Source organism: Neolewinella marina, assembly GCF_002631205.1.
GTDB lineage: Bacteria > Bacteroidota > Bacteroidia > Chitinophagales > Saprospiraceae > Neolewinella > Neolewinella marina.
In genome coordinates this window covers 1-57,180 of record NZ_PDLO01000010.1, presented here as the reverse complement: position 1 = coordinate 57,180, position 57,180 = coordinate 1, and the positions used below count along the sequence as shown (strand labels likewise).

Here is a 57,180-nt window from a genome sequence, read left to right as displayed (position 1 = left end):
ACATCGGCTACGCTACCACCGTTCTGGGCGGCGGGCGCGGGTGCCGGGGCGGAACCGTCGGGCCGGGCACCGGGCAGGGCCAGCATCAGCAGCAGCAGGAACTTCAGACCGAAGGGGTTCATGACAATTTATTTTTTCTGACAATCAGCCAGTACCCGGGCAGGGCGGGCAGCAATACATTAACGCCGAACAGGGCCGTATATGCTGCCAGTACCGCTATGGCACCCTCGGCGTCCACCGACCAGAGCAGCAGGCCCAGTTCGGTACGGGTGACCAGGTTCAGTCCGGGGGGCAGGGGCAGTCCGGCCTGGATCAGGTAGATGGCGGCAATCCCGGCCAGCCCCCACAACAACGGCAGGGACAAGCCGAAAAAACCGAGCAACAGATACAGCTGCGTACAGTAAACCACGAAACGCAGGCAGGCGTATACGCTGCTCCGCAACAGTAACAAAAGGGTAACGTTTGGCAGGGCCGAACGGAGTACGTCGAGGTCCCGACCAAACCGCCGTTCGATTACGTCCAACAGCCAGCGGATCAGGGGTTTGCCGCCCAGGTAGACGATCACCAGCGCCAGGGGACCGAGGGGCAGCAGGGCCAGCAGCGGCAGTCCGCCCAGCCACCCGCCGGGCAGAGCGTCCAGGGTATAGATCAGGGCCGGCCAGGCCAGCAGCAGGAAGGCTACCCACTGGCACACGCTGCCGAGCAGGGAGGCGGCCGTCACCGCCGCCCATTCCCCCCGGCGGGCCAGCAGCAGCCGTCCGCCGATCTCCCCGATGCGGTTGGGCGTGGCCGCACTCAGGCTCACCCCCGCCAGGGTAGCCCGCCACACCCGCCGGAAGGGCCAGCGCACGAAGGCGTCCAGCAGCAGCTGCCACTTGCGGGCCTCCAGCAGCCAGTTCAGGGGCATGAGCAGGAGGACGACCACCAATTTCCACCCGTTGCCGGGCCGGACGATGGATTCCCCGAACCGCACCCAGTCGATCCGCCGCGCCAGGCCCACGAACTGGTAGATGAAGACCAGCATCACCACAACGGCCAGCAGGCGGAGGATCCACTTGCGGTAGGGTAGCAGGGCCGAAAGGAAGGCGGGGTAGGGCATAGGCCGCGCCAAAATACGCCGCGGGGACCCACGCCGGGCGACTTCCCCGGGCAGTCCACCAAAACGTTTCAGACGGGCGGCAGAACAAAAAATTTGTTGGACTCCTCCTTTTCCGCCTACCTTGCGGTACGTTTATTGGTGTGGACTCCCGCGCCGGTTGCCCTTTTCGTATTTACTCACTCAACTGTTTGCCCTTGCCCGCCCCCGCCCCCGCCCCCAAGCCCGATCCGGCCGTTTACCGCATCATCGGTATCGACCCCGGTACCGTGGTGCTGGGGTTCGCGGTGGTGGAGGTGCACCCCCGCAGCCGGCGCATCGTCGAACTGGGGGTGCTGAGGCTGGCCCAGTTGAAGGACCACTCCCGTCGCCTGGAGCTGATCCACCGCCGCCTCACCCAGGTGATCCGCGAACACCGGCCCACCATCATGGCCATCGAGGCGCCCTTTTTCGGCAAGAACCCCCAGTCGATGCTCAAACTGGGCCGCGCCCAGGGCGTCTGCATGGCCGCCGCCATCGGGGAGGGGCTGGAAGTGACCGAATACGCCCCCCGCAAGATCAAGCAGAGCATCACCGGCAACGGCAACGCCAGCAAGGAACAGGTGGCCGCCATGCTGGAGAATGAATTCGACCTGGACAGCAGCCGCTACCTCGCCGACGCCACCGACGCCCTCGGGGCGGCCATGTGCCACTTCTATCAGAACCGCAGCGCCCTACCGGGCAAGAAGAGTTTCTCGGGCTGGGAGGGCTTCCTCAAGGCCAATACCGACCGGGTGCGCTAGCTCGGAAAGGAGTCCCTACAACCACACCCGCGCCGCCAGCAGTACCCCGAACAGCCCCAGCGCCACGGCCCCGGCTCGCTGGGCCCTCAGCATGGTGGCCGGCCGCAACAGTTCCCGCAGCTTGCGGGCCCCCAGTACCTTGCCGGCGTCGGCGATGATGATGGTGCCCATGATGCCGCCGTAGACGGCCAGCGCCTGCTCGGGCAGCAACTCGTGGTTGTGCACCTGGGTGACCACGAAGGTCGACCAGAAGAAGGCGGTGAAGGGGTTGAAGGTGTTCACGGCGAAGCCCTGGGCCCAGGCGCTCAGCAGTCCGCGGCGGGAGGGCATGATCTTCTTCGCCTTCAGGTTGGGCGGTTGGCGGTACCACATCACCACGCCCACGCCCATGAGCAGTACGGAGCCCACGGTACCCACGATCTCGTTCAGGTATTCGTAGTCGAGCAGCCGCTCCAGCCCTTCCAGTCCGAAGTGGGAGAGGGAAATGTAGAGGAGGTCACTGGTCCAGATGCCCAGGGCCGCGGCGAAGCTCGCCAGGGTACCGCGGCGCAGGCTCAGCTGCACCAGCAGGACCACCAGGGGGCCCACCAGCAGGGAGAGGACCAGCCCCGCCCGGATTCCTTCCCAGATATACCCCAGCATTTACGCCGTTTCCAGTAGCTGGGCGGCGTGGGTCTTGGTCTTCACCTTGGTGATGACCCGCTCGATCTTGCCTTCGCCGTCGATCACGAAGGTGGTGCGGTGGACGCCGTCGTACTCCCGGCCCATGAATTTCTTGGGGCCCCATACGCCGTAGGCATCCATGACGCGGTGGTCTTCGTCGGCAATCAGGGGCATCGGCAGGTCGTGCTTGTCGATGAACTTCAGGTGCTTTTTGATGGGGTCCGGACTTACCCCCACCAGTTCATAGCCCTGTTCGCGTAGTTCGGCGTAGGAATCGCGCAGGCTGCAGGCCGCGGCGGTACAGCCTGGTGTATCGTCCTTGGGGTAGAAGAAGAGGACCAGCTTCTTCCCCCGGAAATCACTCAGGGAAATCTCGGATCCATCCTGTATGGTTGCGGTAAAGTCGGGAGCGGCATCGCCGGGCTGGAGTGTAGTCATGCCCATTGAAACAAGGACCCCCCCACCGGGTTCAGAAAGAGAAATATCCCGATCGTGTCCACCCGCAGCCTGCTGTTCGCCCTCGTCGTCATCGCCCTGGTCGTGCTCATCTATCGCCCCATCCTGAAGATCGCCCGCGACGATATGGCCCTCCGCAAGGCCGCCGGCCGGGGCAACGGACTGGTCTACGCCGTGCTCCTGCTGCCCATCTTCGGACCGCTGATCTACCTGCTGGTCCGCCGGCTGATGCTGCCCAAATAGGCGGCGGGGCCCGCGGGTGCCGGGGAAACTCAGAAAATCGATACTTTGCCGGAAATCCACGCGCATGAAATTCGGCATTGACCTCGGCGGTACCAAAATAGAAGGCGTCGTCCTGGACGAACGGGGCGAAGTGATCGAACGCCGCCGCATCCCTACCGAACGGGAGAAAGGATACGACCATATCCTGCAGGGGATCGCCCGGGTGGTCTCCGAAATGGAAGAAGTAACCGGACTGACGGCCGAACACGTCGGCATCGGTACCCCCGGTACCATCGATCCGATCAGCGGATTGATGAAGAACAGCAATACGGTGGTCCTCAATGGCAAACCCCTGGGGAAAGACCTCGAAAAGCTCATCGACAAACCCCTCACCCTGGCCAACGACGCCAACTGCTTCGCCGTGGCGGAAACCCTCATGGGCTGCGTACCCGAAGCGGCCCCCGACGCCAAAGTAGTCTTCGGGGTCATCCTCGGTACCGGTACGGGCGGCGGCGTCGTCGTCAACGGCAAGATCATCGCCGGCGCCCAGGGCATCGGCGGCGAGTGGGGCCACACCTTTCTCGACCACTCCGGTGGCTACTGCTACTGCGGCCGCGTGGGCTGCACCGAACAGATCATCTCCGGCCCCGCCCTCGAGCGCTACTACCTGCGCATGAGCGGCCGCGCCCTGACGATGCGCGAGATCGTCCCCCGCTACCGGGCCGGCAGTGATGCGGCGGCCACCCGCACCCTGGAGCGCTTCTTCCACTACTTCGCCAAGGGCATCGCCAACATCATCAACTTCCTGGACCCCGACGTGGTCGTCCTCGGTGGCGGCCTCGGCAACATCGGGGAACTGTACGAAGACGGCATCCCCCAGGTGGTCGATCACCTCTTCAACCCCCGCATGGATACCCGCTTCCTGAAACCGAAGCTGGGCGATTCGGCCGGGGTGTTCGGCGCCGCCCTCCTCTAGTACGATGCTGCCTCCCCGATAGCCATCGGGGCGCCAGTACAATGCTGCCTCAGGCAGCGCCAGCAAAATGCGGTCTCCGACCGCGCAAACCCACCCTCCATGCCCAAACCCACCATCCCCTACTGGCACGTCTACACCGACGCGGAAGGCGTCAGCCGCCAAAAAAAGAAGTACCTAACCGACTTCCATCAGGAAAGCATGGGTGGCAATTCCGGCGCCCAGTGGAACAACAAGCTCACCGAGGGCGCCACGCGGGTCATCTTCAGCGAGCTGCCGGCCGACTTCAACGGCGACTGGCACGAAAACCCCGCCCCCCAGTGGATCATCCCCCTCAGCGGCGGCTGGTGGGTGGAGACCATGGACGGGCAGCGCACAGAGATGCGGACCGGCGAGCTTTCCTTCGGTGCCGACCAGGGAACGAAGGAGGGCAAGGGCCACCGCTCCGGCGTCCTCAACGGGGAACCCTGTCGGATGATGATCGTCCAGTTCACGGACCACCCCGCCCTGGCGGGCGGGCAGAAGGCCCCCCACGAAGTGTAGCTTATTCCTCGATCTTGCTGCCCCACCAGTCGGCGTTGGGCGACCAGTCCGGCCGGAACATTTCCTCCCGCTGCTGCTCCAGCCGCGGCCGCAGGGTGTCCCGGAAGTAGGCTGCCTTTTGCTGGTCCAGCGCCGGGTCGTACCGGGGATCCGGGCGGGGGTAGCGGGCACCCCGGTCTTCCAGGAAGGCGAGCAGTGCCCCGTGTAATTCAGCGGCCACGTCCGCATGGCGCTCGGCCACGTTGATTTGCTCCCGCGGGTCGCGCCCCAGGTGGTAGAGCTCATCGTGACCGTCTTCCCAATAGTGGATGAGTTTCCAGTCGCCGCGCTGGATGACGCTGCTGGGGTCGCCGCCCTGGTTGCCGTAGTGGGGGTAATGCCAGATCAGGTCGCGTTCCGGCCAGTTTTCGCCGCGGATCAGGGGGGAGAGGTCGCGGCCGTCGATGACCTGCGGCAGATCGGCCTGGATGCCGGCCAGGGACAGCAGGGTGGGGTAGAGGTCGGCTCCGATGACGGGCGCGGCCACCGAGGTCGGGGCCACGCGGTTGCCGACGCGCAGGAAGAGGGGCTCCCGCGTGCCGCCTTCCCACTGGTAGCCCTTCCCGCCGCGCAGGGGCAGGTTGCTGGTGGCGTAGTTGTCGCCGCTGGAGACGCCGCCGTTGTCGGAGGTGAAGACCACCAGGGTATTCTCGGCCAGGCCCAAGCTGTCGAGGGCGTCGAGCACCAGGCCTACGGCTTCGTCCATCTGCCTGACCAGCCCGGCGTAGACGGGGTTATCCTGGACGGTCCGGATAGGCATCCGCCGCTCCATTTCAAAGCCGTGGTCGGCGGTGCCTCCCTCCACGGCCTTGTTACGGAAGTAGCGCCAGTTGGCCTCGGTGGTCTGGATGGGCGCGTGGACGGCGTAGAAGCTGAGGAAGGCGAAGAAGGGCGCTTCGGCGTTCGCGGCGATGAAGCTTTTGGTTTCGTCGGCGAGCCGCATCGACAGGTTTTCCCCGGGGCGGCGATTCGGCAGCTGGGGATTGTCGTAGGGATCGAAAAACCCACCGGCCGGTGAGCCCTTGTCGTTGCCGCCTACGTTCTGGTCGAAGCCATGGTCGGTGGGCATGCTCCCCGCGCCACCCAGGTGCCACTTGCCGGCGAAGAAGGTGCGGTAGCCCCCCTGCTGGAACGCCTCGGCGAGGGTGAGTGCCGTATCGGGCAGTACCCTCACGTACTCCGGCGGCAGGTGGGTGGTGAAGCGGCGGTTGTTGCGCCAGGCTTCTCCGGCCCCCGCCCCGATCCAGTCGGTGATGCCGTGGGTGGCGGTGAACTGCCCGAGCATCAAGCTGGCCCGCGAAGGACTGCACACCCGGCTGCCGGCGTAGGCCCGATCGAAGGCAACACTGCCGCGGGCCAGGCGATCCAGATTCGGCGTTTCGTAGTAGGTAGATCCCGTGGCGCCCAGGTCGTGGTAGCCCAGGTCGTCGGCTAGGATGAATACCACGTTCATGGGAGCCTTGTCGGTATCCTCGGTCGCCTCCGTAGGCGCGGCGCAGGCGATGAACAGGCAAAGCGGGAGGAGAAATCTTGAAAGAGGCATCGGCGGAAGGGGAACTTTGATCGTTCATGCCAAGCTACGACTGCCGGGTAAATCAGAGGACCTCGGAGTGCCCATTGCACCCGGCAGGACACTCAGAGGTGTCCTACTGCGTACGGCCACGCTCCGAGGTCCGGCCACTTCACGGATAATCAGGACCTCGGAGTGTCGCCGTGCGCAGCGAGCGACCTCAGAGTGTCCGGCACGACCAGCCCCCGAGATGATTAGAAAAGGCGACGGCCCCGTCTCCGAGGAGACGAGGCCGTCAAAGTTGACCGTTCCGGTAAGCCGGGTTCTGTCGGCCCCTCCGACGGTAATCGACGGGGCGCTCCACCATTTATCTAGGCCGGCGGTTGCCCGACGGCTCTATCTACCTACCCGCGTTCCTTGTATCCGACCGGGCCGGCCGTAGCCTCCGTAAAGGCTGGAACGCTGTTTGGTATTTCAACCCACGGGGTTTACCTCCATCCCGTATTACTACGGGAAGTCGTGGGCTCTTACCCCACGGTTTCACCCTTACCCCGATTCCGATCCCGATAGCTATCGGGGCGGGGTCGGGGCGGTTTGCTTTCTGTTGCACTTTCCGTGCCCCTTCCCGGGGGGGAAGGGACCCCGGCCGTTAGCCGGCGTGGTGCCCTGTGTTGCCCGGACTTTCCTCTTGCCCGCCCCGATCGGGATCGGGTGGACCAGCGGTGGAGTGGACGGTCAAAAAGGTAAACCCTTTGCCGCCGCCAGGGTTGTTCCCCACATGAAAACCGCCGTTATCGGAGCCGGCATTGCTGGACTCGCCGCCGCCGTGCGCCTCGCCGTTGCCGGGCATACCGTCGACGTATACGAGGCCGCCGCGGGGCCCGGCGGCAAACTCAGTCAGTTCAGCCTGCCAGGGGGCTACCGCTTCGATTTTGGGCCCTCACTGTTCACCATGCCGCAGTACGTCGACGAGCTCTTCGCCCTGGCCGGCGAGGATCCCCGCGACCACTTCAACTACGTACTGCTGGAGGAGGTCTGCCGCTACTGGTGGCCCGACGGTACCCGTTTCCAGGCACCCGCGGCCACCGCCGACCTGGTACGGGAAGCCGCCAACACCTTCGACGTCAGCGAGGATCGGATGCGCGATTTTATGTCCGCCGCCGCCCGCAAATACGAGCTCACGGGCCGCACCTTTCTTGAAAAGAGCCTCCACCGGCTGGATACCTGGCTCGACCCCCAGGTGGCCTACGCCATGCTGAAGATTCCCGGCCTCGACCTTTTCCGCAGCATGCACGAGGTGCACGCCGAGGCCCTGGGCGACCCCCGGCTGGTGCAGCTTTTCGACCGCTTTGCCACCTACAACGGCAGCAACCCCTACAAGGCACCGGGCCTGCTGTCGATGATCCCACACTTCGAACACCATTTCGGAGCTTACCTGCCTACGGGCGGGATGTACGACATCACCCAGGGCATCTACGACCTCGGCCGGCGACTGGGGGTCCGGTTTCACTTCAACCAGCGGGTCGACCGCATCAACCGGGCGGGGTCGCGGGTGCAGGGGATCCGGGTGGGTGCCACGGACCTCGACTACGACGCCGTGGTCTGCAACATGGACGTCTGGCTCGCCTACGACCGCCTCCTGGCCGGCGCCAAACGACCGGAGAAAACCCTCCGGCAGCAGAAGAGCAGCAGCGCGGTCATCTTTTACTGGGGCCTCGACCGGGCCTTCCACGAACTGGGCCTGCACAACATCTTCTTCAGCCGCGATTACGCCACCGAATTCGGCCGCCTGGAAGCGGGCAACCTGGCCGATGATGTCACCATCTACGTCAACGTCAGCAGCAAGCTGGTCCTTGAAGACGCCCCCCCCGGTCACGAGAACTGGTTCGTCATGGTCAACGCCCCGGCCCACGCCGGACAGGACTGGGATCAAATGACGGCGGAACTGCGCCCCCGCGTCGTGGCGGCCCTGGAAAAGCACCTTGATCCCGGCCCTTCTACCCACTGGCTGGAGCATCACATCCGGGCCGAGCGCATCGTGCGCCCGCCCGACATCGAGCGCCTCACGGGCAGCCACCAGGGGGCCCTCTACGGCAGCAGCAGCAACAACCGCATGGCGGCTTTTTTGCGGCACCCGAACTTCAGTCGTGACATCGAAGGACTGTACTTCCTGGGCGGGAGCGTCCACCCGGGCGGCGGGGTGCCCCTTTGCCTGTTGTCGGCGCGGATTGTCGCGGATCTGGTTGCCAAGTCTTAACAGGAGCTTAGCAAACATGGGGAGGCTACACCGGGTTTCACCAGTTGCATTACCCCTCAATCAAAGCATTATGAAAACTATCACGAAATCATTCACCCTCCTGCTGCTGGCCATGGCCCTCGTCTTTGCCACCGGCTGTAATACCAGCAAGGCCGTCAAGGGCGGCGCCATCGGCGGTACCGTCGGCGGCGTAGTCGGCGGAGCCATCGGCAAGAACAATGGCAGCGGCACCAAGGGTGCCATCATCGGAGCCGTCGTTGGCGGCGCGGCCGGTGCCGTAATCGGCGATTACATGGACAAGCAGGCCGAAGAGATCGAGCAGATCGAAGGCGCCGAGGTAGAGCGCGTCGGCGAAGGCATCATGGTAACCTTCGACAGCGGAATCCTCTTCCCCACCGCCAAGTACCAACTGACCGAGGCCAGCAAGGTCGAGCTGCGCCGCATGGCCGATATCTTTAACAAGTACCCCGAAACCGACATCACCATCGACGGCCACACCGACAGCGTGGGCAGCGAAGCCTCCAACCAGCGCCTCAGCGAACAGCGGGCCGCCAGCGTAGCCGACTACCTCGTTCAGCTCGGATTGGACCGCAGCCGACTGGTCACCGTAGGCCACGGTGAAACCATGCCCGTAGCCAGCAACGACACCCCCGAAGGCCGCCAGGCCAACCGCCGGGTGGAGGTAGCCATCACCGCCAACGAGCAACTGCAGCAGAAAGCCCAGGACGGTAGCCTTACCGTACCGGAATAAGCTCGGAACGACTTCTTGATTCGCAAACTGGCGGCGTCCCCTCTACGGCGGGGGCGCCGCTATTTTTTTGTCCGCCGTACGAAGGCGAGTAACTCCTCCTCCCGCCACAGGTCGGCCATGAGCTGGTAACCTACCGGCAGGTGGCCATTGGGCTCCGTACCCGTGGGGATGGCGATGGCGGGCAGTCCGGCCAGGTTGGCCATTACGGTGTAGATGTCGGCCAGGTAGTTGGCCACCGGGTCGTCGATCTGCTTGCCCACCGGCCAGGGCCGGCTGGGGGATACGGGCATGAGGATGAAGTCGTACTCCGCAAGTACGCCCCGCAGTTGCTCCTGGATCACCCGCCGCGCCCGCTGGGCCTTGCCGTAGAAGGCGTCGTAGTACCCAGTGCTCAGCACGAAGGTGCCCAGCAGGATGCGCCGCTGTACCTCGGTGCCGAAACCCTCCGAACGGCTGCGCTTGTAGGTTTCCTCCAGGGTGCCGGCGTCCGGACTGCGGTAGCCGTAGCGCATGCCGTCGAAGCGGCTCAGGTTGCTGCTGGCCTCGGCGGTGGTGAGCACGTAGTAGGTTGGTACCACGTAGTCGAAGTAATCGAAGGCCACGGGTTCCACGGTATGCCCCTCCCGGCGGAGTTCCTCCAGGGCGGCGGCCATGGTTTGCCGGATGCCGGCGTCTACACTTTCGTTCTCCAGTACCTCGGGGAAGTAGGCGATGCGGCGGGGTCCGCTGCTTTCCGCCGTGGAGTACAGCGGGACCGGCCGGTTGGGGGCGGTGGCGTCGTAGCGGTCGGCCCCGGCCATGATCTCCAGGCCCAGGGCGATGTCGGCGGGGTCGCGCGAGAGCAGTCCGATCTGGTCGAAGCTGCTGCCGTAGGCGATCAGACCGTGGCGGCTGATGCGGCCGTAGGTGGGCTTGAAGCCGTACAATCCGCAGAAGGAGGCCGGTTGCCGTACCGATCCCCCGGTGCTGGAGCCTACCGCGAGCAGACAGGTATTGGCCTGCACCGATACGGCGGCGCCACCGCTGCTGCCCCCGGGCACCCGGGCGGGGTCGGCGGCGTTGCGGGTGGGGCCGTAATGGCTGTTTTCGTTGCCGCTGCCCATGGCGAATTCGTCGCAGTTCGTCCGCCCGATCACGATAGCCCCCTCGTCCAGCAACCGCTGCAGGGCGGTGGCCGTATAGGGGGAAACGAAGTCTTCCAGCATCCGGGAACCCGCGCTCACGCCATGACCGGCGTAACAGATGACGTCCTTGATGCTGATGATCACCCCGGCCAGGCGGCCGAGCCGGTCGCCGTTCTGCCGCTGGCGGTCCTGCTCCCGGGCCCGGTCCAGGGCCTCGTCGGCGAAGACCTCCACGTAGATGTTGAGGTAGCGCTGGTCGTCGATGCTGGCCAGGTAGTTCTCTACCAGCTGGACGGTGGTGACTTCCCCGGCGGCGAGGGCCTGCTGGGTCGCGGCGATGGAGGGGTAGAACATCGCGCAAAGGTAAACGGCGGGGGGAGTACGGGGGTAATCCGGGCCCCGGCTTAGCCCGCCTCTATCCTCCGGAACTCCGATACCCAACCGAGCCGCCACCAGGCCCACTGCAGTACGGCCCGCAGGACCATGAAAAACAGCAGGCTGCCCCACAGCCCCCAGTTGGCGAAGTGCTGCCCCACCAGGTAGTAGGCCCCCAGGTAACCGGCCACGGCCACCAGCATCGTCTGCCGCATGGCCCGGGCCGCGGTGAGCCCCACGAACACCCCGTCGAGCAGGTAGCAAGGGGTGGCCAGGATGCAGAAGCAGATCAGCATGGGCAGGTACTGGAGGGCCACGGCGAGGGTTTCGGGTGCGCTGGCTTCCGGCGCGAAGAGGGCCAGCAGGGCGCGACCTCCCAGCCCGTACACCAAGGCGTAAATGACGGCCAGCCCCATACCCCAGGCCATGATGCGGCGGATGGCGCGGTGCAGGCGGGCCGGGTCACCCGCTCCGGCGTACTTGCCCACCAGGCTTTCGGCGGCGAAGGCGAAACCATCCACCCCGTAGCTCAGCCAGTTCACCAGCTGCAGCAGGATCACGTTGGCGGCCACGGTAGCGGTGGCGGCGTCGAGGGCGTTGGCCCGGTTGTAGAAGAAGGCGAAGCTCAGCGTCAGGCATACCGTGCGGATGAAGATGTCGCGGTTGATCCGGAAGAAGGCGCCCAGACTCACCTGTCCCGGGGCGGCGGCGCGCGGGTTCCATGTCCGGCGGGAAAGCGGCCAGCGCGGCACCCGCAGTTTCCCGTACACCAGAAAACCGATGCCAAGCAACAATCCAAAGTACTGGGCGGCCACCGTTCCCCAGGCCACCCCGGAGATGCCCCAGCCGGCCCGGGCTACCAGGTAGTAGCTCAGGCCCAGGTTGGCGAGGTTCACGACCAGGGTAAGGAGGAGGGGCCAAACGGCGTTCTGCCGTCCGAAAAACCAGCCCAGCAACACCATCTGCAACAGTGCCGCCGGCGCGGCCAGGATGCGGATGTAGAAGTACTCCTCCACCAGGGCCAGCTGGTCGGTGCGGATATTGAGGAGCCATTCCGTAAAGCGGACCAGCGGCTGCTGCAGGATGACCAGCAGCACGCCGATTCCGAGCGCCAGCAGTGCCCCCCGGATGAGGGTCTGGGCCTGTCCGGCCTCGCTCTCCCCCCCGAACGCCTGGGCGGTCAGCCCGGTGGTGCCCATACGCAGGAAACCAAAGTTCCAGTACACGAAGTTGAACGCCATGCTACCCAACCCCACCGCGGCGATGTGTGTCCCTCCCAAGCTCCCCATCAGCGCCGTATCGAAGCTGGAGATCAGCGGCACGGAGATGTTGCTCAGGATATTGGGCAGGGCCAGGCGCAGGATCTCGCGGTTCATCGGGCGAAGGTAGCGCGCGGGTGCTGAGCAGACATCGGATGTTGGGAGGCTGCTACTTTGTCAGACATCGGATGTCTGACATTTTGGCGCTCCTTGGTTTTATTGAGTTTGGGAGGGGGATAACCAAGACAATTTGTCAGAGGGTTCAAATTTGTCTGATATTAAAGAAAAACAGCTCCAGCGACATCCGATGTCTGACATTTTGTCACCACGACAACATCCGATGTCTAACCCCTACCACCACAGCCGCAGAATGCCGAACTTATCCCCCAAATCCCGAAACCCATGAAGCCGACCCTCCCCCTCCTCCTGCTGCTCTTCGGAGTGCTGTCCTGGACCGGCTGCAAATCCGACGATCCGGCGACCCTCACCACCCTGAACTACGACGGACCCAACGCTTCCGCACCCCAGCTGCCCCCGGGCCGCAACCTCTTCGCCGCCTACTTTCCGCCGGCGGAAACGCAGCCCTACGTCGGGCGTACCCTCGACCGCATCACCTTTTACCTGACCCAGGTGCCCCTCGCCACCACCGTGTTGGTATTCGGGGAGGGCCCCGACAACCGCACCCCCGGCCCCGAACTGTACCGCCGCGACATCACCGGCCGCGTAAACACCACCGAGTGGATCGAGGACCGCCTCATTCCCGGGATCGAGATCACCGGCGAAGGCATCTGGCTGGCCGTGGAGGTGGAGCTCCCCGATGGCCAGCCCTTCTCCGTCGGCTGCGACGCAGGCCGCAGCTACGACCCCAACGGCGACCTGCTGCTGCTCTCTACTGCGACACAGTGGGCCAGTTTCAATGACATTACCGGCGAAACCGTCAACTGGAACATCCGCGGCGTACTCGCCGAAGAATAAAATAAGTGGCGGCATTCCGCCGATTCTGCCGTATTTCGTAGTTTAGATACCTGATTCGCAAACCCCTCACCCGCTTTGGCCCGCACACTTACCCTCCTCGGCTGCCTGTTCTGCCTGCTGCTCTCGTGCAGCCGGGAAGACGTCAGCACGCGGTATGCGATCACGGGCCTCGACGTGAGCCGTTACCAGGGGGTGGTCGACTGGGATAGCGTAGCTGACGCCGGCCACCACTTCGTCTTCATCAAGGCCTCCGAAGGGTGGAACCACCGCGACCTGGCCTTCCGCGCCAACTGGGCCGAAGCCGGCCGCGCCGGCATCCGCCGCGGTGCCTACCACTTCTTCCTGCCCCACACGAGCGTGGAACGGCAGCTGAGCAACTTCATCGACCTGGTCAAGCTGGAACCCGGCGACCTGCCGCCCGTCCTCGACGTGGAAAAGCGGGGCAACCTCAGCAGCGCCGAACTCGTGGCCCACGTGCGGCAGTGGCTCATCCTGGCCGAAGACCACTACGGCGTCAAACCCATCATCTACACCGGACTCAACTTCTACAACCGCCACCTGGCCGGCCAATTCGATGAGTACCCCCTCTGGCTGGCCCGTTACAGCCACCGGGAACCCGTAACGGTTTGCGGCCGCCCCTTCCAGTTCTGGCAGTACACCGACCGCGCGGCTTCCCCCGGCATCGTCGGGGCGGTGGACCGCAACGTGTTCACCGGCACCGTGGCCCAATTGGAGGCCCTCTGCGTGCCGTATCCGGCCAACCACCACGATCCGCTGGCGATATTCCAGTAAAGTTCTAGACCTCTTCCGATCCCGGCACCGCGAATTTGCGGCCCGTCAGCGCGTCCGTGAACGCCCGCTTGGTCGTGGCGTCGATGCGGAGCTGGTCGCTCAGGAAGTCGCTCAGGAACTCCCCGATCTTCACCGCTTCGGTCAGGAAGCCATCGTGGCCGTAGTCGGAGTGCATCACCTCCAGCCGGCTGTTGGGAATGTGGCGGCTCAGCACGGCCTGCTCCTCAATGGGGAAGAGGATGTCAGTATCGATGCTGATGATGAGGGTAGAGGCGGAGATCCGCTCCAGGGCTTTGGCTACGCTGCCCCGGCCGCGCCCCACGTCGTGGCTGTCCATCCCCCGCGAGAGGGCGTAGTAGCACAGGGGGGCGAAGCGCTTCCACAGCTTGTACCCCTGGTAGCGCTGGTAGCTGCTGGCCCGGAAGTCGTCGTACTTGTTCGGCTCGGGTTCGGACTGGGTAGCGACGTAGGTGCGGTAGTGGCGGTAGGACAGCATGGCGATGGCCCGCGCCGCTTCCAGGCCGGCCTTGCCGGCGTCGGGTGCATCGGTGCCCAGGGTGGTATCCGCCCGCATGGCCATGCGTTGGCTCTCGTTGAAGGCGATCCCCCAGGCGGAGTGGCGGGCGTTCGTGGCCAGTACGCAGAGGAGGTCGAAGCGGTCGGGTTCGGTACAGGCCCACTCCAGGGCGTGCTGCCCGCCCATGCTGCCGCCCATGAGCAGACGGATGCGGTCGAGGCCCAGGTAGTTGGCCACGAGGGAAAAGAAGCGGGCGTTGTCCTTGGTGGTCACCAGGGGGAAATCCAGGCCGTAGGGCCGGCCGGCCTCGGGGTCGTGGGAGAGCGGACTGGTACTTCCGTAGCTGCTGCCCAGCATATTGACGCAGACGATGAAGTACTTCCCGGGGTCGATGGTACACCCCGGGCCCACCAGCCCCGGCCACCAGTCCTGGCAGTCGCTGTTGGCCGTCAGGGCGTGACAGATCCAGATGACGTTGTCCCGGGCCGCGTTGAGCGTTCCGAAAGTGTGGTAGGCGGCCGTGACCGACGGGAGTACCCGGCCGGATTCCAGCTGAAAAGGATGGTTGATGTAGAGGTATCGGGCCATGGTATCGTGTAGCAAACGCCCAGCGGCCAGGCCGGGTCGTTCGTCTCTTTTTGGTCGGTGGGGTTAGGGTAGGAAGGGAGAGCGGCGGGCCGGGTGGCCCGCCGCCGTTCCTGGGGCTAGATCAGGGACAGGGCCTGCTCCAGGTCCGCCTTGATGTCGTCGATGTGCTCGATGCCCACGCTGATGCGCAGGGCGTTGGGCTCCACGCCGGCCGCGCGCTGCTCCTGCTCGTTGAGCTGCTGGTGGGTGGTGGCGGCGGGCTGGATGATGAGGGTCTTGGCGTCGCCCACGTTGGCCAGGTGGCTGATGAGCTTCAGGTTATCGACCACCTTGGTGGCGTCCTCCTTGCCGCCCTTCACGTTGAAGTTCAGGACTCCGCCGAAGCCGTTGCGCAGGTACTTCTTGGCGTTGGCGTGGCCGGGGTGGTCGGGCAGTCCAGCGTAGCTCACGCTCTCCACCTTGTCGTGGCCGTTGAGCCATTCGGCCAGGGCCTGGGCGTTTTCGCAGTGGCGGTCTACCCGCAGGCTCAGGGTTTCCAGTCCCTGCACGAACATCCAGGCGTTGAAGGGGGAGACCGCCGGACCGAAGTCGCGCAGCCCCTCTACCCGGGCGCGGATGGCGAAGGCGATGTTGCCGAAGGGGCCGTCCTTGCCGAAGACGTCATTAAAGACCATGCCGTGGTAGCCCGGGCTGGGGTCGGTGAACTGGGGGTACTTGCCGTTGCCGAAATCGAACTTGCCGCTGTCGACGATCACGCCGCCGATGCTGGTGCCGTGGCCGCCGATCCACTTGGTGGCCGACTGCACCACGATGTGGGCACCGTGCTCAATGGGGCGGCAGAGGTAGCCGGCCGCGCCGAAGGTATTGTCGACCACCAAGGGCAGGTCGTGCTCCTCGGCCAGGGCGCTCAGTCCGGAAAAGTCGGGCACCAGGAAGCTGGGGTTGGGCAGTGTCTCGGTGTAGATCGCCTTGGTCTTGTCGTCGATCAGTTTCGCGAAATCGGCCGGGTCGGTGCTCTCGGCGAAGCGCACCTCGATGCCGATGCGCTGGAAGGCCACCTTGAACTGGTTGTAGGTGCCGCCGTAGAGCAGGGCGCTGCTGACGATGTTGTCGCCGGCCGAGGCCAGGTTGTTGATGGCCAGGAACTGCGCGCTCTGACCCGATGCCGTCGCCAGGGCCATCACGCCACCCTCGAGCGCCGCGATGCGCTTCTCGAAGACGTCCGTGGTCGGGTTCATGATGCGGGTGTAGATGTTGCCGAACTCCTGCAGGCCGAAGAGTTTGGCGCCGTGCTCGCTGTCGCGGAAGGTGAAGCTGGATGTCTGGTACAGCGGCAGGGCACGGCTGCGGCTGGTTTCGTCGACCTCCTGGCCGGCGTGAAGTTGCAAAGTCTCAAAGCGCATAAAAAACGGGATTGAATAGATTAGCGATGGGTGGAAAAGCTTCGGCTTTGGTAGGGTAGGATCTTATGGTTTCGGCGGCGCGGGCGCGGGTGCCGGGGAATCAATACCGAGCCAGGTCTGCTGGAGCTCCGAGAAGAGCCACGTCACGTCGCGGTCGCTGATGCGCCAGTTGACGAAGGCGGCCCGCAGGCCGGCCCGGCCGTCGAGGGTCACGGGCGACAGGAAGTAGCGGCCGTTGTCGTTGAGCCGCTGCAGCAATTGATTGACGCGCGTCGGATCCCCGCCGCGGGGGGCGAAGGCCACGACGTTGAGGCGTACCGGGGCCAGCAGCTCGAATTCGGCGGATTCGGTCAGCTTCCGGCCCAGGGCGTGGGCGGCCGCCACGCAGCGGCTCACGATGTCGCGGTAGCCCGCCTTCCCGTAGGCCTTCAGGGTGAACCACACCGGCAGGGCCCGCAGGCGGCGGCTGTTTTCCGGCCCCAGGTTGAGGTAGTTGTAGTCGGCCGACTGTACCCCGAGGTAGGCGGCGCCGCCGCCGTTGTGGAAGGTAGCGGTCTGCAGGGCCTCGTGGGTCTTGCGGATGAACCAGGTACCGCTGTCGTAGGGTACGTTCAGCCACTTGTGGTTGTCGACGGTGATGCTGTCCGCGGCCTCCCAGCCCCTCAGCCGTCCGCCGGGGTACTGTCCGGCCGGTACGGGGTCGGCACTCTCCGGCAACAGGGCGGCAAAGCCTCCGAAAGCGGCGTCGATGTGCAGCCAGAAGGGATGGCGGTCGCGCAGTTCGGCGATGGCGCGGAAGTCGTCGAAGTCGGCGGTATTGACGGTGCCCCCGCTGGCCACTACGATGGATGGCTCGTCGGGGTGCAGGGCCAGTTGGCGGGCCAGGTCTTCCACGTTCATGGCTTCCCGGTCGGGCAGGGTAGCGACGGGTACGAGGGCCTCCGTCCCCAGTCCGAGCATACTCAGCGCCTTGCGCACCGACGAGTGGGGGGTAGCGGCGTACACCCGTACGGGGCGGCGGAGGCCCTGGCTGGCCACGTCCTCTCCGTGTTGGTCACCCAACCACTGCCGGGCGGTGGCCAGACAGGTGAAGTTGCTCATGGTCGCTCCGCTGACGAATCCGCCGTGGAAGTCTACCGGCAGTCCCAGCAGCTCCCGCAGCATGCCTACGGTTTCGTACTCGATGCGGCCGGATGTGTCGCCGAACCACCGCAGCCCCTGGGGATTCTGGTCGTAGACGCTCGCCAGCCAGTCGCCCGCCAGGGCGGCCGGGGTGACGCCGCCGGTGACGTAACCGAGGTAGCGGGGGGAAGCGGAGGCCACGATGACGTCGTCGAAGCGGCGCACGCAGTGGCGCAGGGTAGCCAGGGCCCCCCGACCTTCCCCGAAGGCGGCGTCGTAGGGCAGCTTGGTGCCCCGGATGAAGCCGCCCCGGAAGTGGGTGGGCGGCAGCTGCTCGGCAAAGGGGACGCGGGCGCCGGCGCGGCGCTGGGGCAGGGTGGCGAGAAAGTGGGAGGCTTCTTCCAGGACGGCGGACAGGATGTCCGGCAGGGCGTCGTGGTCTTGGTGAAGGGGCAGGTCCCGGCGGGACGCGGCGGTGGAAGTTGGCATGGTGCAATGGTTTTATAGTCTCCCGCACAGCGGGACAGGCTTTGGCACCTTTTTTCCCGAGCCATCGGGAAAGTGGTTGCCAGGGTTTCACAGAGCCTGATCTCTCCACCCTTCGTTATAAAATGATCCCCGCACGGCTGCGGGAACAGACGGGCAAAGATATAGCCCCACCCCCAATGATGCAACCGGGCACCCGGGGCTCACTGCGGATCGGGCATTCGGACCGGCCCCCGGCACCCGCTCCGCCATAATAATGCCCCGAATGGCCCACAGCAGGAAGCGTATCTTTATTGGCCAATGCCCCGCGATCGGCGGCCAAATGCCCGCGATCCACGCCACCAAATCCTATGAAGCAGCTTCCCTACACCTTCCTTGTCCTCAGCCTGTTAATGGCGGCCACCGGCCTGCCCGCCCAGGAGGAGGAGCCCCTCAACTTCGAATACGGCAGCACCCTCTACCGCAACAGCCGTCCCTTCGATCCGCCGGGTACCGAAGTGCTGCAGGAACGGCTGAAGCCCTTCTACCACGGCGTGGCCTCGGGCGACCCCCTGGCGGACCGCGTCATCATCTGGACCCGTGTGACCCCCGATACCCACGACGAGCGGCCGATCGCCGTCGACTGGGTAGTGGCCACCGACGCGGAACTGAAGCGGGTGGTACGCTCCGGTACCTTCACCACCTCCGCCCAGCGCGATTACACGGTGAAGGTGGACGTGACCGGCCTCTCCGCCGGCACCACCTACTACTACGGCTTCACGGCCCTGGGGGCCCATTCGCTTACCGGCCGCACGAAGACGACGCCAACTGCCGCCACCGTGGACCAATTGAAGTTCGGAGTGGTGAGCTGCAGCAACTACCAGGCCGGCTACTTCAACGCCTACGGTCACCTGGCCGCGCGCAATGACCTGGACGCCGTCCTCCACCTGGGCGACTACATCTACGAGACGGCCAGCCCCGGAGTGGCCGTGGACTCCATCATCAACGAGCGGCCTATGGATCCCGCCATTGAGGTGGTCAGCCTCTTTGAATACCGCGCCCGCTACAGCACCTACCGGTTGGATACCCAGCTGATGCACGTCCACCAGCAACACCCCCTGATCGCCGTCTGGGACGACCACGAGTACGCCAACAACAGCTACAAGGACGGCGCCGCCGGTCACCAGCCGAACCGCGAGGGCGACTGGCAGGCCCGTAAGGCCGCCGCCAAGCAGGCCTACTTCGAATGGCTGCCCATCCGCGACCCCCAGGGCGGCAGCATCTACCGCCGACTGAGCTACGGCAACCTGGTCGACCTGATCATGCTCGACACCCGCATCGAGGCCCGAGAACAGCAGATCGAGAACGTGCTGAACCCCGCCCTGCAGTCGCCCAACCGCACCCTGCTGGGCGCCCCCCAGAAAGCCTGGCTGAAGGAGCAGCTGCGGCAGTCGACCGCCCGTTGGAAGCTCATCGGCCAGCAAGTGATGTTCTCCCCCTTCAACATCGGCTGGGCCGGGGTCGCCATCGACCGCACCTACACCCAGACGGAGAGCATGTTCCTGGATACCTGGGCCGGCTACCCGGCCGAGCGGACGGAGGTGATCGACTTCCTCCAGACGGAGGGCATCGACGACGTGGTGATCCTCACCGGCAGCTTCCACTCCAGCGTGGCCTACGAGGTGACCAAGCAACCGGTGTCCGTGTCGTTCATCAGCCTGCCCGGCTACGACAGCATTCCCCGATACCGGCCGAACGCGAGCTATGACCCCGCCACCGCCGCGGGGGCCGTGGCCGTGGAGTTCCTGACCCCGAGCATCACTTCGGCCAACTTCGACGAAACGGTAGGTGCCGCCCCCGCGGCCCAGCTGTCGGCCCAGATCAACAAGCCGCTCGAGCCCCTGCCCGGCGTCAGCCTCGGCAACCCGAACCCCCACATGAAGTACGTGGACCTGCTCAGCCACGGCTACTTCCTCCTCGACGTGACCCCCCAGCGGGTGCAAGCCGACTACTTCTACAGCAACATCCTGGAGGCGGGTGCCCCGGAGCGCTTTGATGCCGGACTGACGAGCCAGCACGGCACCCACCAGCTCGGGCGGGCCACCGCCGCCGCCCCCCCGAAGCGGGTGCAGGACCGCCCGGCCCCCGCCGACCCGCCGCGGATGTCGACCTCTCTGCCTTCCTCCGTAGCGGGACTGCGGCTGCTGTCGGTATACCCTAATCCGGCCACCGACCGCCTCTTTATCCAGTACGGGTTGCAGCGGGCCGGGGAGATCCGGCTGCGGTTGCTTGACGTGACCGGCCGCCCGGTGGGTCCGGTCCGCTCCGACCGGCAATCCGCCGGCCTCTACACCTACGAGGTAGCGGTGGGCGCCCTGCCGGCGGGAACCTACTTTCTCGAAATAACCACCGCCGGTGGTCGGCTGGTGCAGGCTTTTGTGCGGTAATTCGGGGAGAGGGGAAATGTATGCCAAGTTTCATTACTTTGGCATCACATTTCGATCATCGAACTTTTGAAGCGTAGGGCGTTGCTTTTTGTTTTGCCCCCTGCGGCCATCTAGATCGCTTGTCATCGAAGACGGAACCCTTCTTTCTTCAACTACAAGTTAATCTCCTCACTTTTATGGTTTCAACGATACTTACGGCCGTACCCGCATTGGGTATCCTGGCCCTCATTTTCATGGCCATCCGGTACAGCTGGGTGGGCAAGCAAGACCCCGGCAACGAGCGCATGGTGCGCATCGGGCAGAACATTGCCGACGGGGCCATGGCCTTCCTGCGGGCCGAATACCGGGTGCTGGCCATCTTCGTGGTGGTCGTAGCCGCCATCCTCATGTTCACCGCCGACGCCGCCACCTCCAGCTACATGATCGGGGTGAGCTTCATCCTGGGGGCCATCTGTTCGGCCCTGGCCGGCTTCATCGGGATGCGGGTAGCCACCAAGGCCAACGTCCGCACCACCAACGCCGCCCGGGAGAGCCTGAGCAAGGCCCTCGGCGTCGCCTTCGCCGGCGGATCCGTGATGGGTCTGGGCGTGGTTGGCCTGGGACTGCTCGGTCTCGGCGCCCTCTTCCTGCTGTTCCAGGGCATGTTCGTACCGGAGGGAACGACGGCCGGTTCGGCCGAGGCGCAGTTCGCCATCGTGCGGGTCATCACCGTACTGACCGGCTTCAGCTTCGGCGCCTCCTCGATTGCCCTCTTCGCCCGCGTGGGCGGCGGCATCTACACCAAGGCCGCCGACGTGGGGGCCGACCTCGTGGGTAAGGTGGAAGCCGGCATCCCGGAGGACCACCCCCTCAACCCCGCCACCATCGCCGACAACGTGGGCGACAACGTGGGCGACGTGGCCGGTATGGGCGCCGACCTCTTTGAATCCTACGTAGGCTCCATCATCGGTACCATGGTGATCGGGGCGGCCTTCATCGTGCTGCCCGAATTCGCCGGCAGTGAGATCGGCGGCCTCAACGCCGTACTGCTGCCCCTGGTGGTGGCCGGCATCGGTATCGTAGCCTCGATCATAGGCACCTTCTTCGTCCGCGTTAGCGAGGGCGGAGACCCCCAGAAGGCCCTGAACGCCGGCGAACTCATCGCCGCGGCCATCATGCTGGTGTTGACCTACTTCGCCGTGACCATCATGCTGCCGGATGCGTGGACCCTCAGTATGGACGGACTGGGCAAGCAGCTCGTCGACGCCAAGGGTAACCCGGTCATCTTCGAATACACCTCGATGGGCGTCTTCATCGCCATCATCCTGGGCCTGCTTGCGGGACTGGGCATCGGCTACATCACCGAATACTACACGGGTACGGGCACCAAGCCGGTGCAGGGCATCGTGGACCAGTCGCTCACCGGATCGGCCACCAACATCATCGCCGGCCTGGCGGTGGGTATGCGGTCTACCGCCCTGCCTATCCTCGTGCTGGCCACCGCCATCATCGGTGCCTACTACTTCGCCGGCCTGTACGGTATCGCCATCGCGGCCGTGGGTATGCTGTCGAATACGGGCATCCAGCTGGCGGTTGACGCTTACGGCCCCATCTCCGACAACGCCGGCGGCATCGCTGAAATGGCCAACCTGCCGAAGGAAGTGCGCGAACGCACCGACAAGCTCGACGCCGTGGGCAACACCACGGCCGCCATCGGCAAGGGCTTCGCCATCGGCTCCGCCGCCCTGACCGCCCTGGCCCTCTTTGCCGCCTTCATGCAGACGGCCGGCATCACGACCATCGACATCTCCAACCCCTACGTCATGGCCGGCCTCTTCTTGGGGGCCATGCTGCCCTTCCTCTTCAGCGCCTTCTCCATGGAGGCCGTGGGCCGGGCCGCCAACGACATGATCCAGGAGGTGCGCCGGCAGTTCCACGAAATCCCCGAACTGAAGGCTGCCCTCGAAGTGATGAAGCGCGCCGGCCACGACGAGACGAAGTGGACCCCCGCCGACAAGGCCACCTTCGACGCCGCCGACGGAAAGGCCGACTACGCCAAGTGCGTGGAGATCTCCACCGAAGCCTCCATCCGCGAGATGGTCATGCCCGGCCTGATCGCCGTACTGGCCCCCGTAGTGGTGGGCTTCGCCCCCCGCCTCTTCGGTGCCGACGTAGGCGCTGAAATGCTGGGTGGCCTCCTGGCCGGGGTAACCTCCGCCGGCGTCATGATGGCCATCTTCCAGTCCAACGCCGGTGGCGCCTGGGACAACGCCAAGAAGATGTTCGAAGAAGGCGCCTCCGTACAGGGCACCCTCTACTACAAGGGCTCCGACCCCCACAAGGCCGCCGTAGTGGGCGATACCGTCGGTGACCCCTTCAAGGATACCTCCGGCCCCTCGCTGAACATCCTGCTCAAGCTGATGAGCGTGGTGGCCCTGGTGATCGCTCCGCTGCTGTAGTAGCTACTTTCGCTGAACGGTTTACTTAGCCCTCTGACAATTGGATTGTTGGGGGGCTTTTTTTTTGCTGGTTGCTGGGTGTTGGTTTCTAGTTGGCTGGTTTCTGGTTGCTGGTTGGTTGCACGACGAATCCTCCTTGCTAGCGGGAGGCTCGTTTGGCTACTGGTTTCTGGTTGCTGGTTGCCGCCCGACGAATCCTTCGCGCGGGCGCGATGTTCGTCTGGCGACTGGTGGGAGGTTTTTTGGTTGCTGGTTGCTGGTTGGCTGGTTTCTGGTTGGTTGCACGAGGAATCCTCCTTGCTAGCGTGGGGTTCGTCTGGTTACAGGTTTCTGGTTGCTGGTTGTCGCCCGACGAATCCTTCGCGCGGGCGCGATGTTCGTCTGGCGACTGGTGGGAGGGTTTTTGGGTTGCTGGTTGCTGGTTGGCTGGTTGCTGGTTGGTTGTACGAGGAATCCTCCTTGCTAGCGTGGGGTTCGTCAGGTTGCTGGTTGGCTGGTTGCTGGGATGGCTGGTTGCGATTTATGCGCCGGTATTACCTTAGCCCCATGTCCAATTTCCCTAAACTCGGCATTCTCGGCGGCGGCCAGCTCGGTAAGATGCTTTGTCAGGCGGCCAGCAGCTGGCACCTGCCCGTGTACGTCCTCGACCGCGACGAGAGCTTCCCCGCCGCGCCCTACGCCACCGTGTTTCAGCGGGGCGACTTCCGCGATTACGACGACGTGATGGCCTTTGCCCGGGGGCTGGACGTGGTCACCATCGAGATCGAGCACATCGACACCCGCGCCCTCCACGAACTGGAGCAGGCCGGCGTGAAGGTGTACCCCCAGCCCGACAAGATCGACCTGATCAAGGACAAGGGACTGCAGAAGCAGTTCTACGCCGACCACGGGATCGCCACCACCGACTTCCGGCTCTTTGCCGACAAGGAGGAGGTGATCCAGGCCGTCAAGGAAGGAGATCTGCACCCGCCCTTCGTACAGAAGACCCGCACCGGGGGATACGACGGGCAGGGCGTATCGGTGATCCGCTACCGCGAGGAGGTACCCGCCAACCTCCTGGAGGGCCCTTGCCTGGTGGAGACCATGGCCGACATCGACAAGGAGCTCGCCGTGATCGTGGCCCGCTCCGCGAACGGGGAAGTGAAGGTGTTCAACACCGTGGAGATGGAGTTCCACCCCACCGCCAACCTGGTGGAGTTCCTGATCTGCCCGGCCGCACTGGACGGAGATACCGACGGCCGGGCCAGCAAACTGGCGGTCGAAGTGGTACAGAAGATGGAGATCGTGGGCCTGCTGGCCGTGGAGCTCTTCCTGACGAAGGACGGCGAGCTGCTCGTGAACGAGGTAGCCCCCCGCCCCCACAACAGCGGCCACCACACCATCGAGGCCTGCGCTACCAGTCAGTACGAACAGCACCTGCGCGCCATCCTCGGCTTGCCGTTGGGCGATCCCCGGCTCCTGCGCCCCGCCGCCCTGATCAACCTCCTGGGCGCGGAAGGCCACACCGGACCCACCCGCTACCAGGGCTGGATGGACGTACTGGCCATCCCCGAGGTGTACCCCCACCTGTACGGCAAGGCCGATACCCGCCCCTTCCGCAAGATGGGCCACCTCACCGCCCTGGGCGATACTGTAGCCGAAGCCCGGGAACGGGCGGGACGGGCCAAAAGTCTGCTGCAGATCGTCGCGGCTGAATAGCAACTGGTCTGCGGTTTGGGGGAGGCCTCGAACTACGCCGGGAACTCTTCCGGCACTTCCAGTTCCGAAGGATTCATTTTACTGACCTTCAAACCGGCCTTTTCATTCGATTTCCCGGAGACAGGATTCCAGGGTAGCCTGGTATTGCAGGATCTCGTCCAGGCTTGGTGAATCGCATTTGCCGCATCGCCTGCCGATGCTCGCCGGGCTGGATTGAGCAGGCCGTGCGGGTCCTTCAGCAAGGCCGTTTTGAAAAAGATGAGGGCGCAGTAATTCTTCAAGCCGGCAATTACCACCGCGTTTCCCCACCCACAAGATGCCGTATGCAGCGGTGAACCCAAATGGTGGAAAATAAATAATCCAGGATGTGAGGGAGGTTATTGACTGGTGTAGTTTAAACACCTAATTTTAAAGTGGTATTCCATAGGGATTGAACCTCATCCTGGACATTTGGGATTAGGTGGTAGACGCGTACTACTGCCCCGTTAGATTCCTGTAATTAATATTTTGATCCAGGATCCCTTTCCGCCGCCCCCGCCTTAGTCTCAATTTCAGGCATGCACTGTCTATCCGAGCCTTCACGCCGGGAAATTTTCTTCACGAAGCATTGATCCTGTAGTACACCCGCTGCCGTCCGCTGCAAGCCGGAGGATAAGCCAGCGTGCGTCGAGTCGAGACTACAGCCGATCGCACATCATCAACCTGGGCCGCCCCCGGTGGGACCGTTTACTGTAACGGTACCCCGACCGTTCTGGTCAAACCCACGCCTCTGCTCTACGGCCTCCGTAGGCTTGCTGCTCCTGTTGGTGGACCGTTGCAGGAATTGAATTGACCGAAAGCATCACCATAATCATTCATTATGAATAGAAGAACACTAGTCTCTTGTCTGGCACTTACGGCGGGATCCCTGGTCACCGGGGGGCTTGCCGCAATGAACCGGGGTGCCGGTACGCAAGAAGCGGATTTACTCAAAGCGTTTCGTGCCCAACTGCTGGAGTACCCGGCTATGACGCCGGATATCCTGGACCGGCTGGCGCATCCGGTGCAGGTACTGAATCGCCGACCAGGGGGTCTCACTTTCCTCAATGCGGACGGAAAAACAATTGCTCTGTCACTACATGAGGGACGGTTGCGCGCGGCTACCTACTGAGCTTACTTCACTTCCTTAAACCATTATTTCATGGAACCCTTTATTGGCCAGGTACAGATCTTCGGCTTCAACTTCGCGCCCCGCAACTGGGCCAGCTGCGATGGACAGTTATTGCCCATTAATATTTACACAACAGTTTTCGCGCTGCTGGGTACCACCTTTGGTGGCGACGGCAGAACCACCTTTGGCCTGCCCGACCTGCGGGGCCGGTCCGCTGTGCATTACGGCTCGGGCCCCGGACTCAGCCCGGTCAGTTGGGGGGAAAAATCGGGTCGGGAGTCGGTAACCCTGATCACCCCCAATTTACCCAGCCACAACCACGATGGCACACTTAAACTGGGTGCCGGACCGGGACTGCTGGCCACTGGTGACGGAGCTTACCTGGCGGCTAACTCCGCCGGTGAAACCATTTTTACTTCAGTAGCCCCCGCTGCCGGCCAGCTGGCGGCTAACCAATTGGCTGTTAGCAACACCGGGTCGAATCAGTCCTTCGACATCCGCAACCCGTACCTCGGCATCCTCCACGCGATCGCGCTGGTAGGCATTTTCCCCTCTCGCACTTAACTCCCCGGCATGAATTTCATCATCAAAACCACGTCTTCGGAACTGCAGCGCGCCCGCCGCTGGTGGCGGGAGCTGGAACTGCAATGGAAGATGGCCTACAACGAGGTGGTGTTTGAGTCAGGGCCCACCGCGGAGCCTCCCCACGACGATCAGCTGATGCTTTTGTTGCTGAACATCGATACCCTCCGGTTCGCCGGGCCGCTGGCGATGCACCCCAACGTCACCACACCGCTGACCAATCTTTCCGGACTGATACCCCTGTATCACCTGCGTTTCCTTTCGGTATCCGATATGGCCCTGAGCGGTGTGACGGAGCTCGTCCGCCACACCGAACTGCGCCACTTGTTTCTGCATAATAACCGGATCACCTCCCTGAAGGGTATCGAGGGAGCTACCCACCTGGAATCGCTGTTCGTGCAGCATAACCGACTGACTTCCCTGGCACCCGTAGCCGGCCTGACCCGGTTGCACACCCTCTATGCTACCCATAACCACCTGACAAGTCTCGCCGGACTGACGGAAGGTCACGCGGACCGCCTGCGACATTTCCACATACTACCCAACGACCATCTGCCTCACCGGGAAATTATTCGGTTGCAGAACGGTGCGGGCATCCTCTGCCGAACGGGCTGATCGACCAACGCTCTGCTGGTTTACCGACCTTATTTCACTCACTTCACCCTTTTTCAACATGGAACCATTTCTCGGACAGGTGCAGGTATTCGGATTCAACTTTCCGCCCCGCGGGTGGGCCCTCTGCGAAGGGCAAATTTTACCCATTAGCCAAAATCAGTCATTGTATTCCTTGCTGGGTACGCAATTCGGCGGCAATGGAACGACCACCTTCGCCCTTCCGGACCTGCGCGGCAGACTGGCGGTGCACAATGGGCAGGGACCAGGGCTCGCCAGTATACAAATAGGAGGACGCGGCGGACGCAGCGATGTATTGCTCACGGTGAACAATCTGCCCGCGCATAATCACCAGGGAACCCTTCGTATGGGGGCGGGTCCCGGTCTGGAGGGAGCAGGTGAAAACAAACACCTGGCGGTCAACTCCGCCGGAGAAACCATATATACCAGCGTTCCCCCCGGCGCCGGACAGTCGGGAGCTGGAACGCTTTCTATTGCCAATACCGGCGCTAACGTACCCTTTGATATCAGGAACCCTTTGCTGGGCATTGGCTTCTCCATTGCCGTTATCGGCCTTTTTCCAAGCAGGAACTGATACCTGACCTGAACAGCTGATTCCTTTCCCATCGGCCAGTAAGCGCCCGCGGCAACCCACACCGATCTGAGTGAACAAACATAAAGTTTCAAGCCATGAAATGCTTTACTACCCTGGTCCTGCTGCTGATTTCCCTGGCTCTGTCCGCACAAGCGGGAACCATACGGGTAGTGGCACCCTGTTTCGGGCCCGATACCGTTAATTTCTCCTACGACGCTACGGTAGACGGCCGTAACCAGTATATCGACGACGATGGGGACCCGACGACCAATTCCAGCCTTCGTATTGCCTATAACCCGCTATTGATGCGCTGGGAGATCCGCGTCATCAATGATGCCCAGTTCGTCTTCTACGCAACGGGAACGAATTCCTTTGCCCCCGATCCCCCCAGCAGCCTCGCAGCCACTTACCATGGGACCAACCTCTGCCCGCCGCCGCTGGACACACCCGTTTCGGTTACCGGCACCGGCACACAGGATACGGCCGGACCGGACCCCTGCAGCGCCGCCGGCGGTGATGACGACAACGATGGCGTTTGCAATGAGGTGGATGCCTGTCCGGGTTTTGACGACAAGTTGGACCGTGACGGTGACGGGGTCCCCGACGGCTGTGACCCTACCTTTGACGGCGTCGCGGTGACCAGTGATTGTTTCGGAGGTATAACCCTGGATTTCGTTCAGACGGGTACTGATAATACCGGTCGAAATATTTATACCAATGCCCTTCAAGGCATCGAAATCGCCTTTAACGACGCCAGCAACCTGTGGGAAATACGCGTCGTGAGCGACCCGACGACCGTTTTTTACACCAACGATATAGCCACGCTGCCAAATCCACCCAACAGTGATATTTCCCCGTATACCCCCGTCGGCCTCTGCTCCCAACCAGCCACCGTCGAAGGCGGCGGCACCCAGAATTACAACTGCTCCATTACGTGCCCTGAGAATATTACCCTCTCTGCCGAGCTTAATCTGTGTGCAGCGGTGGTCACTTTTCCCGCCCCGACCTACAGCGACGCTTGTGAAATTGTCAACTTGACGCAGACAGAAGGCCTGGCCAGCGGGTCATCTTTCTCGGTGGGCACCACCACCAATACCTTTATGGCCGATTTTGGTAATGGGCCGGTCTTGTTCTGCAGCTTTACCGTTACGGTCCTGGATACGCAACCGCCGGCCGTAGCCTGTGCATCGGTGAACGGCAATCGGCACAACGATCCAGGATCGTGCACCTATACGGCCCAGGGAACGGAATTCGATCCGGCGGCAACCGACAACTGCACCGTCAGCAGCCTTACTAATGATTACAATAACGCGTCCACACTTGCCGGAGAAACCTTTCCGGTGGGTACTACCCAGGTAAACTGGACCGCCATCGACAGCGCCGGCAACCCGGCCGGATGCAGCATTGACATCGTTATCACCGACAACGAGAGCCCGGTGCTGGTATGTCAGAACGCGACTTTTGGCTTGGGATCCACGGGTAGTTTTGCTTTGGATCAGGCAACGATAGAACGCGACATTTTCGCCACGGCAACCGACAATTGCGGGCTTCAACCTTCGGTCGTTGTTATTGGACCGACACAGTTTACCTGCGACGATGTAGGCGACCATCAGGTTCAATTCATTAAGGGGGATATCAATGGTAATGCAGATACTTGCCTGGTCACCATCACCATTACCGACCCCTTTGGCGTATGCAATCAGCCGCCTACGGCCGTATGCCAACCCCTGATCGTCTCGGCCGATGGTGACTGCAGCGACTCCAGCACCCTGGCGGCCGACTTTGACGGCGGCTCCAGCGACCCGAATGGTGATGTACTCACCTTTGCGGTTGCTCCTGTCGGGCCGTATGGCCTGGGGACCACCGACGTGATCCTTACGGTAAGCGACGGACAACTCAGCAGCCAGTGCGTCACAACGATCACCGTGGTGGACGATACCGCCCCGGCCCTCTCCTGCCCACCCCCGCTCGCAGTACAGTGTGCTGAAGACGTTCCCCCGGCGGATAGCACCGCCCCAACCGCGACCGACAATTGTAGTTCCGCAATCGTGACATTCGTGGGGGATTCAGTGGTCGTTTCCGGATCCGCTACCACGATCTTCCGTACCTACCGCGCAACGGACGACGCCGGCAACCAAAATACCTGCCAGCAACTCATCACGGTTGCCGACACCCAGTCTCCCAGCTTTACCTTCTGTCCGGCAGACGTAACCGTGGCTTGTCGTGAAATGCTTCCCCCGGTCGACAGTCCTACAGCGATGGACAACTGCGATAATGCAGTAGAAATCATTTACCAGGGCGCAACCCGCGACGACAGCTGTGGCGACGGCTCCTACACCCTGACTCGGAGCTGGACGGCAACCGACGACAGCGGGAACAGCTCCACTTGCCAACAGATAATTACGGTGAGTACCGAGCTGTCCGATCCCTGCTTCACCCTGGCCCTGGAACTGACCTACGATCCCGCCAACAATACCACCCACTTTGACTGGACCCTATGCCGTAAACAGGTCACTTGCCAGGAACTGATCAGCGTAAACTTCTCGCTCCCCTGCAATCTTCCGGCTACGGGTGTCTCCGGTGCTTCTACCAATCAGCCACTGGCTACCAGTGGCGTCGTTGGCCAGCGCACTAAGTGCGCCACTTACGCCCTGGAGTTCAAAAACCTCAAGCGCGGGGGAAGCAATAACCCCCAGCCTAGCTGTACCAGCTTCAGTTACACCCTGGCGGGCGATCAACGCGAGTATTCCACAACCGTTATTCCCAAGGCGGGTTCCGAGCAGAACCTCGGCTTCACATCGGTGGGGGCGGCTTGCAGTTGCCTGGCTACGCCTTCGGTAACTCCCCAGGCGATCACCTCCGGACTCCCGACTCAACCAGGCATCACCCCGCTGTCGGCGGTCGAGCAGGTGCGCCTGCAGGCCTACCCGAACCCCACGCAAACGGATGTTACCATCGAGTTCGTCCTGAAGGAAAGTGGAAGTGCCACGCTGGAAGTGTACAACCTGGCCGGAATGCGGGTGGCCCGCCTATACGATGGGGTCACCACCGGCGGCGAACCCCAACGGCGAACCTTCAAACGCCAGGACTTACCGGCAGGTACCTACGTCTATCGCCTGCAAACGGCCTCGGGAAGGTACCAGGGAAAGGTAGTACTGCTACAGTAACCGGAGGGCTCCGCAGCGTACTAGCCAGCCGCCGCGGGGATCGCCCATGCGGATTAGCATCTCGTCACCGACCAAGCAGTTGCGCTATTCCAGGATATGGGCTTCTCGCTAGTTGAATCAATCAGCCGGAGACGGCAAACTGCCGGCAAAACAAAAGTATTCCTGCAAAGTACCCCCGCAACTTCCGGCGCGCCGGAGGCCGTCTTGTCGATCTACGGGGGGCGTAGGTGCAAGAAGGTTCACCTACGGGCCGGGAGCATTGGTTTTCTGCGGGGACCTACACCAGCCACCCCACCAGCGCGTACGTCAGCGCGAAGGCGATCGCCGGCGCTACGCACCACACCGTAAAGAACAGCTTCACCGTCCGGTTGGCGAAGGTTTCCTGCCAGCCCTTCTTGCTGATGCTCAGGGCGATGAAGGCCGCCCCGTTCAGCTGCACCAGGGAGGTGGGGATGCCCTGCTGCACCGAGGCGTAGAGCAGGAGGGTGGCCACGATGAGGGCAATGACGGTGGCCGTGAAGGGGCTCACCTGGACGATCTCCTTGCCGGTGGTCTCCGTCACCTGGTGGCCCAGCAGCGAACTGCCGATGGCGAAGCAGGGGGCCACGATGAGGACCGAAAGGATGATGATGGGCAGGAAGTTGCCGGCGGCCTGGTGCCCCAGCTCGTTGGCGGTGAGGGAGGCGATGGGCGCCGCGGCATTGGCTACGTTGTTGGCGCCGATGGAGAAGGCCACGTAGAGGGAGCTGAAGATGAGCAGGGCCTTCAGGAAGGGGTGGTGCCGCAGGTGGGCGTAGTCGGTGTTGAAGATCGTCCGCCGCAGCAGGGGGAGGATGAACAGCGAAAAGAAGAGCATGATCACGAAGGCCACGATGGGCAGGATGACCCAGGTAGGGATGATCTCGTAGAACAGCTTCCGCGTATTGAGCCCCTCCAGGGCCGTGGCCGCCCCGGCGATGGCGAGTACCGTCGACTGGCTGGTCGACTGGGGTACGCCGATCAGGTTGGAGACCAGCAGGGTGATGCCGATGGAGAACAGGATGATGGAGGTGTTGAAGGGCGTAAAGAAGCTCTGGTCCAGCAGCCCCTTGCCCAGGGTCAGCGATACCTCCTGCCCCGCCAGCAGGGCCCCGGCCAGCACCATCACCCCGAAAAGCCCCGGGATGAGCGACCGCCGGATCACGTTGGCCCCGTAGGCCGCCGAAAAGGCCGGCGCCGTGCCGCTGCCCCCCATATTCACGGCGAGGAACATGGCCAGCAGGAAGGGAATCGTCAGGGAGTTGAATAACTCGGACATAAGCTAGGCGTTAGTCGCGCCGCGGCGCCGGCAACTGGTGGTGAAGGGTGAAACGGACGATGTGGCGGTCGTAAAATTCATGGCCACTGCTCCGTTGCTGGAACCAGCGGAGGTAGCCCAGCTCGGCGCCCACCTGCTTGGTAAACTGGTACTGCAGGCTACCGCCGTAGCGGTTCTGGTCGAAGGTGTTGAGTACCACCTGTCGGCCGGCGTTCACCATGATTTCGTCGAAGGCGCGCAGCTGCCAGTCGGGGTGGGGGCGGTAGCGGAGCTCCAGGCGGTAGCGGAAGCGGTAGTTGGCGAAGGACAGTCCGCCATCACCGCCGCCGAAGTACCGCAGCTCGGCCCAGTAGCGGTGGTGGAGGGCCAGCTTCTCGCTCAGGGTTTGCAATCCGGCCAGCTCCAGCATGGGACGGATTTCGGTGCGGGTCTGGGTGATCACGGCGTGGGGATCGTGGGGCAGCGACTGCCGGAAAACGGTGAGGCCGAGACCGGCGTTCCAGTCCCGGCCCAGGCGGCGCTCGACTACACTACGGGAGACCAGCTGGTGCTGCCGCCACGGGAACCAGTAGGCGCGTTCCTCCAGCTCCTGTCGCAGGGCATACGGCCCCTGGAGCGGGAGGCGGAGGTGGTACCTCACCCACCCGAGTTGCTGGGTGTCGACGGTTTTCTGGGCGCTGGCTGCGGAGGTGAGCAGCACTAGCAGCAACAGCAGCGCGGGCCGGGGTAGGGGCATAGGTGGGGTCGTAGTAGTAGGGGGGCGCCGGGGCGCGGGTGCCGGAGAAAGCCCTAGAGGCCGTGCTGGAGATAGTACACCACCGCACCGGCGAAGTAGCCCACCAGGGCCAGCCAGGTGATGCGCTTCAGGTACCAGATGAAGTCGATCTTCAGCAGGCCCATGATGGCCACGCCGGCGGCCGAACCGATGATGAGGCTGCTGCCGCCGGTGCCGGCGCAGTAGGCCAGGAAGGTCCAGAAATTGGAGTCCTGGGGGTAGTCGGCCAGGGAGTACATGCCCATGGCACCGGCCACCAGGGGCACGTTGTCGACGATGGCGGACACCAGGCCGATGATGAGGTTGATCACGTAGATGTTGCCGAAGGTGTCGTTCAGGATCACTGCCATCTGGCTCAGGTGGCCGGCGGTCTGCAGGCTGGCCACGGCCAGCAGGATGCCCAGGAAGAACAGGATGCTGGGGGTGTCCACCCGCCGGATCACCCCGGCCACTGACAGGGAGTGGCGCTCGTCCTCGGGCTTGCGCTTGTGGAGGAGCTCGGTGACCACCCACAGCACGCCCAGGCTGAGCAGCATGCCCATGAAGGGGGGCAGGTGGGTCACGGTCTTGAAGACGGGCACGAAGAGGAGGGCGATGATGCCCAGCCAGAGCACCAGCGAAGCCTCGCCGGGGCTGACGGCCACCGGCTGGTGGTGGAGGCCGCCGCCGCCATTGTCGAGGTCGAACCGGCTGGGGGGCGATACGCTGCCCCGCTTGGTGAAGGAGAGGACGGCCAGGGGCGCCAGCAGACAGGCGATGCTCGGCAGGAGCAGTCCGGCTACGATGCTGGGCGCGGTGACCTGCCCGCCGATCCAGAGCATGATGGTGGTGACGTCGCCGATGGGCGACCAGGCACCGCCGGCGTTGGCCGCGATGACCACCATGCCGCCGAAGAACCAGAGGTCCTCCTTGTCGCGGATCAGCTTCTTGAGCAGGGTGGCCATGACGATGGTGGTGGTGAGGTTGTCCAGCACCGCGGAGAGAAAGAAGGTGACGAAGCCCAGGATCCAGAGCAGCTTCACCCGGTCGGTGGTGCGGATGCGCTCCGTAATCACCTGGAAGCCGCCGTGGGTGTCGATCAACTCCACGATCGTCATCGCGCCGAGGAGGAAGAAGAGGATCTCGGCGATCTCGCCCACGTGGAGCAGGATGGTCTCCTCGAGGAGACCGGGCGCTAAACCGCCGGGAAAGAGGGCTTCCTGCCCCATGACCAGCACCGTCCAGCAAAGGACCCCCGTGAGCAGGGCCGACGCCGTCTTGTCAATCTTGAGGGGGTGTTCCAGGGCGATGCAGAAGTAGCCCACCACGAAGGTGAGCAGCAGGAGGGTATACATCTATTGAGCGGCGTTTTTCCCTTGTACGGGGCGGTAATGTAGCGCGGTTTCAGCTTCCGTCTGACGGCTTTTTTCGGGAAGGGTCACACGGACAATTGCAGAAATTTCGGGGAGGAAAAATCGATGGTAGGGGATTGATCCACCGACCACGGATCCCGCGCTCCGCCGCCAACAGGGGGGGCGCCTTAACTCCAGTGGGTACTATGCCTGCCACCTTGTACTACAAGCAAAAAGGGCCTCCCGTACGGAAGGCCCTTGCTGATCTATCGTAGCTTATGCTGACTAATAATCCGCCTCCAAAACGATGCGGTAGCTGGCCTTTCCCGCCCGCAGGTGGTCCATGGCCTCGTTCACCTTGCTCATGGGGAAGTGCTCCACCTGGGGGGCCACCTGGTGGTGGGCGGCGAACTGCATCATCTTGTCCATCTGGCTCCGGTTGCCGGTGGGCGAACTGGAGATGGACCGCTTGCTCAGCATGAGCGACATGACGTGCACCGGGATGGGCTCGAGTACGGCCCCTACGATGTGCAGCTTGCCCCCGGGCTTCAGCATGGCGATGATGGCGTCCCAGTCGAGGGAGGCGTTAGCGGAAATGACGATGAAGTCGAACTTGCCCGCCAGGGCCCCCATTTCCTCGGAGTCGACGCTGGAAGCGATGTGGGTAGCGCCGAACGCGCGGGCCTCGTCGTGCTTCGAGGGGGAGGAGGTGAAAGCCGTGGTTTCACAGCCCCAGGCCTTGAGGAATTTCAGGGCCATATGCCCCAGGCCTCCGATGCCGAAGACGCCCACCTTGTCGGTGGGTGAAATGGCGTTGTCCAGCAGGGGAGCGAAGACGGTGATGCCTCCGCAGAGCAGGGGGCCGGCCGAGTCGGGGGACACGCCCTCGGGAATGGGTACCGCCCACACCCAATGGGTGCGGATCGACTGGGCGAAGGCACCGTGGTGGCCGACGATGGTGGGCTGTACCGAAGTACACATCTGCTGGTCGCCCTGCAGGCAGTACTCGCAGTGGAGACAGCTCTTCACCGTCCAGCCCACGCCTACGCGCTGGCCGACCTTCAGTCCTTTCTCCTTGGCGATATCTCCCAGGGCGACCACCTTGCCGATGGCTTCGTGACCGGGAACGAAGGGGTAGGTGGTGATGCCCCACTCGTTGTCGAGCATGGAGAGGTCGGAGTGACAGACGCCACAGTATTCAATCTCAACCTCTACATCTTCCAGGCCCAGGGGGCCGGCGTTGTATTCGAAGGGTTCCAGTTTTCCTTGGGGCTCCCTGGCGGCCCAGGCTTTTACTTTTGACATAAGCTGGTTTACTGGGTAACGGGGGTAGGCGGTAGATGTTCCAACAATGAAGGTAGCGCCCGGCCGGCCGCCTACTTCTTGGCCGCCTCCGCCAGCTGGCGGGTGTCGACGTACTGCTGGAAGGCCGTCACCTTGCCATCGCGAAGCGTCCACAGGTGGGCGGCCTGGGCGTCGATCAGTTTGCCGCTTCCCTTGCGGCGGGCGTCGTAGCGCAGGGTGGCCAGTACGCGGTTGTGGGCCATGGGGTGAAGCTCGATGTCCTTCACCCGGAAGTAATCGTGCTCGGCGCCGAGGCGGGCGAACACCCCGTTGAGGACGGCATCGGGGCCTACGTAGGGGTTGCCGTCGGCTAGGGCGTTGCCTTCGGCTTCCTGCCAGACCACCTGGGCGTCCAGGGCGGACAGCACGGTGGGGATATCGCCGGCCGCGAAGGCGTCGTAGACGGACTGTACTAAGGCTACGTTGCCGGTTTCCAGTTTATCCAGGGCGGCCAGGGCCCGTTCCGGGGCGGCCTCCATGCCCCGGGCCGCTGCCTGCATATACAGTCGCGCGGATTGCAGGTAGTCGCCCCGGTTGGCGTAGTACTCTCCCATACTGTCGAAGGCGTTCGACTCTTCGGGGGCCAGCTTGATGTAACGGTCGAAGTGCTCCTTTGCCTTGTCCATGCGGCCTTCCCCCATGTGGAGGTAGCCGAGGGTATTGTGGACCGGTCCGAAACCGGGGTCCAGGTCCAGGAGGCGGTGGGCGTAGTCGAGGGCCGCCACGGGGTCCTTGTCGGTGTAGAGGGCGTGGAGGTAGGCCCATTCGTAGGCTTCGGGCGTGTTGGGGTAGGCCTTTACCAATGCCTTCATCGCCGCGGTCGGGCGGGCGGTGGAATCCCGCTGCATTTCCTGCAGGTAGCCCCGCATAATCCGTTCGGATTCGGTGAAGCCGGAGGGGTCGATCGCCAGGGCGCGCTGCAGCAGCTTCGGCTTTTTCTCGTCCGGGGCCAGTACCTGGATGGCGTAGGCGTAGGCCATGAAGAAGTCGGGATCGGCCTCCAGGGCGCGGTCGATCTCCCGCTGGGCGGCGGTAAAGTGGACGTTCGACCCCAGTTCACTGGCGGCGTAGTAGGCGGTACGGGCCTCGTCGGAAAGGGTGGAGACCGGCAGGTAAAACTCCTGGGAACGGAGCATACCGCCGGTCAACACCAATAGTAAAAAAAGGAGTGGGTATGTCTGGTAGCGCATGGGAATGTTCTTGTGTCTTCCCCAAGGTGGGTCTTCCCGGGCCGCAACCTCCCGCACGCATCCTGCAAAGGCAGGGAGTTATCCGACGTAGGGCGGGAAAAGGCTGGTACTTATCCTGCAAAGGGGGTGAGGATAAGTACCAATGCGCTGTAAATCAGGCACTCAGGTAGTGGCTGGGACTGTGCTGGTACTCCTGCTGGAAGGTGCGCGAAAAGTAGCTGGGGTCGGAAAAACCCACGGCGTAGGCCACCTCGGACACGGTATACTGCCCTTCCCGCAGCAGCAGCATGCCCCGCGACAGCCGGTAGCTGCGGATGAAGCGGGAGGGCGTCTTGCCGGTCAGGGCCTTGATCTTGCGGTACAGCTGCATCTTGCTGAGGTGGGCCGCCGCCGCCAGCTCCGACACCCCGAATCCGGCATCGTCGAGGTGGTCGTGAATGAGGGTGTGCAGCTTCTCGAGAAAAGCTTCCTCCCGGGAGACCTCTTCACCGGCCGCGGCGTCGCCCGTACCCGCGGCGGTGTAGTGGTGCTGCAACTGTTTGCGTACCTCGATGAGCTTCTCCAGCCGCAGGTGGAGTTCGTCCTTGTCGAAGGGCTTGGTCAGGAAGGCATCGGCGCCGTAGCGCAGACCGTCGAGGCGGGCCGCCTGGGTGGTTTTCGCCGTCAGCAGGATGATGGGGATGTGGCTGGTCCGCTCGTCGGCCTTCAGGGTCTGGCACACCTCGTAGCCGTCCTTGCCCGGCATGAGCACGTCGGAGAGGATGACGTCGGGCACTAGCTCCAGGGCCCGCTCGATGCCGGTGTCGCCGTCGGTGGCGAAGTGACAGTTGTAGCGGTCGACCAGGATGGTCTGCAGGTAGGCGATGATGTCCGGGTTGTCCTCGATGACCAGCAGCTCGGGCCTCCCTTCCACGTAAGAGCCACCGGGGGTGGAGGGGGCGGCCGTGCGGTAGTCGTCACGGATCGGGAGGCGGACTTCGAAGGTGGTACCCGCGCCGGGTTCGCTGCGCACTTCGATGGTGCCCCCGAGTATGTCCACCAGCTCCCGCGTCAGGGCCAGGCCCACGCCGGTACCGCCCTCGGCCGCTCCGTTGACCTGGAAGAAGCGGTCGAACACCCGGGCGCGGTCCTCGGAGCTGATTCCGATGCCACTGTCCTGCACGATCAGCTTCAGCCATTCGCCTTCCTCCGTACGGGCGCGGCTGGTGTGAACCACCACCTTGCCGTAGGCGGGGGTGAATTTCAGGGCGTTGGAGATGAGGTTGTTCACGATCTGCATGACCTTGGTTTCGTCGTAGTCCATGAGCAGCTCGTTTTCCTCGGAGTAGAAGAGGAAACGCAGGCTCCTGCGCTCCGCCGCCGAATAGAAGCTCTCCGTGAGGTAGCGCAGGTAGGCCACGATGTCGTCGTGGATGTAGTGGACGCCCACCGAACCGCTCTCCAGCCGCGAGAGGTCGAGCAGCTGGTTGACGAGCCCCAGCAATTGCCGGCCGTTGCGCCCGATCAACTCCCGCTCCCGTTCGTGGCCATTTATCTGCTCGCTCATGCCCAGGATGACGGTAAGCGGGGTGCGGAACTCGTGGGTGATGTTGGTGTAGAAGCGGCTCTTGAACTCCGCCAGCTCCCGCTGCCGGTCGGCCTCCAGCTGTTGCTTTTCCTGGAGCAGCCGGCTTTCCCGCAGGGCCAGATCGGACTGCTTGCGCGCCATGATCAGCTTCCGCTGCCGGTAGGCCAGGCCGAGGGAGAAGATGAGGACCTCCACCGCCACCCCCATTTCCAGGTAGAAGAGGGTGAAGGGAGGCAGCAATACCCGGCTCAGGAGGCTAAGCAGGGCCCCGATGCAGAGGGCGGCGATACCGGCGAACACGAAGGCCCCCTTCTTGTCGCGCGCCCGGTACAGGGGGTACAGCAGCACGCCGCAGGAGCCGATGACCAGGACGATGTAGCCCACCGTGACGAAGTCCTCCACCAGGTAGCTGAAGTTGGAGGCCAGGGAAACCCCCACGTACACCGCCATGAGGGGGAAGCCCAGCAGGATGAGCCAGTGGAAGTAGCGGTCCCACCGCGGCAGCAGCTGCCTGAGGTCGGTGAAGCTGCGGATGAACGAGAGGTAGCACATCAGCCCCACGAAGATGGACAGCTTGAAGAAGCCGTAGTACTGCGGCCGGGTAGCGAAGAGGGTGCGCCCGAACCAGTCCGACAGGTCGTCGGTAAAGTAGCAGGCGTACACGATCATCATGAGCAGGTAGCCGGAGTAGTAGATGAAGCTGCGGTCGCGGCCGAAGAAGTACAGGATCAGGTTGTACACCAGCATCATGCCCAGGAAACCGATGAAGACGGCATTGGCCACCCGCCGCTGCATGAGCTTGTCGTAGAAAACCTCCGTAGTCTGGAGGTAGAGGTGGAAGGAAGGCCGCAGGGTGGGCCGTTCGCTCAGGCCACGGAAGTACACCGTAACGGGCTGGTCGGGCGGCAGGGCCAGCTTCACCAGGTTGCCCTTGGTGGTGGGCACGAAGGGCCTGTCGGCCACGGGGGTGAAAGTTCCGTTGGGCTCGGCCCGCCAGCGGCCGTCGGCGCCGGGCACGTAGACCTCCAGGGTGGTCCAGGTACCCGGGAAGAACACCACCCACTCGGTATGCCGCCCGGCGTCGGGGAGGCGGTTCACCAGGGTGAAGCGGCCCCAGTACCACCGTCCGGCCTCCACCGGGCGGTCGTAGGCGCGGTAGGACGTGAAGGCGCGGTCGGTAACTTCGGAAAGGGGGAGAGCGGAGTCGGGCAGCAGCTCCACGTAGTCCACCAGGCGGTAGTTCGTGAGCGGGTCGTCGAGCACCAGCAGGGAATTGCCCGTTTCCCCCTCCGCCGCACGCAGCGGGAGGGAGAGGAAGAAGAACAGCCACCACAGTATCCCGTACGTGAAAGGTGAGTAGCCCATCATCCCCTAATATAGTCGCTTCCGTGTTTGTACGCCTATTTTTTGACCTTGGGGGGCGGGCGGCGCGCGGGTGCCGGGGAAGCGGGGGGCTAGGCCTTCTGCCGTTTGTTGACCTCCGTTTCGATGAAGGCGGGCAGGTAGTTGGGGGTGCAGCCGCGGACCGCCTTCTCTTCGCGGTACAGCCCCGTGGCCTCTCCGATGTCGATGCACCGCTGGCGGTAGGCGGTGTCATGGATGCCGATCCAGGCCGCGGTGAAGTTCATGGCCCACTGCACTGCGGGGTCTTCGGTGGCCAGTTCCGCTTCGATGGCGTCCATCAGGGCGGCCGTATTATCGGGCGGGGCCTGGCCGGTCCACCGCAGTCGGGCCTGGTGGTACCAAAAGGTGCGCCGCTGCCGGGGGGAGGGACTGTGCTGCCACGACTGCATCAGGGCCACGGTGCGGCGGTCCTTGGTCAGCTGGTTGGCCATCAGCCACTCCATGATGCGGTTGCTCTCTTCGGGGGGGTGGCGGTCCAGGTCGGCGTCCAGGGCGTCGATCAATTCCTGGGTGAGCTGCTGCTTGTCCAGGATGAGGGTAGCGAGCATCCGCGGGTGGTATTCCCCGGTCGACCACAGTTCGAGGGCCAGATCGTGGTCCCGCTTGATGGTCCGGGCGATCTTCTTCAGTTCTCCCAGTTTGATGGCGGGGTCGGCGATGCGGGTATACAGTTCCCGGGCCCGGGGTGATAATGGCATGGCAGTGTTTTTTGGTGGTGGCTTTACGGCTGCTCCCCGACCGGAGCGTCCAGCCGGTAGGCCCGTTGGAGGGCGTTCTCCTTGAAGATATGCATCCCGTTGTTCTCCAGCACCTTTTCGCTGGCGGCGTTGCCGGGCTTGCAGGTGGCGTACACGGTGGCGTATCCGGCCCGGGCGAAGCCGAATTCCAGCACGGCGGCCACCGCTTCCGTGGCGTAACCCCGCCCGCGGTAGGGCGCCCCGATCCAGTAGCCGAGTTCGGCTACGCGGTTGGCCCGGTCGCGCTCGTGCAGACTTACCTCCCCCACGAACTCCCGCTCCTCGCCGAGGAGGATGGCAAAGCAGTAGCGGCTTCCCTCCCGGAACCCCTGGGCCACGTAGCCCAGCCGCAGGGAGGCGTTGATCTCGGTGTACGGGTGGGGGATGTTCACCACGTGGTCGGATACGCTGCGGTCGTTGGCGAGCCGGGTAAGGGCGGGCAGATGATCCACGGTCAGCTGGGTGAGCAGGAGGCGGTCGGTGATCAGGCGGGGGAAGGCGGGCATCGGGGTAGGGGAGTTTCGGGGAAGATAGCCGTGGTGGATGTTTTTTGGCGGTTGGCTGAATGCTTTCCCCGCTTCGCGGGTGGTGCCTTTTTTACCGCAGATGTACGCGGATTTGGTTTCGCAGATTCACGCGGATTGTTGCGCACGCTGCGCATAGGCGGGCGCTTCCACTCGCCGAGTGGAAGACATTAATTGGGAAGGAGGATATACGCCTGAAGCAATCTGCGACCAATCTGTGTAATCTGCGGTTACCTGAATGCTTGCCTACGCGACGCATAGGCGGGCGCTTCCACTCGCCGAGTGGAAGGCACCAATAGAGAAGTAGGACAGAAAGCCTGCGAAAATCTGCGACTAATCTGCGTAATCTGCGGTAGCCTGAACACCTGCCCACGCGGCGCGTGGGCGGTCCGGTGCTTCCCCGCGAGTATCGTCTTCTCACCGCAGATGTACGCTGATTTGGTTTCGCTAATTCACGCAGATTATGCCCACGCTGCACGTAGGCGGGCGCTTCCATTCGCCGAGTGGAAGGCATCAATAGAGAAGTAGGACAGAAAGCCTGCGAAAATCTGCGACTAATCTGCGGTAGCCTGAACACCTGCCCACGCGGCGCGTGGGCGGTCCGGTGCTTCCCCGCGAGTATCGTCTTCTCACCGCAGATGTACGCTGATTTGGTTTCGCGGATTCACGCGGATTGTTGCCCAAGCGGTGCGTGGGCGGGCGCTTCCACTCACCGAGTGGAAGTCAGTGATTGCAATGAGGATACTACCGAAATCAATCTGCGACTAATCCGTGTAATCTGCGGTAACCTGAATGCTTGCCCACGCGGCGCATAGGCGGGCGCTTCCACTCGCCGAGTGGAAGACAGTGATTAGGAAGGAGGATACTACCGAAATCAATCTGCGACCAATCTGCGTAATCTGCGGTAGCCTGAACACCTGCCCACGCAGCGCGTAGGTGGCCCACCCGGCACCTACTCCAGCTTAAGGAACCGCTTCGCATTATCGTAAAGGATCATCCGTTTTTCCTCCTCCGTGAGGAAGTCGAGGGAATTCAGGAACTCCACGGACTTCGTGATACCTCCCGGCCACACCATCTGGTCGGAACCGAACATCACCCGGTCGAGGACGCCGTGCTGCTTGGCCAGCTTCAGCAGGCGGACGGCGTAGTCCTGCACCGGCGGTGCGGCCCAGAGCAGTACGCCCAGGTCGACATAGAGGTGGAGGTACATGGTCATCATCCGTACGGCGTGTTCGAAAAAGACCTCCCCGCCGTGCATCAGGGAGAGCTGGAGCCTGGGGTACCGCACGAGCACGTCCTCGATGAGGAAGGGGTCGCCCAGGGAGATCCGGAACTCCGGACAGCACCGGTAGGGCGTCATGGGCGGGCCACCGCCGGTATGGTAGGCCACGGGGATGCCGTACTCCTCGCAAAGGGCGAGGTAGGGTTGATAGATGGAATCGTTCAGGGTAGCACCCCGGTACACCCCGCTGACCTCCCCGAATACCTTGATCCTGCCCTCCTTGATAAGCTGCTCAAATTCGGAGACGGGAATTAGTGACCCGTCATCCATATACCCCGGAATGAAGCGGGGATCCGCCGCGACGTATTGGGCGGTAGCCTCGGGGGAGCCGCTCACCACCGCATACTCAATGTCGTGCTGGTCCATCAGTGCGATCGTCTGCCGCATATGCTCCCCGGCGGTCGGGGGCGACTCCGCGCCGGACGGGTGCGGTCGCCCGCCCCAGTAGTCCTGGTCGGTATAACCGTGGAGGTGTACGTCAATGATCTGTGCCGGCAGCCAACAGGCTTGCAGCATCAGGAAAAAGCAAAGGGTGAATCGCATGGCGGGGTTACTTGCGCTACCGGTCAAACGACGGATGCGGATATGGCAAATGGGGTGCTCACTTATGCCATTTAATTTAGGCGTTCTGCGGTATCCAGGCAAACGCGGGCGACTGGGTCCCGGCATTCCAGCGGGTAATGTGGGGTGCGAGTGGTGATGCATTCGGTCGTCCGCAGTGATGGATATCAGCAACCGGCCGGCGCCCCCCGGATAATTTTGGAGAAACCTCAACGCTCCATGCCCAACCATTATCAAATCCTCATCATCGGCGGCGGTACCGGTGGCATCATGACGGCCGCCCAGCTCATCAAGCAAAAGGAGCTAACCGACATTGCCATCATCGAACCCGCCGATACCCACTACTACCAGCCCGCCTGGACCCTCGTCGGGGCCGGCACCTACAACTACGCCAGGACGGCCCGCCCCATGGGCTCCGTCATCCCCGGCAAGACCGCCTGGATACAGGACCGCGCCACCGGCTTCGACCCGGAAAACAATACGGTACATACGGGCAGCAGCGGAGACATCACCTACGACTACCTCGTAGTGGCGCCCGGCCTGGCCTACGACTTCAGCCTGGTGCCCGGCCTGGGGGATGCCATCGACAAGGGCGTCGTCTGCAGCGTCTACACCGACCCCGAGCATACCTGGCGGGTCATCAAGAACTTTCAGGGCGGTACGGCGCTTTTCACCCAGCCCACCACCCCGATCAAGTGCGGCGGCGCCCCCCAGAAGATCATGTACCTCGCCGAGAGCCACTGGGCCAACGAAGGCATGCGCGACCGGGTGGAAGTGGTCTTCGCCACCTCCGGCACCATCATCTTCGGCATCAAGCAGATCGCCAAAACGCTCATGGAGGTGGTGGACCGTAAAGACATCAACCTCCGCTTTGGCTACCAGCTCACCAGGGTCGACGGGCCCAACCGCATCGCCTGGTACCGCTTCGCCGACCACATGAAGGAGTATAACCACAAGGACGTGCGTACCGAAACCGACGGCGACCTCACCGGTATCCATTACGACATGCTCCACACGGCCCCGCCCTCGGTGGCTCCCGCCTTCGTTCGGTCCTCCTCCCTGGCCAACGCCAAGGGCTGGGTCGACGTCGACAAACACACCCTGCAGCACACCCGCTACACGAACGTCTTCAGCCTCGGCGACGTGGCCGGTGTTCCCACCGCCAAAACCGGAGCCGCCATCCGCAAGCAGGTGCCCGTAATCGTGGACAACCTCCACCGCCTGATCCAGCACGAGCGGATGGGCAATATGTCCTACAACGGCTACTCCTCCTGCCCCCTCGTCACCGACTACGGGCAGATGGTACTGGCCGAATTCGACTACGACAACAACTTTACCCCCGATCCCAAGCTGAAGCAAATGCTCATCAAGGACAGCTCCAAGGAACACTTCCGCCTCTGGCTGCTCAAGAAGTATATGCTGCCCTACATGTACTGGAACCAGATGCTGAAGGGGCAGGAGGTGTAGCCCACCGATCCGGATTGAAAGATCGTGCTACTGTGACCTGCATCACCGACTGCGGCCGGCCCACCCCCGACCTTTGTAGGGTAGCGAAACAGCACCTCGCTCATCACATAGCGCACGATCCCAGCGGATCGATGCCTTTACCCAACATGATGTTATGCTAGACTTACTAACCAAACTCTTCGGCGGATCCAACGAAAAGATCTCCCCCGACACCCTGGCCCAGGGAACGATCGTCGACGTGCGCACCCGCCAGGAATTCCAGCAGGGCCACCGCGAAGACAGCATCAATATTCCCCTGCAGGAATTGGAGCAATCCATGCTGAAACTGCGGCAGTTGAAACAGCCCATCATCACCTGCTGCCGCTCCGGTAACCGCAGCGGTATCGCGGCCCGTCAACTGCAGGCCAACGGCATCGAGGCGATTAATGGCGGGCGCTGGGATGGGTTGTAATTGACGCGTGCTCGCCGCATCACTGGGGGCGGAATCGTCGGCCACCTATTCCTCAGACCTCAACCTACATTCTGCTTGACCCATTCACTCAGGGACTTGAATTTTCCCGTTGCCACCTCCCTGGCCGATTGGAGGCTATTCTCCGAATCCGGCCCCAGGTAGGTGTACGCCTCGAAGTAGGCCAGCATCTGCTCAATTTCCCCCGCCCCTTCAAAGAAGGTTGAGAATTGCTCTCCAGGTACCCGGTTGAAAGTATACTCCTTCCCGTTGGCCTGGTAAGCCTCTAGCACATCGTTGAAGCTATAGGCCCCGGCCGCCAGCGACAGATAGCTGCCTTTGCCCACCTTGTCGGGGTGGAGGAAGGCCCCCGCCACCACTTTGCCCAGGTCGTTCACGTCGCCCATGTGGATAACCTCCTTCGCCGGGTCGATGGGTAGCGTCCATCCCGTAGAACCGTCCGCTTGGGCTTGCGGACCGAGCATGCCAGACAGGTTCTGAAAATAGAAGGGTGCCTGCACGAAGCTGTAGTACGGGAAACCGGCCCGCCTGACGTACCCGTCCACCTTGGCCTTCCCGGTGAAGTGCGGCACCTCGAACTTCCCGGAGCTTATCTCTTCCACGTTCGGCAGGGTGGACCATACGAAGTGCTTTACCCCTGCCTCCCGGGCCGCCTGCACGGCCTGCTTGCCCTGGGCCAGTTCATCTGCGCCTTCCCAGAAATTGGTGACGACGAACGCCCCGTATGCATCCTGGAAGGCGTGGGTCAACGAATCCGGGTCCGTCAGGTCGCCGTGTACTACCGCATCGGCTTTGCCCCCGTAGTCATCCGGCTTACGGGTGATGGCCCGCACCGTAAAGGAGCCTTCCCGGACCAGGGCATGGACTACTCCCTTGCCCTGGGCGCCCGTGGCTCCGATCACCGCTATTGTCCTGCTTTCCATGGTTGTGCTGCGTTTTGGTTGTTACATGACCGGTAGGGTCCCCCTTGCGAGAGGAGTACCTGTAGGCCATTTATAAGATAAGGGTTTTCGCTATGGCAGCAAACAGACTACGTGGGGACTGTCCACGCTTTTCGGGCGGCACGCGCGGGTGCCATGGTTTTGCTGGACTGGCCGGTTCAGCGTACGGAGCCCAACGCGGTGTTCTGCGCATTCATATTTTATTCTCCGCTACCGCTTTTATATAAGCATTCCGATCTTTTAGTAGATTATACATATACCGGTTTAAATACAGCTTGTTGAATACTCTACCTATCCACCCGTATGGCGAAGCAAACTTGAAGTGATCGATCATTATGGTTGAGTGCTGACTCAACGATTTAAACTCATGGTGATGCTGCATATAGCTAAAGTCTCCATCAATCATCTCATCCGTAAAACTATACGGTGGATCCATTTGAGTGATTTCCACTTCTAGTTCTCGCCAAAAGCCTAAATGTTTAGCCCTCCACCGAACCCGTTGTCCTAGCTCGATCAATCCTTCTTTATTACCCGATACTACTTCCTCCTTTGTAGAGTCCATCGAGCTTCTGTGTAGATCAATACTTCTCGCTAGATCAAATACTCTATTGATCGAAGCTCCGACAGTTGTTGTTAACTTCAGTTCGGTCATGACTCCTCTTAAATTTGAAGCCTGGCTACGATATATCGTCATTGAACGAGAAAGTTTTGTCATCACTCGATCGATCAATTTTGTTTTGTAATTATTTTCTTCCGTTCCCATTGGATCAATCAATAGATCTTTCTTTATTGCCAATAATAGATCATTTGATACATGCTTATCATACTTGTCGGACAACGATGGTATTCCATCCATAGATATTGCAATTGACCCATTTAAATTTCCTTGTACTTTGCAAGTGTATGGTTTGGTACCATTCTTCATGCTTTTATCTAAGTGATGTCCTATGTAGTCCGGTTGATTATTTTGATGAAGCTCTTAATGGCAGATAGCCTTACCTCACTTTAAATCTGACCGCAAAAAGAACATGGTGAAAACAGTAATGCAAGTGGCCAACAATACTACTAGAGGAATCGCGAATTTATCTTGGAAATCTTTTCTAAATGCCAATTCTGATCTTTCCAGTAAAATTGATATGCCATCACTGTAGCTGGGCTCATCGTTTTCCGAAATAGAAAGAGAGCACAGGTTCGCCTGAAGGAACTCGGACAGGTCAGGCCAATCTTCATGTGCAGCTTTGTGTCTGAAGGCACCAATGATAAAGCTCGAATTTAAATCTGTAAGACCTCTACCGTTTGTACAACCTATTCCAAATTGATAAATCTCCAAAGTGTCGCCGACCATAGTGGCCCCCTTGAAGGACTTTTCAATGGCATAAGAATTTATTTCTACTGGAAACGTGTCGTTCGTTTCTTCAAAATGTATTTCAGTTCTATTAATTTCAATCAATTCTCCTTTAAACACCACCTCGTATCCATCCGTAGAGCCCTCTTCTGCTATTGGCGTAGGTAAACATATACATGCATACGCAATCTTTGACACCATGACAAATAGCATCAAGATCAAAGTTCTATAAAGATGCCTGCGTCTAATCTGTTGTTTCAAGGATGTGATGGTTCAATTTTAAAATTGGTGCAATGATAGCTTGATTAGCCGCATTCTCTCACTCAGCATTGTACGGTGTAAATGAATGTCATCCGACGGGGCCACCACCGCAGGCTGGCTTTTCCAGTAAGTATTCGGACCTCAGCCAGCCTCAAGGTCGTCTTCGAAAAGCCTTCATCGACACTCAAAACCTCACCGCCGGCTTGTACAAACGGTGGCTGCCCCCCTCTCTTCCTGGACGGTTTGGGGCGCTGGCGCACCCGCACCAAGGTCCTGCTGGACGAACTGGTCCACCACCTGGAACCCTATACGCCCCGCCGGAGCCGTGTTCGACTAAGAGGGATCATGCGGAGTCAGGTCCGACACGTTTACTGGCTGTCCCGATCCCTATCGGGAGACCCAACTATCGCTCGGCACTCTAATGGACTACCCGGTCACGGCACGGGCCGCCTCACGGCCGGACGGGGACGCTATACCCTAAAGTTACTTTCCAGCCTGGCTTGCCGCAATAGCGGTCGAAGAGTAGCCCTGATGGACGCTCCGGTATGGCGCTTAGTTGCTTAGCTTAATGGAGTTGGCGCGTTGTTAGCCGCATATCAATTAAGTTACTATTTTTGGTAGTCGCTTTATCTTCTTCTCTCGAGCACATACACACTTTTAAATTATTCTTTACTTATGGCCTTAATTATAGCCACCTCGCTGATAGCTTTCGTAAGTGTATATTTTGGAATATACTTAGAAAAAGGCAAAGGATATGGCTTTTGGATATTCTGTTTTGCGCTGGCCACCTTCATTTTGGCGTACTGGCAAGGAATAGATGCAAAAAATTCAGAAATTGAGGTAAAAGATCGAGATATAGCATTATTGGAGGAGGTTATAAAATCAAAAGACGAGATTATAAATCAATATAAAGGCAACGCCGAAAATCTAGTCATTTCTACTCAACCTTTTTATAGAGGTAGCGAAACTTGGTATAGATTTAAAATTGAAGTTGGCCCTAACGACAATCTTAATGATGTAGTGGTAAAATATTTCCCCCCGGAGCAAATAAAACAATCGATGCGCAATGGAATTATGACTGAAGAAACCTTCAATTTCTATAAATCAGAGAACATTGGAAATCTATCGCACAACGGATGGCAGTATTTTGGAGAACCTTTCACACTTGCTTTTGGAGAGTCAATCTACTATCGCTTTCACATTAATACTAGAAAAGACATGTACTGGTATACCTTAGTTTCTTATAAAGGTCCTGAGCCCTTTTTATTATCAGCCAGAAAGCTGTTCCGCCTTGAATATTATGGAACTGACACGATTACTGACAGGAAGATTCTCCAAAACATGGGTAAATCTGAGAGTGACACATTCTTCTATAAAAAATCAGATTTTTTCCCGGTTGATAGTTTTATTCCCACTGGTTTTCCCATCAATGTTAGTAACGAACAGTATTTTTGGGACCACAATCCAGAATAAATTGTTGTTTTCTCTACTTTAGTCTTTACATATATTGACATAAGGTGAAAATCAATGCTCATATATGTTGCTAAAAGTTTTAGATGTCGTTCTTTTGGCATTATTGCGGCGAACCTTACTACACCCTCATTGCACGTACGTACACAATGGCGGTGAAATCATCAACAGATGCGCGCCACCCGCCCCCCAATAATACATAATCTCCCGGTAGCTACAAGAAGTAAAGTTGACGGGTGTCCACGGGTTGACGGGTGTGCCCAAAACCTAATATTCCCATCTCCAAAACAGGGTAGGGGGCCACAACCCATTCCCGTACCGCCAATAAGCTGTACTACCTCGCCCGCAACCAGCTATTCAGCCAATCCCGAGCCCGTGGTCGGGGCAATCGTCGGACCGCAGGCCCGACAACCCGTAGGGGTACCCGGAAACCGTAGTCCTACCGCTCAACCGCAAACTTGGTCCACTCCGTATCGTTCGTCCGCTGGTCGGTATTGGGGTTGAAGAGGGCATTGTCGGTACCGAAGTAGGTGCCCTGGCTGGAGACCCAGTAGTAGTTGGCACCGGCGGGGACGCTGTAGTGTTCGCCGGTTTCGTGGTTGCCGATGAGGGCGGTTTCGGAGATGGCGTCGACGGTGCGGGCGTGGCCGGCGTCGTTGATGTTACTGCGGTTGAGGAAGCCCTGGTGGGAGATGTCAAGGATATCACTGTAGGTCTTGCCCACCTCGGTGGCCGTAGCGCCCCGGGCGGCGATGGCCTGCATCCGCTGGCGGTGGGCGGAGGCGGAGCGGGCGGATTCATCCGCGAACTGTCGGTCGTTTTCCCGCAGCTTGCTGGCGAGCTCCCCGTTCTTGTGGCGGATCCAGGCGGGGTTCAGCTGTCCGTTGGCGTAGGAGTAGAGGTAGGCGTTGCGGTGGCGGTCGTAGGCGTTGGCGGCGGACTCCATTTCGGTACTCATAAGGTTCCATACGAGGAGTTGCCCGTTGGTGGTCTGGGTGAGTACCAGCAGGATGAGCGACTTGCCGCTGGGGGTATCCCACTCCGTCACCCGGGCGTCCACGCTCCGCCGCGATCCGGTATTCGGCATGGCGTTATAGAGCCGCTGCCAGAAGCCGGCGACCTCCGGGGCCGGGGCCTCCCCGACGAAGGTATACCTCTGGTTGGCGGCGTTGGGCCGCACGTAGTTCTCCAGGATCTGCTGCAGGGTCTGCGGCTGCATCAGCTGGTAGGTGCCCTGCATGCGGATGGTCTGCTGCATCATCGGGTCGGACGACCAGGCGTACTGCTGGCTTTCCTGGCGATGGATGCGGAGTCCGTCCGGCCCCTCGACGAAAATGGGGGCCTCCGGGTGGTTCACCCGCCAGCTTTGGGGGATGGGGAAGCGGGCCTGTACCATTCCACTTTTCCGGTCGAGGACCTCATTGTACTTCGTGGGTTCTACCTGCCGCATCGAGGCGGCCAGGAGTTGTTCTACGTCGGCGTCGCCCGGGGGCGGAGACGGTTGCTGGGAATTGGCATCGGCACAGGCGAGCAGCGACGACAGCATCAGGAGGAGGGTGAGGTAGCGCATGACGGACGGGTGGTGATTCCTCCTTTAAGTTAGGGCCTGGGGAGGATTGTGTCAATGGCTCCCGAGCGCAGCTCGGGGATGGCGGTTCCGAAGCGCAGCCCGGGCCAATGAATCACGCGAGAGGGGGATCCGACGTGTCGCGAGCAGAGCTCACGAACCAAGCGGCCCAAGCGAAGCGAGGGAAAAATGCCCGCCAGTCTAACCCCTCTACCTCTTCTAACCCTGTTAACCTTATCTAATCCTTAACCCCACCTTTACCCAGCCATTGCATACCCCGGTTTCTTTTGCGACGGCACATCAACCGGGATGGTGATCCCGAGGAGTGAATGCTGCTGTCCCTGCCCGGGCATCGTACTTCCGGGAATCTTCACGGTTTACCTATTTTACCTACTATGAGAACCCTCCTTTTTTCCCTCTTTCTGGTATTGGCCGCTGGCCTGTCCGCACAGTCCATCGCCCGCGGCACTGTTTACGCCGACGCCAACGGCAACGGCAAAATGGACCGCCAGGAATCAGGCATCCCCGGCGTAAGCGTCACGAACGGCGAAGCGGTGGTGCAGACCGACGCCGCGGGGCGCTACACCCTCCCCGTGGGCTCCGACAACACCATCGCCGTCATCAAGCCCGCGGGCTACGCCGTGCCCGTGGACGGGAACAACCTGCCGCGCTACTACTACCACCACAAACCCGAAGGCTCTCCCGCTACGCAGTTTCCCGGGGTGGCGGCTACCGGGGCCCTGCCCGCGACGATCAACTTTCCCTTGGTTCCGGTGGAGGAGTCGGAGCGCTTCACCGCCCTGGTCTTCGGCGATCCCCAGCCCTATACCGAGGAGGAGGTGGACTACTTCGCCCGGGGCATCGTCTCCGAGGTGGCGGGCATCGAGAACGTACGCTTCGGCCTCAGCCTGGGCGACCTGGTGGGCGACGACCTCGACCTCTTCCGCCCCTACACCGCCGCCATCCGCCGGGTCGGTATCCCCTGGTATAACGTGATGGGCAACCACGACATGAACTTCGATGCCCCCACCGACGCCCTGGCCGACGAGACCTTCGAGGCCCACTTCGGTCCGGCCAACTACGCCTTCAACTACGGCAAGGTCCACTTCATCGTCCTGGACGACATCCTCTATCCCGACCCCCGGGATTCCAGCGGCTACTGGGGCGGCTTCCGGGAGGACCAGCTCAACTTCGTGGAGAACGACCTGAAGTTCGTCCCCGAAGACCACCTGATCGTGCTGGCCTTCCACATCCCCCTGAACGAGGGCGGCGGGGAAACCTACCGCGACGGTGACCGCGAGCGGCTGTTCGACATCCTGGAGCGCTTCCCCAATACGCTTTCGCTTTCCGCCCACACCCACATCCAGCGGCAGGACTACTTCGGCCCCGAAGCGGGTAACGAGCGGGGCACCCCCCACCACGAATACAACGTGGGCACCACCTCCGGCGACTGGTACTCCGGCAAGCCCGACGCGAACGGCGTGCCCGTATCCACCATGCGCGACGGCACCCCCAAGGGCTACGCCTTCCTCCACTTCGACGGCAACCGCTACTCCACCGAGTACCGGGCCGCCGGCCGCCCCGCCGATTACCAGATGGAGATCTTCCACCCCCGCGTGTTGGCGCAGGGCCAAGGCACCCGGGCGGGCATCTACGCCAACTTCTTCGTGGGCCGCCACGGCGACGAGGTCATCTACCGCGTCGACGACGGCGAATGGAAACCCATGTCCTACGTCGAGGAACAGGACCCCGCCTACGAGTCTTCCATCTACGAATGGGACACCGCCGACGAACTGCTGCCCGGCCGCCGCGGGTCGAACGCCATTCCCAGTACCCACCTGTGGCGCGCCAACATCCCCACCCGCTTGGATCCCGGTACCCACACCATCGAGATCCGCGCCACCGACCAGTTCGGCCGCACCTACACCGGCACCAGCAGCTACCGCCTGGAAACGCCTCCGATCAAGGGGCGCTGAATTGGGTGGTCATTTGACTCCGCCTTGCACCGGCCCGGGAAGTATTTACGATTTCTGATTTGCGATTAGCTGCGCTGCTGCCTTCGGCGGTTGGCTACCGCACGGCTCTGCTCGCTCCGCTCATCGTCGGGCCTGGAGGCCCTCACCCCTTTAACTCTGCCCGGGCTCTGACACACGAGCGCAGCGAGCTGCCCCGCAAATGGTACATGGTATTTTGTACGTGGTAAATGGTAAATCGACGGTCACCCGGCCCTGGAAGGGACGGCCCCGAATTAGCGGGGTCAATTCCCAGGAATGGGCCTCGCGGGGATAAGGAGTGATACCTTCCACAATAGCAGTAAAACCGAGTCTCCTTCATAGTGGACGTACGGAGATATGCGATTCTCGATTCTCGATACTTGATTCTCGATTAGCTGCGCTGCTGCCTTCGGCGGTTGGCTACCGCACGGCTCACCTCGGACCACTGCAGTCCTGCGTGGCGGCTGCCGTTCTCCCCGAAGCGTCGCTCAAGGGTACTGAGCAGCGCGGTCTTATTGTCGGAGGATAGCATTCGTTTGGTTTCCATACGTCGGGAAAATAGGGAGCCCGGATAGCTGGCAGTACACAGCAGCAGCGATTATTGCCCTAATGCGGATGCTCCGCTAAATGCTGCCCCAGCAGGTCCTTCCCGTAATCGTTCCCGTTGGGGGTACGCACGAGCGTGTGTACGTGCGCTCGTGTCGGCAGGTCACCCTCCAGGAAGATGGGCCGCTGGTGGTCGAACTCGATCAGGATCACCGGACTCTGAATGCGGTAGTAAAAGGGCCCGGTAGCCGCTACGTCACCCACCCAGGCGAACCAGGTGTCGGGCAGGTGCTGCTTCACTTCTGCCAGCTTTACCCGGGCGTGCCCCTCGGCCATATTGCCGACGTATTCCCCCAGCAGTTCGTTCAGAATAGCCCGTTGGGCGGAAGAGAAGGTGGAGACACGGACGCCCGTGATGGGCACCACGGCGTTGTCACGAAAGGCGTTGGCCTGGATGTAGCTTGCTTCCTTGCGGTCGTACAGGGTGGCAGCGGCACGTTGCTGTTGGTCCAGCGATTTGTACAGCTTTACCCCCAGCGCTTCCTCCTTTGCGAAGGTGCGGGTACCGGCACCTTCACCGTCTTGGATGTAGTTTGGCTCCGAACCCAAAAAGGTGGGCGTCATCACGACCTGATCGCCAACAACAAAGTAATTGATGACGAGGTGATGACCGTCGAACTGCCACCCCCAGGGCTCCGTCTCGGAGGGTTCGCCCATGAAGGAGAACCAGTACAGATCAGGTCCTAACAGCTCAAATTCTCCCGTCAGGCGGGCGAGGTAGCCCTCCATCTGGCGTATGTCCTCGGTCTTCCGGTAGCCCTGGTGACTCAGGCCGCTCCGCAGGATATCGAGGCCCAGCTCCTGCTGTGCCGGAGTGAGCTCATTCAGGCCAACGCCCTGCCGCTTGTAATTGCCGATATCGATATTGGTCCACCGGCGCCACTCTTCACCCTCCAATGGAAACCTGCTCGCCGCCCGCTGCTCGTCGGTGAGCGCGGACCGAAATTTCCTCACCGCTTCCACCAGCGGCGCGGTACTGACCCCCGTCGCCTGCAGGGTATACAGGTCCGGACGCACCTTACCGTTGATGGTAACGCCCACGAAAGCTTCGTCCAGGGCGGCCCGCTCCTGTTCGGAGTCCGCCCGCAACACCGTGAGCGGGGCCGAAGGGGTGGCGCGATTCATCTGCTCAGCGGATGCTGGCGATTGCCTGGGGGTGCAATGTGCCAGCAGGAGCGGAAACAGCAATAGCAAAAGTGATCGGTGAGCCCTCAAAATGTGCAGGTTCAGCAATATAAATGTAGTCGGCGCTACTGGCGATCGGCGGCGAGTATTTCACCACTGATGCCACTCAGGTCCGGGAGAAAACGCCACAGTTCGCTTTGGGCGCCTTGAGTTGCGGCTTCCCAGTCTTTCAGGAATTTCTCGAAACTGCCCTCGCCGTGGACTTCGTTGTACTTCATGGCGAAATCCGGGTCTTCGCCCAACCAGGCAGATTTTTCAAAGAACGAGATGTAGGCCAGGTCCATCCCATCCGTGGTATTCGGAAACTCGTTGGTGTAAATGCCGTAGGTATCGTCCGGAAATTTCTCCATCATCACCTTCTGGATGGGTTTCATCAATTCCAGCGCATCCTGGGATTTGAACCGCTTTACGTCATAGAAATCCACGAGCAAGTTTTTCATCATGAAGTCATTGGGAAAATGGCTCACGTCTGCATTAAGCTTCAGGTAGGTGCCCATTCCCCCATCCATCAGGTAGCGGTGTACGTTTTTATTCCAGTCGGCATCGTGCCCCCCTGCCTGGGCGGGCCGATCGTCGAGGGATTTCCAGGGGAAGGGGCCCATTACCCACGCGTAGCTCGAGGAACGGGGGCCATTAGCGATGAGGAAAGTGCGCGCGGCGTAGGTCCCTTCGCCGTGATACTTTTTGTTGTGTGCCGCCAGTCCCGCCTCAAATTCGGTGATATGGGCGGGGTTGGGGGTAAGCACCACGGTCTCGAAGACGAGGTAATCGCCGTCAGTCTGTGCCGTAGCCAGCAGCGGCAGGAGAAACAGGAGAAGAATAATGGCGTGTTTCATCATAGCGTGTTTGTGTCTCCGCCGTATGCGGATAACCGGTGAGAATCCCCTTCGCTGGAATTGCCAGCGCGAACGGGAAGCGTGTTAGAACTTGTTTAGGGGGGCTGATCCCTAAAGTAGGGAATTCTACGGACAATTTCACCCTATTCGTACACCACCTCACCTAGGCGAAGCGAAACCAGTTAATGCGGCGGGGCCGCAGGTGCAATGCAAAGCAGGGCAAAAGCCGACCCTGAATCAGAAACTGATGCCCGCCTCAAGGTTGACCCCACTGAACTCGGCCCCAGCGAAGCGGCCGGTCCAACCGTCGCCGGTATACCGCTGGCGGACGTACTCTAACTTGGTGACGACGTTATCGGTGAGGAACCAGCCCCCACCCAGGTTGAGGCGCTTGATTTCCAGGTCTTCCGGGGCGTTTTCCGTCTGTTTGCCCCGGACGGTGTTGTACCGCCCCCCCACGTAGAACTGCCGGTTGGTGCCGAAGCGGTAGAGTGCTTCCGCCGCCAGCTGGGTGAAGGCCCCCTCGCGCCCGCTTTCGGGATTGGGGCCTTCGTTGCTGCCCACCGCCCGCTCGTACACCAGGAAGAGCTCGATCCCCTGGTACCGGACGAAGGGAGTTACCTGTACGGCGGTCAGTTTGCGGAAGCGGGGGTTGAAGCGGCCATCGAAGTCACCGCCCTCGGTCTTCCCCAGGGAATCCGGCAGGGTCTGCAGCACCTTGTAGTAGCGGCTGCCCGCCCGGTCGCCGCCGTACAGCCAGGTGCCGGTGGTGGTGCCGTGGTTGACGTAGACGGAGGCCGTGAGTCGCAGGCGCAGGTCTTCGTTCACCTGGTTGTCCACCCCCAGTTTTCCGTAGAAGGAGGGCTGGTTATCGGTGTTGGCGTTGACGATGACGTTCTGGTTGAGCTTGCCGTTCGTGATGCCCACGACGGCCAGCAGTCCCCGGTGCTGGAGGGTCACCTCCCCGAAGGCTTCGGTGGAGAAGGCGTCCATCAGGTAGTTGCCCACGAAGGGGTTGAAGATTACGCGGGCGTTGTCGCTGCGCCGGAAGTGGGTGTCTCCGTAGTTGAATTCGTCCAGGCCGATCCGGACCGTGGCGATCCGCATCAACTCCTCCAGGAACCCGGGCCGTATGAAGTCCAGCCGGTCCAGTTGGAGGTAGCCGCCCCGGACCCAGGCCTCCTCATGGTGGCGGGAGGAAAGGTAGGTGGTCAGGTGCATCCGCATCCCGTCCAGCAGCTGTACGTCGAGGTTCAGGTTGGCGGTGGGCAGGTTGAAGTTGTCGCCTAGCTCCACCAGGTTGTTGGCGGCGTTTTCCTGGTTGATGGCCTGGAACTGCATGGCGAAGTCGCCCCCTACGCGCACCCTTACCCCATCGTAGGGTACGGTATCGGCCTTGGTGGTTTCGAAGACCGTTTGTCCGCGGTAATCATTGAAGCGGAAGTACTGCAGCTGCGGTTGTTGGGCGGCCGCGACCGTGGTGAAGGCGATGGAGAGGAGGAGGAACAGGGTTTTCATGGCGTGTCAGTTGTTCTTGAGTGAAGTAGCGGCGTCCCGGACCTTGGCGGCCCTCAGGTAGGCGACGTCGAAATCCAGGGTGATGATTTCTCCGGTTTTCATTACGCCCAGCATGAAGGAGGGGGGCGTTACCCCGTAGTCCTGCATGTTGAGCGTATAGCTTCCCTTGCAGCTGATGCTCTTGTCGGGCTTGATGTCTACGAGTACCTCCATGGCAATGTCGCGGGTGGTACCCGCGACGGTCAGTTGTCCCCGGGTACGGAGCAGGTAGCCCCCCGGCCGGTCTTCACAGGTAGCGGACGACAGGCGGTAGTGGATGCTGGGGTGCTGGTCGGCCCGCAGGGCTTCGTAGGCGTTGTTGTCGAGGCCCTTGTGGTTGCTCTTCAGGCTGCGCACCGGCAGGGCGAAGGTGAGGGACTTCAGGCCTTGCCAGTCACCATCACTTCCGGAGGCAAAGAGGAGTTCCGCCGTTCCGGCTACCGTGGTCGACTCCATCGTCCAGGGGTGGAGGGTCGAGGTGCCGGAAATGCGCATGGAGGATGCCCCGCCCGGCGCAACCTGGTAGGGGACCTGGGCGTACGCGCTGCCCGGGACGCCCAGCCCAAAAGCAAGACAAAGCAGGAAGGTGACGACGTGAATAATTGGGGCGGGGTGCTTCATTTCTACGGTTTGGTCACCAAAGCTATCCGCCCGGCCACGCCGCTGGCGTGAGATATGTCAGTTCATGGCATGATCCTGCGCATGCAGGTTGGGATTTACGATTTACGATTTCAGATTTACGATTAGCTACTGTCCGTGCCTAATATAGCTTGACGGATTAGTGTAAATGATTAGGCGGGAACAGGTCTAGCTGCCCGGTATTGTTTATTATCTGCGTATTCTGTTCGGTGTACACGTGTACACCCGGC

The 57,180-nt window shown here is 61.8% G+C and carries 48 protein-coding genes, 1 other RNA gene and 1 riboswitch (1 of these 50 only partly in view); of the genes, 19 read left to right on the top strand and 30 right to left on the bottom strand.

Annotated features, from left to right (window positions below):
* Positions 1-122: the start of a DUF3108 domain-containing protein gene (locus CGL56_RS16870; protein WP_099107761.1), read on the bottom strand. It extends 745 nt beyond the left edge of the window; the window shows 122 of its 867 coding nt (coding positions 1-122); the start codon lies at positions 120-122; the stop codon falls past the left edge of the window.
* The gene (locus CGL56_RS16865) at positions 119-1,099 is read right to left on the bottom strand and encodes a lysylphosphatidylglycerol synthase domain-containing protein (RefSeq protein WP_099107760.1); all 981 of its coding nucleotides are present in this window, start codon (positions 1,097-1,099) and stop codon (positions 119-121) included. The genes CGL56_RS16870 and CGL56_RS16865 overlap by 4 nt, the downstream gene beginning before the upstream one ends.
* 194 nt (positions 1,100-1,293) lie before the next feature.
* Between CGL56_RS16865 and ruvC the strand changes: the two genes are divergently transcribed.
* The gene (gene ruvC, locus CGL56_RS16860; protein ID WP_099107759.1) at positions 1,294-1,878 is read left to right on the top strand and encodes a crossover junction endodeoxyribonuclease RuvC; all 585 of its coding nucleotides are present in this window, start codon (positions 1,294-1,296) and stop codon (positions 1,876-1,878) included.
* A gap of 15 nt (positions 1,879-1,893) precedes the next feature.
* On the opposite strand, the gene CGL56_RS16855 is transcribed toward ruvC, so the two are convergent.
* Together CGL56_RS16855 and bcp are read right to left on the bottom strand one after the other, a co-directional pair.
* Positions 1,894-2,520 carry a LysE family translocator gene (locus CGL56_RS16855; RefSeq protein WP_099107758.1) on the bottom strand — a complete coding sequence of 209 codons (627 nt, stop codon included), beginning with the start codon at positions 2,518-2,520 and terminating at the stop codon, positions 1,894-1,896.
* On the bottom strand, positions 2,521-2,979 hold the full coding sequence (gene bcp, locus CGL56_RS16850) for a thioredoxin-dependent thiol peroxidase (RefSeq protein WP_099107809.1): 459 nt from the start codon (positions 2,977-2,979) through the stop codon (positions 2,521-2,523).
* Positions 2,980-3,033: 54 nt separating this feature from the next.
* Here bcp and CGL56_RS16845 point away from each other — a divergent pair, with 54 nt between their 5' ends.
* From CGL56_RS16845 to CGL56_RS16835, 3 genes are all read left to right on the top strand, one after another.
* The gene (locus tag CGL56_RS16845; RefSeq protein ID WP_099107757.1) at positions 3,034-3,240 is read left to right on the top strand and encodes a hypothetical protein; all 207 of its coding nucleotides are present in this window, start codon (positions 3,034-3,036) and stop codon (positions 3,238-3,240) included.
* 64 nt (positions 3,241-3,304) lie between these two features.
* Positions 3,305-4,195 carry an ROK family protein gene (locus CGL56_RS16840; protein ID WP_099107756.1) on the top strand — a complete coding sequence of 297 codons (891 nt, stop codon included), beginning with the start codon at positions 3,305-3,307 and terminating at the stop codon, positions 4,193-4,195.
* Positions 4,196-4,294: 99 nt separating this feature from the next.
* Complete coding sequence (locus tag CGL56_RS16835) at positions 4,295-4,735, top strand: cupin domain-containing protein (RefSeq protein WP_099107755.1); 441 nt, start codon at positions 4,295-4,297, stop codon at positions 4,733-4,735.
* 1 nt (position 4,736) lies between these two features.
* On the opposite strand, the gene CGL56_RS16830 is transcribed toward CGL56_RS16835, so the two are convergent.
* On the bottom strand, positions 4,737-6,317 hold the full coding sequence (locus CGL56_RS16830; protein WP_099107754.1) for a sulfatase: 1,581 nt from the start codon (positions 6,315-6,317) through the stop codon (positions 4,737-4,739).
* A gap of 264 nt (positions 6,318-6,581) precedes the next feature.
* Positions 6,582-7,023: RNase P RNA component class A (rnpB, locus tag CGL56_RS16825), an RNA gene on the bottom strand.
* Positions 7,024-7,062: 39 nt separating this feature from the next.
* Here rnpB and crtD point away from each other — a divergent pair.
* Both crtD and CGL56_RS16815 read left to right on the top strand, forming a co-directional pair.
* Positions 7,063-8,541, top strand: a complete 1,479-nt coding sequence (gene crtD, locus CGL56_RS16820; protein WP_099107753.1) for a 1-hydroxycarotenoid 3,4-desaturase CrtD — start codon at positions 7,063-7,065, stop codon at positions 8,539-8,541.
* Between the two features lie 70 nt (positions 8,542-8,611).
* Positions 8,612-9,292 carry an OmpA family protein gene (locus CGL56_RS16815; RefSeq protein WP_099107752.1) on the top strand — a complete coding sequence of 227 codons (681 nt, stop codon included), beginning with the start codon at positions 8,612-8,614 and terminating at the stop codon, positions 9,290-9,292.
* Positions 9,293-9,351: 59 nt separating this feature from the next.
* Here the strand turns inward: CGL56_RS16815 and gatA are convergent, their stop codons facing one another.
* The gene (gene gatA, locus CGL56_RS16810; RefSeq protein WP_099107751.1) at positions 9,352-10,770 is read right to left on the bottom strand and encodes an Asp-tRNA(Asn)/Glu-tRNA(Gln) amidotransferase subunit GatA; all 1,419 of its coding nucleotides are present in this window, start codon (positions 10,768-10,770) and stop codon (positions 9,352-9,354) included.
* Between the two features lie 50 nt (positions 10,771-10,820).
* Positions 10,821-12,167, bottom strand: coding sequence for an MATE family efflux transporter (locus tag CGL56_RS16805; protein WP_099107750.1), 1,347 nt, complete (start codon positions 12,165-12,167; stop codon positions 10,821-10,823).
* A gap of 285 nt (positions 12,168-12,452) precedes the next feature.
* On the opposite strand from CGL56_RS16805, the gene CGL56_RS16800 reads away from it, so the two are divergent.
* A complete protein-coding gene (locus CGL56_RS16800; protein ID WP_099107749.1) occupies positions 12,453-13,025 on the top strand; it encodes a hypothetical protein in 573 nt (190 codons plus the stop codon).
* Between the two features lie 75 nt (positions 13,026-13,100).
* The gene (locus CGL56_RS16795; protein ID WP_099107748.1) at positions 13,101-13,817 is read left to right on the top strand and encodes a glycoside hydrolase family 25 protein; all 717 of its coding nucleotides are present in this window, start codon (positions 13,101-13,103) and stop codon (positions 13,815-13,817) included.
* A gap of 4 nt (positions 13,818-13,821) precedes the next feature.
* Here the strand turns inward: CGL56_RS16795 and CGL56_RS16790 are convergent, their stop codons facing one another.
* From CGL56_RS16790 to CGL56_RS16780, 3 genes are all read right to left on the bottom strand, one after another.
* Positions 13,822-14,922, bottom strand: coding sequence for a homoserine O-acetyltransferase family protein (locus CGL56_RS16790; RefSeq protein ID WP_099107747.1), 1,101 nt, complete (start codon positions 14,920-14,922; stop codon positions 13,822-13,824).
* Between the two features lie 116 nt (positions 14,923-15,038).
* A complete protein-coding gene (locus CGL56_RS16785) occupies positions 15,039-16,325 on the bottom strand; it encodes an O-acetylhomoserine aminocarboxypropyltransferase/cysteine synthase family protein (protein ID WP_099107746.1) in 1,287 nt (428 codons plus the stop codon).
* 63 nt (positions 16,326-16,388) lie between these two features.
* Complete coding sequence (locus CGL56_RS16780) at positions 16,389-17,936, bottom strand: pyridoxal phosphate-dependent decarboxylase family protein (protein ID WP_099107745.1); 1,548 nt, start codon at positions 17,934-17,936, stop codon at positions 16,389-16,391.
* 9 nt (positions 17,937-17,945) lie between these two features.
* Positions 17,946-18,060, bottom strand: a riboswitch (SAM riboswitch).
* Positions 18,061-18,283: 223 nt separating this feature from the next.
* On the opposite strand from CGL56_RS16780, the gene CGL56_RS16775 reads away from it, so the two are divergent.
* From CGL56_RS16775 to CGL56_RS16760, 3 genes are all read left to right on the top strand, one after another.
* Complete coding sequence (locus CGL56_RS16775; protein ID WP_099107744.1) at positions 18,284-20,359, top strand: alkaline phosphatase D family protein; 2,076 nt, start codon at positions 18,284-18,286, stop codon at positions 20,357-20,359.
* Positions 20,360-20,535: 176 nt separating this feature from the next.
* On the top strand, positions 20,536-22,797 hold the full coding sequence (locus CGL56_RS16770) for a sodium-translocating pyrophosphatase (protein ID WP_099107743.1): 2,262 nt from the start codon (positions 20,536-20,538) through the stop codon (positions 22,795-22,797).
* 546 nt (positions 22,798-23,343) lie between these two features.
* Positions 23,344-24,495 carry a 5-(carboxyamino)imidazole ribonucleotide synthase gene (locus tag CGL56_RS16760; RefSeq protein ID WP_099107741.1) on the top strand — a complete coding sequence of 384 codons (1,152 nt, stop codon included), beginning with the start codon at positions 23,344-23,346 and terminating at the stop codon, positions 24,493-24,495.
* A gap of 32 nt (positions 24,496-24,527) precedes the next feature.
* Here the strand turns inward: CGL56_RS16760 and CGL56_RS18135 are convergent, their stop codons facing one another.
* Entirely contained in the window at positions 24,528-24,776 is a 249-nt protein-coding gene (locus tag CGL56_RS18135) for a hypothetical protein (RefSeq protein WP_143470768.1), read from the bottom strand.
* A gap of 899 nt (positions 24,777-25,675) precedes the next feature.
* Here CGL56_RS18135 and CGL56_RS16755 point away from each other — a divergent pair.
* The 4 genes from CGL56_RS16755 to CGL56_RS16740 all read left to right on the top strand — a co-directional run bounded on the left by CGL56_RS16755 (position 25,676) and on the right by CGL56_RS16740 (position 30,601).
* Positions 25,676-26,209 carry a phage tail protein gene (locus CGL56_RS16755; RefSeq protein ID WP_099107740.1) on the top strand — a complete coding sequence of 178 codons (534 nt, stop codon included), beginning with the start codon at positions 25,676-25,678 and terminating at the stop codon, positions 26,207-26,209.
* Between the two features lie 9 nt (positions 26,210-26,218).
* Positions 26,219-26,842 carry a leucine-rich repeat domain-containing protein gene (locus CGL56_RS16750; protein ID WP_099107739.1) on the top strand — a complete coding sequence of 208 codons (624 nt, stop codon included), beginning with the start codon at positions 26,219-26,221 and terminating at the stop codon, positions 26,840-26,842.
* 58 nt (positions 26,843-26,900) lie between these two features.
* A complete protein-coding gene (locus CGL56_RS16745; protein ID WP_099107738.1) occupies positions 26,901-27,434 on the top strand; it encodes a phage tail protein in 534 nt (177 codons plus the stop codon).
* Positions 27,435-27,529: 95 nt separating this feature from the next.
* Positions 27,530-30,601 carry an HYR domain-containing protein gene (locus tag CGL56_RS16740; protein WP_099107737.1) on the top strand — a complete coding sequence of 1,024 codons (3,072 nt, stop codon included), beginning with the start codon at positions 27,530-27,532 and terminating at the stop codon, positions 30,599-30,601.
* 277 nt (positions 30,602-30,878) lie between these two features.
* Here the strand turns inward: CGL56_RS16740 and CGL56_RS16735 are convergent, their stop codons facing one another.
* From CGL56_RS16735 to CGL56_RS16695, 9 genes are all read right to left on the bottom strand, one after another.
* On the bottom strand, positions 30,879-31,898 hold the full coding sequence (locus tag CGL56_RS16735) for an inorganic phosphate transporter (RefSeq protein WP_099107736.1): 1,020 nt from the start codon (positions 31,896-31,898) through the stop codon (positions 30,879-30,881).
* A gap of 10 nt (positions 31,899-31,908) precedes the next feature.
* Complete coding sequence (locus CGL56_RS16730) at positions 31,909-32,634, bottom strand: DUF2490 domain-containing protein (protein ID WP_099107735.1); 726 nt, start codon at positions 32,632-32,634, stop codon at positions 31,909-31,911.
* Between the two features lie 53 nt (positions 32,635-32,687).
* Positions 32,688-34,007: a sodium:proton antiporter NhaD gene (gene nhaD / locus CGL56_RS16725; protein ID WP_099107734.1), complete on the bottom strand. Its 1,320-nt coding sequence runs from the start codon at positions 34,005-34,007 to the stop codon at positions 32,688-32,690.
* Between the two features lie 282 nt (positions 34,008-34,289).
* Complete coding sequence (ahr, locus tag CGL56_RS16720) at positions 34,290-35,309, bottom strand: NADPH-dependent aldehyde reductase Ahr (RefSeq protein ID WP_099107733.1); 1,020 nt, start codon at positions 35,307-35,309, stop codon at positions 34,290-34,292.
* Between the two features lie 71 nt (positions 35,310-35,380).
* Positions 35,381-36,484, bottom strand: a complete 1,104-nt coding sequence (locus tag CGL56_RS18375; RefSeq protein ID WP_209280408.1) for a nuclear transport factor 2 family protein — start codon at positions 36,482-36,484, stop codon at positions 35,381-35,383.
* Between the two features lie 208 nt (positions 36,485-36,692).
* Positions 36,693-39,470, bottom strand: coding sequence for an ATP-binding protein (locus CGL56_RS16710; protein ID WP_167641705.1), 2,778 nt, complete (start codon positions 39,468-39,470; stop codon positions 36,693-36,695).
* An 89-nt stretch (positions 39,471-39,559) separates the two neighbouring features.
* Entirely contained in the window at positions 39,560-40,207 is a 648-nt protein-coding gene (locus tag CGL56_RS16705; protein WP_099107731.1) for a DNA alkylation repair protein, read from the bottom strand.
* Positions 40,208-40,230: 23 nt separating this feature from the next.
* A complete protein-coding gene (locus CGL56_RS16700; RefSeq protein ID WP_099107730.1) occupies positions 40,231-40,752 on the bottom strand; it encodes a GNAT family N-acetyltransferase in 522 nt (173 codons plus the stop codon).
* Positions 40,753-41,722: 970 nt separating this feature from the next.
* Positions 41,723-42,595 (bottom strand): amidohydrolase family protein, encoded by an 873-nt coding sequence (locus CGL56_RS16695; protein WP_167641704.1) that lies wholly within the window; start codon positions 42,593-42,595, stop codon positions 41,723-41,725.
* A gap of 237 nt (positions 42,596-42,832) precedes the next feature.
* On the opposite strand from CGL56_RS16695, the gene CGL56_RS16690 reads away from it, so the two are divergent.
* Positions 42,833-44,080 (top strand): NAD(P)/FAD-dependent oxidoreductase, encoded by a 1,248-nt coding sequence (locus tag CGL56_RS16690; protein WP_099107728.1) that lies wholly within the window; start codon positions 42,833-42,835, stop codon positions 44,078-44,080.
* Positions 44,081-44,234: 154 nt separating this feature from the next.
* Complete coding sequence (locus CGL56_RS16685) at positions 44,235-44,531, top strand: rhodanese-like domain-containing protein (RefSeq protein WP_099107727.1); 297 nt, start codon at positions 44,235-44,237, stop codon at positions 44,529-44,531.
* A gap of 59 nt (positions 44,532-44,590) precedes the next feature.
* Here the strand turns inward: CGL56_RS16685 and CGL56_RS16680 are convergent, their stop codons facing one another.
* The 3 genes from CGL56_RS16680 to CGL56_RS16670 all read right to left on the bottom strand — a co-directional run bounded on the left by CGL56_RS16680 (position 44,591) and on the right by CGL56_RS16670 (position 47,048).
* Entirely contained in the window at positions 44,591-45,472 is an 882-nt protein-coding gene (locus tag CGL56_RS16680; protein WP_099107726.1) for an NmrA/HSCARG family protein, read from the bottom strand.
* Between the two features lie 211 nt (positions 45,473-45,683).
* Positions 45,684-46,415 (bottom strand): SRPBCC family protein, encoded by a 732-nt coding sequence (locus CGL56_RS18370; RefSeq protein WP_209280407.1) that lies wholly within the window; start codon positions 46,413-46,415, stop codon positions 45,684-45,686.
* Positions 46,416-46,490: 75 nt separating this feature from the next.
* Entirely contained in the window at positions 46,491-47,048 is a 558-nt protein-coding gene (locus tag CGL56_RS16670) for a hypothetical protein (RefSeq protein WP_099107724.1), read from the bottom strand.
* 723 nt (positions 47,049-47,771) lie between these two features.
* On the opposite strand from CGL56_RS16670, the gene CGL56_RS16665 reads away from it, so the two are divergent.
* Positions 47,772-48,569 carry a hypothetical protein gene (locus tag CGL56_RS16665; protein ID WP_099107723.1) on the top strand — a complete coding sequence of 266 codons (798 nt, stop codon included), beginning with the start codon at positions 47,772-47,774 and terminating at the stop codon, positions 48,567-48,569.
* 436 nt (positions 48,570-49,005) lie between these two features.
* Here the strand turns inward: CGL56_RS16665 and CGL56_RS16660 are convergent, their stop codons facing one another.
* Complete coding sequence (locus tag CGL56_RS16660) at positions 49,006-50,136, bottom strand: hypothetical protein (RefSeq protein WP_099107722.1); 1,131 nt, start codon at positions 50,134-50,136, stop codon at positions 49,006-49,008.
* Between the two features lie 392 nt (positions 50,137-50,528).
* Between CGL56_RS16660 and CGL56_RS16655 the strand changes: the two genes are divergently transcribed.
* A complete protein-coding gene (locus CGL56_RS16655) occupies positions 50,529-52,109 on the top strand; it encodes a calcineurin-like phosphoesterase C-terminal domain-containing protein (RefSeq protein WP_099107721.1) in 1,581 nt (526 codons plus the stop codon).
* Between the two features lie 409 nt (positions 52,110-52,518).
* On the opposite strand, the gene CGL56_RS18130 is transcribed toward CGL56_RS16655, so the two are convergent.
* From CGL56_RS18130 to CGL56_RS16635, 5 genes are all read right to left on the bottom strand, one after another.
* Positions 52,519-52,674, bottom strand: coding sequence for a DUF4256 domain-containing protein (locus tag CGL56_RS18130; RefSeq protein WP_143470767.1), 156 nt, complete (start codon positions 52,672-52,674; stop codon positions 52,519-52,521).
* 59 nt (positions 52,675-52,733) lie between these two features.
* Positions 52,734-53,858, bottom strand: a complete 1,125-nt coding sequence (locus tag CGL56_RS16650; protein WP_099107720.1) for a DUF3500 domain-containing protein — start codon at positions 53,856-53,858, stop codon at positions 52,734-52,736.
* Between the two features lie 125 nt (positions 53,859-53,983).
* Positions 53,984-54,754, bottom strand: a complete 771-nt coding sequence (locus CGL56_RS16645; RefSeq protein ID WP_209280406.1) for a hypothetical protein — start codon at positions 54,752-54,754, stop codon at positions 53,984-53,986.
* Positions 54,755-54,991: 237 nt separating this feature from the next.
* Positions 54,992-56,272 (bottom strand): hypothetical protein, encoded by a 1,281-nt coding sequence (locus tag CGL56_RS16640; protein WP_099107719.1) that lies wholly within the window; start codon positions 56,270-56,272, stop codon positions 54,992-54,994.
* Positions 56,273-56,278: 6 nt separating this feature from the next.
* The gene (locus CGL56_RS16635; protein ID WP_099107718.1) at positions 56,279-56,932 is read right to left on the bottom strand and encodes a YceI family protein; all 654 of its coding nucleotides are present in this window, start codon (positions 56,930-56,932) and stop codon (positions 56,279-56,281) included.
* Positions 56,933-57,180: the final 248 nt, after the last annotated feature.

Excerpts from the sequence above, each read along its gene's own strand:
- CGL56_RS16650 (WP_099107720.1), bottom strand. The coding sequence starts at position 53,858 with ATGAATCGCGCCACCCCTTCGGCCCCGCTCACGGTGTTGCGGGCGGAC.
- CGL56_RS16745 (WP_099107738.1), top strand. The coding sequence starts at position 26,901 with ATGGAACCATTTCTCGGACAGGTGCAGGTATTCGGATTCAACTTTCCG.
- CGL56_RS16680 (WP_099107726.1), bottom strand. The coding sequence starts at position 45,472 with ATGGAAAGCAGGACAATAGCGGTGATCGGAGCCACGGGCGCCCAGGGC.
- CGL56_RS16855 (WP_099107758.1), bottom strand. The coding sequence starts at position 2,520 with ATGCTGGGGTATATCTGGGAAGGAATCCGGGCGGGGCTGGTCCTCTCC.
- CGL56_RS16665 (WP_099107723.1), top strand. The coding sequence starts at position 47,772 with ATGGCCTTAATTATAGCCACCTCGCTGATAGCTTTCGTAAGTGTATAT.
- CGL56_RS18375 (WP_209280408.1), bottom strand. The coding sequence starts at position 36,484 with ATGCTCCGTTCCCAGGAGTTTTACCTGCCGGTCTCCACCCTTTCCGAC.
- CGL56_RS16710 (WP_167641705.1), bottom strand. The coding sequence starts at position 39,470 with ATGGGCTACTCACCTTTCACGTACGGGATACTGTGGTGGCTGTTCTTC.
- CGL56_RS16640 (WP_099107719.1), bottom strand. The coding sequence starts at position 56,272 with ATGAAAACCCTGTTCCTCCTCCTCTCCATCGCCTTCACCACGGTCGCG.
- CGL56_RS16660 (WP_099107722.1), bottom strand. The coding sequence starts at position 50,136 with ATGCGCTACCTCACCCTCCTCCTGATGCTGTCGTCGCTGCTCGCCTGT.
- CGL56_RS16840 (WP_099107756.1), top strand. The coding sequence starts at position 3,305 with ATGAAATTCGGCATTGACCTCGGCGGTACCAAAATAGAAGGCGTCGTC.
- CGL56_RS16670 (WP_099107724.1), bottom strand. The coding sequence starts at position 47,048 with ATGCTATTTGTCATGGTGTCAAAGATTGCGTATGCATGTATATGTTTA.
- CGL56_RS16755 (WP_099107740.1), top strand. The coding sequence starts at position 25,676 with ATGGAACCCTTTATTGGCCAGGTACAGATCTTCGGCTTCAACTTCGCG.
- CGL56_RS16770 (WP_099107743.1), top strand. The coding sequence starts at position 20,536 with ATGGTTTCAACGATACTTACGGCCGTACCCGCATTGGGTATCCTGGCC.
- CGL56_RS18370 (WP_209280407.1), bottom strand. The coding sequence starts at position 46,415 with ATGAAGAATGGTACCAAACCATACACTTGCAAAGTACAAGGAAATTTA.
- CGL56_RS16635 (WP_099107718.1), bottom strand. The coding sequence starts at position 56,932 with ATGAAGCACCCCGCCCCAATTATTCACGTCGTCACCTTCCTGCTTTGT.
- CGL56_RS16690 (WP_099107728.1), top strand. The coding sequence starts at position 42,833 with ATGCCCAACCATTATCAAATCCTCATCATCGGCGGCGGTACCGGTGGC.
- CGL56_RS16750 (WP_099107739.1), top strand. The coding sequence starts at position 26,219 with ATGAATTTCATCATCAAAACCACGTCTTCGGAACTGCAGCGCGCCCGC.
- nhaD (WP_099107734.1), bottom strand. The coding sequence starts at position 34,007 with ATGTATACCCTCCTGCTGCTCACCTTCGTGGTGGGCTACTTCTGCATC.
- CGL56_RS16735 (WP_099107736.1), bottom strand. The coding sequence starts at position 31,898 with ATGTCCGAGTTATTCAACTCCCTGACGATTCCCTTCCTGCTGGCCATG.
- CGL56_RS16805 (WP_099107750.1), bottom strand. The coding sequence starts at position 12,167 with ATGAACCGCGAGATCCTGCGCCTGGCCCTGCCCAATATCCTGAGCAAC.
- CGL56_RS16815 (WP_099107752.1), top strand. The coding sequence starts at position 8,612 with ATGAAAACTATCACGAAATCATTCACCCTCCTGCTGCTGGCCATGGCC.
- CGL56_RS16775 (WP_099107744.1), top strand. The coding sequence starts at position 18,284 with ATGAAGCAGCTTCCCTACACCTTCCTTGTCCTCAGCCTGTTAATGGCG.
- CGL56_RS16785 (WP_099107746.1), bottom strand. The coding sequence starts at position 16,325 with ATGCGCTTTGAGACTTTGCAACTTCACGCCGGCCAGGAGGTCGACGAA.
- CGL56_RS16865 (WP_099107760.1), bottom strand. The coding sequence starts at position 1,099 with ATGCCCTACCCCGCCTTCCTTTCGGCCCTGCTACCCTACCGCAAGTGG.
- CGL56_RS16695 (WP_167641704.1), bottom strand. The coding sequence starts at position 42,595 with ATGCGATTCACCCTTTGCTTTTTCCTGATGCTGCAAGCCTGTTGGCTG.
- crtD (WP_099107753.1), top strand. The coding sequence starts at position 7,063 with ATGAAAACCGCCGTTATCGGAGCCGGCATTGCTGGACTCGCCGCCGCC.
- ahr (WP_099107733.1), bottom strand. The coding sequence starts at position 35,309 with ATGTCAAAAGTAAAAGCCTGGGCCGCCAGGGAGCCCCAAGGAAAACTG.
- CGL56_RS16700 (WP_099107730.1), bottom strand. The coding sequence starts at position 40,752 with ATGCCCGCCTTCCCCCGCCTGATCACCGACCGCCTCCTGCTCACCCAG.
- CGL56_RS16780 (WP_099107745.1), bottom strand. The coding sequence starts at position 17,936 with ATGCCAACTTCCACCGCCGCGTCCCGCCGGGACCTGCCCCTTCACCAA.
- CGL56_RS16705 (WP_099107731.1), bottom strand. The coding sequence starts at position 40,207 with ATGCCATTATCACCCCGGGCCCGGGAACTGTATACCCGCATCGCCGAC.
- gatA (WP_099107751.1), bottom strand. The coding sequence starts at position 10,770 with ATGTTCTACCCCTCCATCGCCGCGACCCAGCAGGCCCTCGCCGCCGGG.
- CGL56_RS16835 (WP_099107755.1), top strand. The coding sequence starts at position 4,295 with ATGCCCAAACCCACCATCCCCTACTGGCACGTCTACACCGACGCGGAA.
- CGL56_RS16740 (WP_099107737.1), top strand. The coding sequence starts at position 27,530 with ATGAAATGCTTTACTACCCTGGTCCTGCTGCTGATTTCCCTGGCTCTG.
- CGL56_RS16800 (WP_099107749.1), top strand. The coding sequence starts at position 12,453 with ATGAAGCCGACCCTCCCCCTCCTCCTGCTGCTCTTCGGAGTGCTGTCC.
- CGL56_RS16760 (WP_099107741.1), top strand. The coding sequence starts at position 23,344 with ATGTCCAATTTCCCTAAACTCGGCATTCTCGGCGGCGGCCAGCTCGGT.
- bcp (WP_099107809.1), bottom strand. The coding sequence starts at position 2,979 with ATGACTACACTCCAGCCCGGCGATGCCGCTCCCGACTTTACCGCAACC.
- CGL56_RS18130 (WP_143470767.1), bottom strand. The coding sequence starts at position 52,674 with ATGGAAACCAAACGAATGCTATCCTCCGACAATAAGACCGCGCTGCTC.
- CGL56_RS16730 (WP_099107735.1), bottom strand. The coding sequence starts at position 32,634 with ATGCCCCTACCCCGGCCCGCGCTGCTGTTGCTGCTAGTGCTGCTCACC.
- CGL56_RS16645 (WP_209280406.1), bottom strand. The coding sequence starts at position 54,754 with ATGAAACACGCCATTATTCTTCTCCTGTTTCTCCTGCCGCTGCTGGCT.
- CGL56_RS16685 (WP_099107727.1), top strand. The coding sequence starts at position 44,235 with ATGCTAGACTTACTAACCAAACTCTTCGGCGGATCCAACGAAAAGATC.
- CGL56_RS16830 (WP_099107754.1), bottom strand. The coding sequence starts at position 6,317 with ATGCCTCTTTCAAGATTTCTCCTCCCGCTTTGCCTGTTCATCGCCTGC.
- CGL56_RS16790 (WP_099107747.1), bottom strand. The coding sequence starts at position 14,922 with ATGGCCCGATACCTCTACATCAACCATCCTTTTCAGCTGGAATCCGGC.
- CGL56_RS16655 (WP_099107721.1), top strand. The coding sequence starts at position 50,529 with ATGAGAACCCTCCTTTTTTCCCTCTTTCTGGTATTGGCCGCTGGCCTG.